The following is a 43,555-nucleotide window of genomic DNA, read 5'->3' as shown; positions in this document are numbered from 1 at the left end:
TCTACAGCCGCTCACTCACCAAGAAAGTCGCCATCATCGCCGTCGCCAGAAAGCTCCTCACCCACCTCAACGCCATGCTCAGAGACCGTAAAGCCTGGGCCTGACAACACAGTTGCCAGCTTCCGCTGGAATGACCAATAAAAACAATGTCATGCTGGACTTGATCCAGCATCCATAGGGCGTCGATAGGCGGTGGGGGTGGGCCCCGTCCTTCGCCGCCGGTGAAGCGGGGCTGGCCTATGGATTCCCGATCAAGCCGGGAATGACCAACTAAAGGAAGAGGATTCCCTCACCCCTGCCACTCCGGCAGGGTCTCCGGGCGGGCGGCGACGGTGGCGGGTTGGTAGATGAAGCCGTAGGCCGGGTAGATGCGGCCGAAACTTTCGTAGCCATCGGCGCGGAAGCGCGTCTCCGACCAGTCGCCGGCCTCCGAGGCGTCGACCACCAGCATGGAGCGGTGGACCCGGCCGCGATTGGCGCGCGTCCAGCCCCAGTTGGCGTGGGTGACCTCGATCGTGCGGTCGTCGACGATGCCGGTGACGACGGCGATATGGCCGCGCGACAGGCGGCTGGTCTTGGCAAGGACGAGGACGGCCCCGATCTCCGGCTCATGCCCCCGCTCATAGCGGCCGGCCGCCCGCTCCCACCAGCGCCAGGCGTCGCCGCGGATGTTGAACCCGCTCAGTTCGCGCGCGAAGGGAACGCAGCTCCAGCGACGCTGCCCGTCCAGCGCGTCGGCGCGGGCGAGGATGAGTTGGCTGAGACGGTCGTCGGAAGTCGTGCGCGGCGCGCGCGACGCCGCCAGGGCGCGGACCGCTTCGAATTTGGGACGTTCTATAAGGGAGGAATATTGAGGATCGGACTGGCCGGTGGTGGTGCAGGCGGCGGATAAAAGAAGGCCGCAAAGCACAAATAGCCGCCATCGGCGCTGGTCAAGCACCCTCATCTTCAACGCCCCCCAAATCAGTTCCGCTCCCCCCCGATTCCCTCTAGCAGGCCATGCGCGCAGTGCAAAGCCCGAAGTTCAGGGACGCAAAAAATACATGGCGAGGGCTTAACAATATCTTTTGATCATAAGGAAGTTGCGCTCCGCGCGGCCTGGTCATAGAGGCCGGAGAGGGCGCGGAGGCGGCGGGCGACATCGCCGATCTCCGCCCGGTCGATCTCACCGAAGGCGGCCAGCGTCTCGATCAGACACGCTTCCCTCACCTCCCGATAGCGGGCGCAGGCCGCGCGGCCGGCCTCCGAGGCGGCGAACAGGCTTTCCTTGCCCTTCTTCCGCCGGTCGACCAGCCCCAGCTTCTCCAGCTTCTTCAGGGCGTAGGAGACGAGGTGCTGGTCCTCGATATTGAGCGTAAAGCAGAGGTCAGCGAGACGCTTGGGCCGGTCGCGGTGATTGGCGCCGTGGAGCACCAGCACGTCGAGCGAGGAAAGGTCGGGCACGCCCGCTGCCGCCATACAGCGCGTGATCCAGCGGTTGAAGGCGTTGCCGGCGACGATCAGCCCGAACTCATACTCGCTCAACTCCGCCGCCCGTTCCGAAACCAGATGGGCGGAGGAGACGATGGGCGCGCGGCCGGTCATGCCCCGTCCTCCCGCCGCTCCACCGGATCGCCGAAGCCGCCGCCGCCCGGCGTCTCCACGATCAGCGCGTCGCCAACCGCCATCTCCGTCTTGTCGGTGCTGCCCAGCTCCTGCACCGTCCCGTCAATGCGGCGCACGGTGGTGCGGCCGACCGCGCCGGGCTGGCCGCCGGCGACGCCGTAGGGCGCAACCTTGCGGTTGTTCGCCAGGATCGCGGCCGTCATCGGCTCAAGGAACCGGAGCGCCCGGACCGTGCCGTCGCCGCCCCTGTGCCTGCCTGCGCCGCCCGAGCCGCGCCTGATCTCGAACCTCTCCAGCAGGACGGGGAAGCGAAGCTCCAGCACTTCAGGATCGGTCAGGCGGGAGTTGGTCATGTGGGTGTGGATGCCGGAGCAGCCGTCGAAATCCGGCCCCGCGCCCGCACCGCCGCAGATCGTCTCGTAATATTGGTGACGGGCGTTGCCGAAGGTGACGTTATTCATCGTCCCCTGCGCGGCCGCCAGAACGCCCAGCGCGCCATAGAGCGCATTGGTCACGGCCTGCGAGGTCTCGACATTGCCGGCCACGACGGCGCCGGGCGGCCGTGGCGCGAGCATGGAGGCTTCAGGCACCACGATCTCGATCGGGACGAGACAGCCATCGTTGAGCGGGATGTCGTCATCGACCAGCGTGCGGAAGACGTAGAGCACCGCCGCGCGGACGACGGCCGACGGAGCGTTGAAATTGCTGTCGAGCTGGGCGGAGGAGCCGGTGAAGTCGACCGTCGCCGACCGCCCCTCCCGGTCGATCGCGATGGCGACATGGATCTCCGCGCCATTATCCAGCTTCTGCACGAAGCGGCCGGGCGTCAGCACGTCCAGCACCCGGCGGACCTGTTCCTCCGCATTGTCGCGGACATGGCCCATATAGGCGTGGACGACGTCGAGACCGAACAGCCCGACCATGCGGCGCAGCTCCTGCACCCCCTTCTCGTTCGCCGCCACATGGGCCCGCAGGTCGCCCAGATTCTGGACGACGTTGCGGGCGGGATAGCGGGCCGAGGCGAAGAGGTCGCGCACCGCCTGTTCGCGCAAGCCCCCCTTCTCCACCAGAACGAAATCGTCGATCAGGACGCCCTCATCCTCGATCGTCCGGCTGTCGGGCGGCATGGAGCCGGGGGTCAGCCCGCCGACATCGGCATGGTGCCCCCGGCTGGCGACATGGAACAGCACCTCCCGCCCCTCATCGTCGAAGACCGGTGTGATGACCGTGATGTCCGGCAGATGGGTGCCACCATTGTAGGGATCGTTCAGCATGTAGACCTCGCCGGGGACCATCCGGCCGGCGCGCTTCGCGATGATATGGCGGACGCTGGCGCCCATGGACCCCAGATGCACCGGCATGTGCGGGGCGTTGGCCACCAGATTGCCTTCGGGATCGAAGACCGCGCAGGAGAAGTCCAGCCGCTCCTTGATGTTGACCGAATAGGCGGTGTTCTGGAGCGTCACGCCCATCTGTTCGGCGATGGACATGAAGAGGTTGTTGAAGACCTCCAGCATCACCGGGTCGACCGTCGTCCCGACCGCGACGCGGCTCGGCAGCGGCACGACACGGCGCAGCAGCAGATGGCCGAGGTCCGTGATCTCCGCCCGCCAGCCCGGCTCGACCACCGTGGTCGCCGTCGATTCCCGCACGATGGCCGGGCCGTCGATGGCCTGTCCGGGAGAGAGCGCGTCGCGGTCGTAGACCGGCGTCTCCCGCCGCTCCCCCGCCAGCCAGACGGCGACGGTGGCGAGCCTCCCCGGCTTTTCGGAGGAAGTCTCCAGGACCGGCTCTTCCGGAGGCGCGGAGGCGCCGCCCACCAGTTCCAGCGACACCGCCTCGACGGCCAGCTTCTTGCCTTCCATGACGAAGCCGAACTGGCGCTTGTGGGCTTCCTCGAACGCGCGCGCGATGGCGGCGCGGTCGCCGAGATCGACCGGCAGCGCCGTGTCCGTGCCGTCATATTTGACGTGGAGGCGACGGTGGGTCTCGTACTCCGCGATGCCCTGACGCTCCAGTTCAGTCGCCGCGTCGGCGGCCAGCGAGTCCAGGACCGATGCCGCCTCGGCCAGCGTCCCGTCATTCAGCGGGGCCTCGATAGACTTCTCCCGCAGCGCTCGGATGTCGGCCAGCCCCATGCCATAGGCGGAGAGGACGCCGGCATGGGGGTGGATCAGCACCGTCTTCATGCCCAGCGCGTCGGCGACCAAGCCGGCATGCTGACCGCCCGCTCCGCCGAAGCTGACCAGCGTGTAGGCGGTGACGTCATGGCCGCGCTGGACGGAGATTTGCTTGATGGCGTTGGCCATGTTGTCGACGGCGATCCGGAGAAAGCCGGAGGCGACCTCCTCCGGCCCCCGCCGGTCGCCGGTCGCCTTCTCGATCTCCGCCGACAGCGCCTCGAACTTCCGCCGGACGATGCCGGCATCCAGCTTCTCGTTCCCTTCCGGCCCGAAGACGGCGGGGAAGAAATCCGGCTGGAGGGTGCCCAGCATGACGTTGCAGTCGGTGACGGTCAGCGGACCGCCCCGGCGATAGCAGGCAGGCCCCGGATCGGCCCCCGCGCTTTCCGGGCCGACGCGGTATTTCGCACCGTCGAACGCGCAGATGGAGCCGCCGCCGGCGGCCACCGTGTGGATCTGCATCATCGGCGCGCGCATGCGGACGCCGGCGACCAGCGTCTCGAACGCGCGCTCATATTCCCCGGCATAGTGCGCCACGTCGGTCGAGGTGCCGCCCATGTCGAAGCTGATGATCCGGTCGAACCCCGCCATCCCGGACACGCGCGCGGCGCCGACGATGCCGCCGGCCGGGCCGGAGAGGATGGAATCCTTGCCCTGGAACAGGCGCGCGTCGGTCAGCCCGCCATTGGACTGCATGAACATCAGCCGCGTATCGCCAAGCTCCGCCGCCACCCGGTCGACATAGCGGCGCAGGATGGGGGAGAGGTAGGCGTCGACCACCGCCGTGTCGCCCCGGCCGACCAGCTTGATCAGCGGGCTGACCTCATGGGAGGCGGAGACCTGCGTGAACCCAACCTCCCGCGCCAGGGCGGCGACCGCCTTTTCGTGCGCGGGATAGCGGTAGGCGTGCATGAAGACGATCGCGCAGGCGCGGATGCCATCGGCATAGGCGCTCTCCAGCGCCTCGCGGGCCGCGGCGAGGTCTATGGGGGCGAGTTCCTCACCGTCCGTCGTCAGGCGGCCGCCGACCTCCTCCACCCTTTCATAGAGCAGTTCCGGCAGAACGATGTTCCGGTCGAAAAGGCGCGGGCGGGCCTGGTAGGCCAGGCGCAGCGCGTCGCGGAAGCCGACATTGATGAGAAGCAGCGTCCGGTCGCCCTTGCGCTCCAGCAGCGCGTTGGTGGCGACGGTGGTACCCATCTTCACCGCCTCGATCCGGTCGGCCGGGATCGGCTCCCCGGCCGCCACGCCCAGCAGGTCCCGAATGCCCTGGAGCGCGGCGTCGGGATAGCGTTCCGGATTCTCCGACAGCAGCTTGTGCGTCGCCACCGAGCCGTCCGGGCGCCGCGCCACGATATCGGTGAAGGTGCCACCCCGATCGATCCAGAACTGCCAGCGGTCAAGCGTCATCGAGTCGGCCTCCTTCATTCCCATGAAAGTCATTTTACCAGCGATTTGCCGGCAAATCATTTTTTATTTGAAAATCGACGGAGCTTTGATCAGTCGAGCCCCTAGGATATACTATTCCCATCAATGTATATACGAGAGGTGAGGCATGCCGCTCTATGTCAAGGATCCCGAGGTCGACCGGCTGGCCCGCGAGATCGCACGGCTGGAACATAAAAGCCTGACGGAGGTGCTGGGCGACGCCCTTCGGGAACGGTACAGCGCGCTTATGCGGCCCGAGGCGGACCGGCGCGCCCGCGCCGACGCAGCGTTGAGAAAGATCAGGCGAATGCCCGTCATCGACCGGCGCGACGCCGACAGCGTGTTCTATGACGATTCCGGCCTGCCCCGATGACGGAGATCGCCGTGGACCCCTCGGCGATCGTCGCCATCATGCTGGACGAACCCGAGGCGGCGGCCTTTCATGAGATCATGATTTCAGCCTCCTCCGTCATTTCGGCCGCCAGCTGGGTGGAACTGGCCTGCGTGGCGCGACATCATTTCGGCCCCCCTGGCGTCGACGCGGCGCGGGAGCTTCTGGACAGCTATGGCACGACGGTCGCGCCGGTCGATGCCGAACAGGCCGACATCGCCGTCGAGGGGCTGACCAGATTCGGCAAAGGGCGCGGCGAACCGCCGGCCGCGCTGAATTTCGGTGATCTGTTCAGCTATGCGTTGGCGAGAACAAGGGCGTTGCCTCTGCTCTACAAGGGCAACGATTTCTCCCGTACGGATATCGCAGCCGCTACGTCCGGCTGATGGAGAGGCCGCCATCGACCAGGATGGCCGCGCCGGTGATGAAGCTGGATGCATCGGAGGCGAGGTGGAGGACGGTCCGGGCGATTTCATCCGGCCGGGCCATGCGCTTCAGCGCATGGAGGTTTTCCACGAAGGCCTTCACCTCCGGACCTGCGTCGGGGGCATTGGTGATGCTGGCGGGCGTATCGACGCCGCCGGGCAGAATGGCGTTGACGCGAACGCCGTTCGCGCCGCCTTCGACCGCCAGCGCCTGGGTGAGGCCGATCAGCCCCGCCTTGGCGGCGGCGTAGGCGGCCATGCCCGGCATCCCGGCAGTGTGGCCGACGAAGGAAGAGGTGAAGATGATCGACCCGCCGCCTCGCCGGACCATCGCCGGCATCTGATGCCGGGCGCCGAGGAACGCGCCGGTCAGGTTGGTTTCGATCGTGTCGCGCCAGCCGGCCGCCGAAAGTTCGGCGACGGGCGCCATCTCACCCGTGGAGCCGGCGTTGTTGAACGCGATGTCGAGCCCGCCGAAACGGTCGACTGCCGTCGCGACCAGTTGGCTGGCATGGGATTCGTCCCGCACGTCGCCCGCCACCGCGACGGCTTCGCCGCTGGTCGAGGCGATCTCCGATACCAGCACCTCCAGTTCCGCCTGCCGCCGTGCGGCGATGACGACCTTTGCGCCCTGCCGCGCGAACAGGATGGCGGCGGCGCGGCCGATTCCGGAACTTGCCCCTGTGACGATGGCGACCTTGCCGGTGAGCGATGTCATCTTCAAACTCCATGGATGAATTGGATTGGCGGCGGAAAATGGCGGCCACGTGCGTCGCCGGTCTTCCCGCTTCTTGCCTTCCAATTTCCTTTCGCCACGGGACAGGAACCGACCCTTGCTGAAGCTCACCCTCGGCTCCGTCGCCGGGCTTTTCCTGATCCTGCTCGCCGGGCCTGCCGCGATGGCGCTGAGCGGGCGGATCGACCTTTCGGCCCGCTGGTCGCAGGCGTCGCGGGAGGTGGTGGGGATCGCGCCGCCGGCCGCCGCGACGCAGGAGGCCATCGTCCAGGTCTATGGCGCGCGCACCTTCAACTGGCGCGGCGCGTTCGCGATCCACACCTGGATCGCGGTCAAGCCGGAGGGGGCCGACAGCTATACCGTCCATGAGGTGATCGGCTGGCGGGCGATGCGCGGCGGATCGGCGCTGGCGACGGCGGAGCGCGCACCCGACCGGCAATGGTACGGGCAGGACCCAAGGATCCTGACCGACATCCGCGGAGCCGGGGCGGCCGCGCTGATCCCGGAGATCGAGGCGGCGGTCGAAAGCTATCCCTGGCCCGACCGGTACGAGGCGTGGCCCGGCCCGAACAGCAATACCTTCATCGCCCATATCGGCCGCGAGGTTCCCGGCCTGCGGCTGGACCTACCTTCCACGGCCGTCGGCAAGGATTATCTGGGGCCGTGGAAGATCTTCGCGCGAAGCCCGAGCGGCACCGGCTACCAGCTTTCGTTCCGAGGCTATCTGGGGCTGACTGTGGGGATCGAGGAGGGGCTGAAGCTGACCGTGCTGGGCCTCACGCTGGGGATCGACCCGCTGGACCTGACGGTCGACCTGCCGGGCGTCGGCCGGGTCGGACTTTCAAGCTGACAACCGCCCCGCTATGCTGTCCGGGCGGCCGCGCCGGCCGCCGGATCGCAATCGTCCGCGCGAATCCTGTCTTCCGCCCTTTCATCATCGTCATTCCATGAGCATCTGGGGAAAAATCGTCGGGGGAGCCACCGGCTTCGCGCTGGGCGGGCCGCTGGGGGCGCTGATCGGCGCCGTCATCGGCCATGGCGTCGACCATATCGCCGGGACGGCGATGGTGGAGACCGACGCTCGGGAAGATGCCGACAACACGCGCAAGATAGCCTTCACCATCGCAGTCATCGTGCTGGGGGCGAAGATGGCGAAGGCCGACGGCCGGGTGACGCGGGACGAGGTGGCGGCGTTCCGCCAGGTCTTCCACGTGCCGCAGGAGGAGCTTGAGAATGTCGGGCGGGTGTTCAACATCGCCCGGCGCGACAGCGCGGGATTCGAACCCTACGCCAGGCAGATCGCCGGCATGTTCCAGGACCGGCCGGCTGTCCTGGAGGATCTGCTGGCCTGCCTCTTCCACATCGCGCAGTCGGACGGCGCGCTGAACGAGAAGGAGACGGCCTACCTGCGGGCGGTGGCCCGGCTGTTCGGCTTCACCGACGCGGAGTTCGAGCGGCTGCGCGCCGCGGAGGCGGGGCCAGACGAAGCCGACCCCTACCACATCTTGGGTGTCGCCCATGACGCGGACGATGCGGCCGTGAAGGCGCAATGGCGACGGTTGACGCGCGAGCAGCATCCCGACCGGCTGATGGCGGAAGGGCTGCCGCAGGAATTCATCGATATCGCCACCCAAAAGATGGCCTCCATCAACGCCGCCTACGACCGTGTCGCCAAGGAGCGCGGAATGAGATGAGCGGCTACCTCAACTGCTCTGGCCTTCGCGGCGATTACAAAACTCAACGTCTCGACCATTTCTGAACCGGCCGGAACTCTGTTACATCAACTGAACGCCAGCCGCCTTTCCGACGCATCATTATCGGTTCTCCCTGATTCATGCCTCCCCCCGCCCCCCTTCTCGCGCTGCGCGGCGCCACGGTGACGTTCGGCGGCGGACCCCTGTTCGCCGGTATCGACCTGGCGCTGGCGGCGGGCGACCGCGCCTGCCTGGTCGGCCGTAACGGCGCCGGCAAGTCGACGCTGATGAAGCTGCTGGCCGGCCAGGTGGCGGCGGATGGCGGCGAGAGGTTCGTGCAGCCCGGCGCGACGATCGCCTATCTGGAGCAGTCGCCCGACCTGAAGCGCTGGCCCCATGTCGGCGACTATGTGCGGGACGGATTGCCACCGGCGGCGCGGGACGAGGCGTTCCGCATCGACGCGGTGCTGGAGCCGCTGAAGCTGCCCACCGGCAAGGAGACCGCGACGCTGTCCGGCGGCGAGGCGCGGCGGGCGGCGCTGGCCCGGGCCTTGGTCTCCGACCCCGACGCGCTGCTGCTGGACGAGCCGACCAACCATCTGGACCTGCCGACCATCGAATGGCTGGAAGGGACGCTGGCGGGCTATCGCGGCGCGCTGCTGATGATCAGCCATGACCGCGCCTTCCTGACCGCGCTGTCGCGCCGCCTGGTCTGGCTGGACCGGGGGCGGGTACGAGAGACAGCCGCCGGGTTCGACCGGTTCGAGGAATGGCGTGAGGAGGTCGAGGCGGCGGAGGAGAAGGAGCTTCACCGCATCGACCGGAGGATCGTCAGTGATACGAAATGGGCGCGGGAGGGAATCTCCGCCCGGCGCAAGCGCAATATGGGCCGGATGCGGGCGCTGCAGGAGCTTCGCCGGGATCGCGGACAACGCGTGGCCCGACAGGGCGTGGCGAAGCTGGACGTGGCGGAGGCGGAGCGCAGCGGCGCGCTGGTCATCGAGGCGGACGGCGTCTCCAAGTGCTTCGAGAGGCCGGACGGAACGCGGCTGACCGTTGCGCGGGGCTTCTCCACCCGCATCCAGCGCGGCGACCGCATCGGCGTGATCGGGCCGAACGGCGCGGGCAAGAGCACGCTGGTCCGGATGCTGACCGGCGCGCTGCCGCCCGACGAGGGATCGGTGAAGCTGGGCACGAACCTGGAGATCGCCTATTTCGACCAGAACCGCGAGACGCTGGACCCGGAGACGAGCGTGCGGCTGGCGCTGCTGCCGAGCGGCGGCGACCAGATCCAGGTCGGCGGAGCCTACAAGCACATCGCCAGCTACCTGAAGGATTTCCTGTTCGATCCGTCGCGCATGGACAGCCCCGTCCGCAGCCTGTCGGGCGGCGAACGCAACCGGCTGCTGCTGGCCCGGCTGTTCGCGAGGCCGAGCAACCTGCTGGTGATGGACGAGCCGACCAACGACCTGGACATGGAGACGCTGGACCTCCTGGAGGAGGTCCTGGGCGACTATGCCGGAACGCTGCTTCTGGTCAGCCATGACCGCGACTTCCTGGACCGGCTGGTCGGGTCCGTGATTGCCGTGGAGGGCGACGGCGCGGTCGCCGAATATGTCGGCGGCTATGCCGATTACGCCCGCCAGCGCCCGGCGATGGCGCCGGCGGCGGAGAAGTCTAGGCCGAGGGCGGAGACGCCGACTCGGCCGAAGGTGCAGACCAAGCTGAGCTACAAGGACCAGCGGGAGCTGGACCTGCTGCCCGGACGGATCGAGGGGCTGACGTCGGAGATCGCGGCGCTGGAGAATGCGCTGGCCGATCCCGCCCTCTATGGCCGCGACCCTAAGGCGTTCGACATGAAGACGAAACGGCTGGAGGCCGCGCAGGCCGAGATCGGCCGGGCCGAGGAGCGCTGGCTGGAACTGGCCGCGCTGAGCGAGGAGCTTTCCCAGCCATGACCCCCACCCACGCCCTTGGGGCCATCCTGGTGATGGTCCTGTGGGGGCTGAACTTCCCCGTCGCCAAGATCGGGCTGGAGCAGTTTCCGCCGCTGGCCATGATGGCGCTGCGCTTCACCGTCGTGGCGGCCCTTGTGGTGCCGTTCGTAAAGATGCCGAAGGGCAGGATCAGGGAAATCGCGCTTCTGTCCTTCACGCTGGGCTTCCTGCATTTCTCCCTTATGTTCAACGGCCTGCAATATGTCGACGCGGCCGTGGCGGCGGTGACCATCCAGATCCAGGTGCCGTTCGCGGCGGTGCTGGGCATGGTGCTGTTCGGCGACACGCTGGGCTGGCGGCGCTGGCTGGGCATGGGCGTGGCCATCGCAGGGGTTGCCATCCTGGCGGGGGAGCCGCGCGCCGGGTCGCCCTGGTGGGCGGTCGGGCTGATCGTGATGGCGGCCATGGTCTGGGCCTGCGCCAACATCCAGATGAAGAAGCTTTCCGACGTCAACGGGCTGGCGGTCAATGGCTGGATGGGCCTGTTCGCCGCCCCGCAGCTGGCGCTGGGGTCGCTGATCCTGGAAGACGGCCAGATCGAGGCTATCAGGACCGCCGATCTGGTGGCCTGGGGGTCGATCGCCTATCAGGCGGTGCTGGTGGTCATCTTCTGCTACGGCGTCTGGTACTGGCTGCTGAATCGCTATCCGCTGAGCCAGGCCATGCCCTACACGCTGCTGGTGCCGGTGTTCGGCGTCATGTCCGGCGTCGCCCTGCTGGGCGAGCCCGTATCCCTGCAGCTTGTCATCGGGGCGGCGGCGACCATCGTCGGCGTCGCCATCATCCTGATCCGCCGGCCGGCGACCATCGACACCAAGATACCGACGAGTTGAGCCCCGACCATTCGAGGACCGCCATGATCCGCCATATCGTCTTTTTCCGCGCCCGCCGCCGCGAGGATGTCGGGGAGATCCTGGTGGGGCTGTCCCTCCTGAAACAGAACCCTCACGCCCAGCGGCTTGAGGTGGCGCTGAACGGCCGGATGGACCAGTTAGGCAATGAGGTGGATGTGGTGGTCTATGGCGAATTCGCCGACCGGGACGCGCTTGCCGCCTACAAGACGCACCCGATCTATATGGAATCGATCGAGCGCGTCCGCCCGTTGCGCGATTTGCGCTATGCCGCCGATTTCGAAATGGTCGAAGGCTACAGCGTCCGACTCTAATCGAGACTGGAGAAAAATCAGGGGGTCAAGTCACAATAAGCCGGCTTCTTCGATCAGCTGTGCATGATCATTCAGCCAAGGGGAGTTATCTGGTTGCCACAAAGGGTTGGACTGAAGAAAAACAGGCGTCTGTAGTCCATTAGCGGCTCTGGCATCGCGGTAACGCTCCCACGGATTGAGCTCCAACCCGATAATATCATTGGGGTGTTCTGATTCCAGAATTACACAGCCGACCGCATAGCGGTCCATGATCGCTATGGCACACTCCAAACGACCGTGGGGACCGTCCTGCTGAAAATTGCGGAGACCCAGCCAACGCGAGCATACCAATTCGACAAACCGCTTGCGTGGAAAAACGTGCTCATGGACTAGCCGCTCTTCAGGTTCCCGCCGTTTTTGGGAAAGATTACCGGCAAATTGTTTCGCCGCGCGCAAAGCTTCATCTGATGGGAGTTCCGGATCAGCCGAAGCAAGAATCTCTACTTGTTCAGCAGCATTCTGGAAAAATCGATACGCATTCTGACTCCAGAACGGGCACCCAATGTATTTTCCGGTTAACTCATACCAACGGCATTATAGATTGACCGTGGCCCATTTTCGCGCGGTGATGGAAGCGACGGCGGTCTTGTCGTTTGCGAAGAAGTTCCAGGCCTGACAGCATTTATCGAGGATGTCGGGGTAGCCGTCGAAGACGGTGATGGCGAGCTTGTTCTTGCGCAGATACTCCCAGACGTTCTCGACCGGATTGAGTTCGGGCGCATAGGGCGGCAGGTGCAGCAGGGTGAGGTTGTCGGGTATGCGGAGGTCATCGGCGATGTGCCAGCCGGCGCCGTCGAGGACGAGGATGGCGTGGGCTCCCGGTTCGACCTGGCTGCCGATTTCGGCCAGATGCAGGGACAGCGCCTCGGCGTTGGCCTTGGGCAGGACGAGCGCGGCGATGGCGGCGCGCGCCGGGCAGACGGCGCCAAAGATGTAGGCCCATTTGTAACGCCGGTCGCGGGGGCCGCGCGGTCGGCTTCCGCGTTTGGCCCAGACCTTCGTCAGCGTCCCCTGCTGGCCGACGCGGGCTTCGTCCTGGAACCAGATTTCGATCGGTTTGCCGCGTGCCGCGGGCGGGATTGCCGCGGCTACCCGATCGACGAAGTTTTTTTGAAAGCCTCCTGGGCGGCTTCGTCGGCCTTCGGATGACGCGGCCGCACCGACAGGCGCACGAAGCCGAGTTCGGCCAGTTGCGCGCCCACCGTGCGCTCCTGCATGACGACCCCGAACATCTCCTCGATCCGTCGCTTCAGGTCCTTGCGCCGCCACCGCACCACGCCGTCCCGCTCGGGATCGGGACCTCGTTCCACCAGCGCCGCGAGCTCGGCCTTCTGCGCCGGCGTCAGCCAGGGCCGGCGACCGGGCGGCTTGCGGTTGGAAAGGCCGCTCAGCCCTTCGGCATTGTAGCGATGCACCCAGTCCCGCAGCGTCTGCCGGTCCATGCCGCAACTCTCCGCCGCCGCCTTGCGCTCAACACCCTCCACAACAAGTGCGATTGCCAGCATCCGCCGCGCCGCCCGCGCATCGCTCGTCCGGGCCGCCGCGGCGCGCAATTGGCCCACCGACAGATCTTTCCGGGTGACTGCTATTCCCGCCATCGAAACCTCCTTCGGTCGTCGATGACAGTGAGTCAGACTCCGCGGCTTTTGGGAATCCCCCGAGAGTCACAAATCAATGCCGTTGGTATCAGATCTCTTCCAGCTCAATTCATCAATATACTTCACACGCCCCTTATTTCCGTTGATGCTTCCATAATACAATTCGTGTTCATTATCGAACAGGCGATCATTGAATTCATCTCCGAATTGCATGGATTTGATCAAGCGCTCTGCGATTCCTCTGCGAAGAGAATTCTGCTGTTCTAGCCCACAAGTGTGGAAAAATGGGTCAAATGGCACGTTACGGTTCTCGTGCAGATGTGATTATAACTCAGGAAAGAAACGGACAGTTTCACGGCGCAGTACTAGTTAGTGCTGCTCATCATTCCAAACGTTCAATCAGAGACAAATCGACTTGGTAGCATAGAGGAGATCGCCCATAAGTTGCACGATATCACCTAAACAAGCGCCTATGCCACTTCTATTTTTGGGCGCGCGGTCGCCGAATATAAAAGCAAGGGGCGGAGTGCGGAGGTCCCGCGATGGGCGGAGGATCGTCCCGGAGAGAAGAGAGGGCCGAACGCCTCCTCGCCGAACCGAAAGGACGCTACCATGTCTTCGATGATGACGGTCGCCAACGATCCCTCTCCCCTTCGCCTCGCCGGCGACGAAGACAAGTGGCAGGCGCTGCTGCGCCGCGACCCGGCCGCCGACGGGCTGTTCTACTTCTCCGTCAGGACCACGGGTGTCTATTGCCGGCCGTCCTGCGCAGCCCGCCAGCCGAAGCGGGAGAACGTCGCCTTCCACGACACCCCCGCCGACGCCGAGAAAGCAGGTTTCCGGCCCTGCAAGAGGTGCCGACCCAACGAGGCGCCGCGCGCGGAGCGGCAAGCCGACGCCGTCGCCCGCGCCTGCCGGATGATCGAGGAGGCGGAGGACGCCCCCGCGCTCGACGCGCTGGCGTCGGCCGTGGGCATGAGCCGCTTCCACTTCCATCGCGTGTTCAAGGCAGTCACCGGCGTCACGCCCAAGGCCTATGCCGCGGCCCATCGCGCCCGGAAGGTGCGGGAGGAGCTGACGCGCAGCCCGACCGTGACCGACGCGATCTACGGCGCGGGCTTCAATTCCAGCGGCCGGTTCTACGCGACCGCCGGCAAGGTTCTGGGCATGGCCCCGACGGAGTTCCGCGCCGGCGGGACAGGGGCGGCGATCCGCTTCGCGGTCGGCGAATGCTCGCTGGGATCGATCCTGGTGGCGGCCAGCGGAAAGGGCGTCTGCGCCATCCTGCTGGGCGACGATCCCGACGCGCTGGTCCGCGATCTTCAGGACCGCTTCCCCAAGGCGGCCCTGACCGGCGGCGATGCCGGGTTCGAGGATTGGGTCGCCCGCGTGGTCGGCTTCGTTGAAGCCCCGCGTCTGGGGCTGGATCTGCCGCTGGATGTCAGGGGCACCGCCTTCCAGCAGCGCGTCTGGCAGGCGCTGTCGGAGATCCCGCCCGGATCGACCGCCAGCTACAGCGAGATCGCGGAAAGGATCGGTTCGCCCAAGGCAGTCCGCGCGGTCGCGCAGGCCTGCTCCGCCAACGCGCTGGCGGTCGCCATCCCGTGTCATCGGGTGGTGCGGACCGATGGCGGGCTTTCCGGCTATCGCTGGGGCGTCGAGCGGAAGCGCGCCCTGCTGAATCGCGAGGCCGGAGAAGCGGCATGAGCGTCGCGGAGAAGATCGCGGCGGTCGATTGGCAAGGAATCGGCGCGGCCCTGGACGAGCAGGGCTGCGCCATTCTGCCGAACGTCCTTTCCGCCGGGGAATGCGCGGCGCTGGCCGGACGCTATGAGGATGACGGCCTCTTCCGCAGCCGCATCGTCATGGCGCGGCACGGCTTCGGGAGGGGCGAATACAAATATTTCGCCTATCCGCTGCCGGAGCCGGTCGCGGCGTTGCGGGCGGCGCTCTACCCGCCGCTGGCGGCTGTCGCCAATCGCTGGAACGCGGCGATGGGGATCGATATCCGCTATCCGCCCGACCATGCGGCCTTCCTCGCCCGCTGCCACGAGGCGGGGCAGACCAGGCCGACGCCGCTTCTGCTGCGCTATGGCGAGGGCGACTATAATTGCCTTCACCAGGATCTTTACGGGGAGCATGTCTTCCCGCTGCAGGTCGCGTTCCTGCTGTCGGAGCCGGGACGGGACTTCACCGGCGGCGAATTCGTGCTGACCGAGCAGCGGCCGCGGATGCAGTCCCGCGCGGAGGTGGCACCGTTGACCCGAGGCGACGGGGTGATCTTTCCGGTCCATCATCGGCCGATCCACGGTTCGCGCGGCTTCTACCGCGTCAATCTGCGCCATGGGGTGAGCCGGGTACGCTCCGGCAACAGGTCGACGCTGGGCGTCATCTTCCACGACGCGAAGTAGGAACGGCGGCCAGCCCGGAACTTAATCGCGCTTCTCCAATTGGCCGGTGTGAGCGGAACTATCGCGAGGTCCGCAGCCTCGTCTCCGCGCATGCCGAAGACCAGCCTGGGAGAGGAACGATGGCGCCCGAACGAGAAACCACCACGACCGCGCGATATTTCGACCAGCAGGCGCCGCGGCGTGCCGGCGGGGAGACGCATCAGGCTGCTGAAGGCGAAACGCCGGTTCTCACCACCCAGCAGGGCGCGCCGGTTTCCGACGACCAGAACTCGCTGAAGGCCGGTCTGCGGGGGCCGACATTGCTGGAGGACCAGCATTTTCGGGAGAAGATATTCCATTTCGACCATGAACGGATTCCCGAGCGCGTCGTCCATGCTCGCGGCTTCGGCGCACACGGCTTCTTCGAAACCTACAAATCCCTGTCCGACATCACGAGCGCCGACATCTTTCAGCGTCCGGGGGAAAAGTCCGAGGCGTTCGTCCGCTTCTCCACCGTCGCCGGCAACAAGGGATCGTCCGACCTGGCGCGCGACGTGCGGGGCTTCGCCGTCAAGCTCTACACAAAGGAAGGGAACTGGGACATCGTCGGGAACAACATGCCCGTCTTCTTCATCCAGGACGCCATCAAGTTCCCTGATCTGATCCACGCCGCCAAGCAGGAGCCTGATCGAGGCTTCCCGCAAGCCCAGACGGCGCACGACAATTTCTGGGATTTCATGTCGCTGATGCCGGAAGCCATGCATATGGCGATGTGGATCATGTCCGACCGGGCGATCCCGCGATCCTTCCGTTTCATGGAAGGGTTCGGCGTCCATACCTTCAGGATGATCAATGCGGAGGGCAGGTCGACCTTCGTGAAGTTCCACTGGAAACCCAAGCAGGGCCTGCAATCGGTGGTCTGGAACGAAGCGCTGAAGCTGAACGGCGCGGACCCCGACTTCCATCGGCGGGATCTGTGGGACGCGATCCGGGCGGGCGATTATCCGGAATGGGAACTCGGCCTCCAGCTATTCGACGAGGCGTTCGCGGACAGCTTCGGCTTCGACATTCTGGACGCCACCAAGATCATTCCGGAGGAGGAGGTCCCGATCCGGATCGTCGGCCGGCTGGTGCTGGACCGCTGCGTCGACAATTTCTTCGCCGAGACGGAGCAGGTCGCCTTCCATACCGGGAATGTCGTGCCCGGCATCGACTTCACCAACGATCCGCTTCTCCAGGGGCGCAACTTCTCTTACCTCGACACGCAGTTGAAGCGGCTGGGCGGACCGAACTTTACCCACCTGCCGGTCAACGCGCCGCGCTGCCCCTTCCACCATTTCCAGCAGGACGGCCACATGGCCTTCCACAACCCGCCGGGCCGCGCCAACTACGAACCGAACTCCTGGAGCGAGGCGGGCGGTCCTCGGGAAACGCCAGAGCAGGGGTTCCAGTCCTATCCGGAGGAGATGGAGGGAACGAAGCGGCGCGCGCGGCCGGACAGCTTCGCCGACCATTACAGCCAGGGCCGCCAGTTCTATATCTCCCAGACCCCGATCGAGCGCCGCCACATCGCCGATGCCTTCACCTTCGAGCTGTCGAAGGTGGAGAGACCGGAGATCCGTGCGCGCATCGTGTCCCACCTGCTGAACATCCATGAGGAGCTGGCGGAGAGGGTCTCCCAGGGCCTGCGTCTGGAGGAGATGCCGAAGCCGGCCGAGGCGGCCAAGCCGACCAGGACCGACCTGAAGGAATCGCCGAAGCTGTCGATCGCCCTGAACGGGCCCGACAGCTTCAAGGGCCGGAAGATCGGGATCCTCGCCACGGACGGCGTCGATATCGGGCTGGTGGACGGGCTGCAGGAAGCGGCCAAGGCGGAGGGCGCGCTGGTCGAGATCGTCGCGCCCATGATCGGCGGCGTGAAGGCAAGCGACGGTGCCTGGATCGAGGCCGGACAGAAGATCGATGGCGGTCCTTCCGTCCTCTATGACGCGGTGGCGATCCTGCCTTCGGCCGAAGAGGCGGAGGCGCTGGCGAGGCAGCCGGCGGCGCGGGATTTCGTGGCCGACGCCTTCGCTCACTGCAAGTTCATCGCCTATTCGGCCCACGCCATGCCGCTGTTCGAGAAGGCGGGAATCGCGGCCGAGCTCGATTCCGGTTGTGTTGAGCTGGACAGGGGCGACGCCGCGCGCGGGTTCATCGAGATGTGCCGCGACCTGCGGCTGTGGGAACGGGAGGCGCGGATCAGGGGCGCGGCCTGATCCAGCCATTACCGGCTAAACCTCCAGATCGGTCTTCAGCCGGTCGAGGATGGTGACCGCGTGGGCGGCGTAGCCGCTGATCCAGCGATCGTGGATGCGCTTGATCGGCAGGGCGTTCAAATGATTCCACCGCTCCCGCCCCCGCCGCTCCGCGATCACCAGATCGGCCTCCTCCAGCACCTTCAGATGCAGCATGATCGTGCAGCGATCCATGTCCCCGAACAGGTCGCAGAGCGCACCTGTGGTCTGCGGGCCGTCCTTCAGCGCGTCCAGCAATTCCCGCCGGCGATGATGGGCCAGGGCCTTGAAGATGCGGTCGTTTTCAGTGTCGCTTGACATGTTATGTTTTTATAACTTATTGTCCGAGGACGCAAGCGAAAGGAGGACGCCATGTCCCTGGGTTTCAGGATTTCGGGCCGGATCGACAAGCCGGCGGCCGAGGTGTTCGACGCCGTGGTCAACCCGAAGAAATTGAGCGGGTACTTCACCACCATCGGCGGCGCTAGCGGGCCTCTGGTCGCCGGGGAGAAGGTGATCTGGTGGGGCGAGATTCCGGTGGAGATCGAGGAGGTGACGCCCGACCGGCGGATCGTCCTGCGCTGGGACGCGGAGGCTCCGGCGGACGGGAAGCCGTCCTACAAGACGCGGATCGAGATGACGTTCGATCCGCTGGAGGAAGGCGGCACACTGGTCGCGATCGTCGAGGAAGGCTGGCGCGAAGGCGAGTCGGGCCTGCGCAAATCCTACCTCAACTGCGAAGGCTGGACGCAGATGCTGTGCTGCATGAAGGCCTATCTGGAGCACGGCATCAATCTGCGCGACGGCTACTACCGCAGCGAGATGCGCGGCGAACCGGCGCGGGAAGCGCAGGTCTAGCGACGGCCGTGGCGCTCACCCCGTTCCCTCCTGGTGAGCCTGTCGAACCATGTGTGCCCACACCTTTCGACAGGCTCAAGGTGAGGAGGTGGGAGAGGTCTCGCCCGCCAGCCCGATCCCTATCGCTCCGCCAGCGCCAGCTTCGCGCCGAGCGCTACGAAGGCGGCGGCGAAGGTGCGGCGCATCCAGGACAGCACGCGGGGGCGGGAGATGATATGCGCCCGGACTGACGCGGCGCAGACCCCGTAGCCAACGAAGACGATGAAGGTGAGCGCCATGAACACACCGCTCAGCTCCGCCATTCGCATGAAGGCGTCGGGTTCTCCGGCGCTGACGAATTGCGGCAGGAACGCGAAGAAGAAGATCGAGAGCTTGGGGTTGAGGATGTTGACTAGGACGCCGGAGACGATCATCCGCCAGGCCGAGCGCGGGGCCGTGTCAGCCTCAACCTTCAGCGTCCCCTGCTCCCTCAGCGTGTTCCACGCCATGTAGAGCAGGTAGAGGACGCCGAGAATCTTCAGCGCCTGGAAGGCCAGCGCGCTGGTGTGGAGGATGGCGGCCAAGCCGGTGATTGCCGCCGCCATGTGCGGCACGATGCCGAGCGTGCAGCCGAAGGCGGCCACGACGCTGGCCCGCGCGCCGCGCGACAGGCCGGCCGCCAGCGTATAGAGGACGCCCGTGCCGGGCGCCGCCACGACAATGAGCGAGGTCAGCAGGAACTCGATACTCAAGGCGAACGCCCTCCCCTACGCTATTCGGTAAGCCGGAGCCGAAAGCTCAGGTCCCGGCGGTCTCAAGATTTTCCGGCGTCGCGGCCTCCATGTCCATCCACATCACTTCCCAGATATGGCCGTCGGGGTCCTCGAAGCTGCGACCGTACATGAAGCCGTAATCCTGCTTCGGGCACGGATCGACTGTCCCGCCGGCGGCCCCGGCCCGGCCGACCATGTCGTCCACGCCTTCCCGGCTGTCAGCGGAGAGGCAGATCAGCACCTCGCTGGTCTCCCGCGCATCGGCGATCTTCTTGGGCGTGAACTGGCGAAACTTCTCATGGGTCAGCAGCATCGCGTGGATGGTCTCCGAGAAGACCATGCAGGACGCCGTGCCGTCACAGAACTGTTCGTTCTTCTCAGCACCCACCGCCTGATAGAAAGCGGTCGATCGCTCCAAATTCGCGACGGGCAGGTTCACGAAAATCATCTTGGGCATGGGTGACTCCTTCGGTTGGTTCGGCCATAGGACGAACGGCGGAGCGGGGTGCCGACAATGGGGTGGGGAAATTTCTCGGTCTGCGAAATGCTGAGCTGTTCGACGCAACATCGTCAAATCGTCACGCCGCCTTGCCCGCCAGCACGTCCGCGACCATTCGCGGATGTTTCTCGATCACCAGCAAAAGACTTCGAGCGGGGCCTTCCGGGCAGCGTCGGCCCTGCTCCCAATCGCGAATGGCGGCAATCGTGAAACCGAAACGCTCAGCGAATTCCTTTTGGGTCATGTCCAGACGGAGCCGAATCGCCCTCACATCGATGATTTCCGGTGGATGCACGATTTGCCATCCATCCGGCGACCAGTCCGACATATCGGGTGCGGCATCCGGATTGTCAGCGATCTGCCTGGCGATATCCCGATCCGTCAATGCGTCCTGTGCCGTCCAGTCAACGAGTCTGTGACGTGGTTTGGAAGACATCGACTTCTCTCCTGTTAGCCTTCCGCAACGAGATAATCCATCGAACGCCGTCACGCCATGTATAGACGCAGACATGGATACGGCCGTTGATCGGACCCATCGCTATCCGGCGTTCCTCACCATAATCGAAACGATCATCTATCCGTTCGACATGGCGTTCCGAGAAAAGCTCCTCGGCATCCGCAAGGCCGATGCCGTGCTTCTCATGGTTCAGGGCGTCCTTCTTCGAACCGAATGCGATCACAGGCGACACTACGGCAATGCCGCACTTAAATCAATTCCGACAGGGTTAGTTCCTCAATCCATCGCCTTGACGATTTCCTCGCAGACCTTCTTGGCGTCGCCGAGCAGCATCATGGTGTTGTCGCGGAAAAACAGTTCGTTCTCCACGCCGGCATAGCCGGAGCCGAGCGAGCGTTTGACGAAGAGGACGGTCTTGGCCTTCTCCACATCCAGGATCGGCATGCCGTAGATCGGGGAGGAGGCGTCGGTCTTGGCGGCGGGGTTGGTCACGTCGTTGGCGCCGATGACGAAGGCGACGTCGGCCTGGGCGAAGTCGCGGTTGATGTCCTCCAGTTCGAACACCTCGTCATAGGGCACGTTGGCTTCGGCCAGCAGCACGTTCATGTGCCCGGGCATCCGGCCGGCGACGGGATGGATGGCGTATTTCACGTCCACCCCTTCCTTCTTCAGCATGTCCGCCATCTCACGCAGCGCATGCTGGGCCTGGGCAACGGCCATGCCGTAGCCGGGCACGATGATGACCGAGCGGGCATTCTTCATGATGAAGGACGCGTCGTCGGCCGAGCCGCGCTTGACCGCCCTGTCTTCGCCCCCGGCAACGGCGGCCGAGGCCGTCTCCCCGCCGAAACCGCCGAGGATGACGTTGAAGATCGACCGGTTCATCCCCTTGCACATGATGTAGCTGAGGATGGCGCCCGACGCGCCGACCAGCGCGCCGGTGATGATGAGCAGGTTGTTCTGGAGCGTGAAGCCGATGCCCGCCGCCGCCCAGCCGGAATAGGAATTCAGCATCGAGACGACGACCGGCATGTCCGCGCCGCCGATCGGCAGGATCAGGAGGAAGCCCAGCGCCAGCGCGACCAGCACGATCAACCAGAAGGCCACGGGGCTCTGGCCGGCGCACAACCAGACGACCAGCGCGACCGTCAGGATTCCGAGCGCCAGGTTGAGGATGTGCTGGCCGGGGAAGACCAGCGGCTTGCCGGAGACGAGGCCTTGGAGCTTCGCGAAGGCGACGACGGAGCCGGTGAAGGTGACCGCGCCGATGGCGGTGCCGATCGCCATTTCGATCAGGCTGCCGACCGCGATCGCGCCGGGGCTGCCGATGCCGTAGGCCTCGGGATTGGTGAAGCTGCCGGCGGCCACGAACACGGCGGCGAGGCCGACCAGGCTGTGGAAGGCGGCGACGAGCTGTGGCAGCGCCGTCATCTTGATGCGCAGCGCCGTCACCGTGCCGATGGCGCCGCCGATCAGGATGGCCGGCGCGATCAGCCAGAAATTGACCACCGTCGGCAGCATCAGCGTCGTCAGGATGGCGATGGCCATGCCGACGATGCCGAAGACGTTGCCCGACCGGCTGGTCTCCGGGCTGGAGAGGCCGCGCAGCGCCATGATGAAGCAGATGGCGGAGACGAGATAGGCGAGAGCGGAGTATGTGGCCATGTCGTTCATCCGCCCCTTACTTCTTTTTCTTCTTGTACATGCTGAGCATGCGATGGGTGACGATGAACCCGCCGAAGATGTTGACGCTGGCCAGGATCACCGCGAGGAAGCCCATCGCCTGACCGAAGCCGAACTGCGCCGGTCCGGCTGCGATCAGCGCGCCGACGATGATGACCGAGGAGACAGCGTTGGTGACGCTCATCAGCGGCGAATGGAGCGCCGGCGTCACCCGCCAGACCACATAGTAGCCAACGAAGCAGGCCAGCACGAAGACCGTCAGGCCGACGACCAGGAAATCATGGCCGGCGGAAGCGGCCTCACTCGTTACCCTGGTCGCCTGGACGGCAAGGTCGGCGACGCGGTCGGCAAGGACCTGCGCTTCGGTCGCGACCTCGGCGGCCGATTGGGCAAGCGTCTCCGGTTCCATGAAAGCCCTCTTTTCGTGGGGTTGGTCTTCAGCCGGCGGCCGCTTCGGCGGCAGCGGGCGCGAAGGAGGGGTGAACGATCCGGCCGTCGCGCGTCAGCGCCGTGCCCTTGATGATCTCATCCTCCCAGTCGATCTTGAGAGCCTTGGCTTCGGAATCGACCAGAGGGGTGAGGAAGTTCAGCAGGTTCTTGGCATAGAGCGCGGAGGCGTCGACCGCAACGCGGGACGGCACGTTCAGATGGCCGACGATCTTGACGCCGTTGGCCGTGGTCACGACCTCCCCCGGCTTCGAAAGCGGGCAGTTGCCGCCTCGTTCGACGGCAAGGTCGACGATCACCGATCCCGGCTTCATCGTCGCGACCATCTCCTCCGTCACCAGCACGGGCGCCGGGCGGCCGGGAATGAGGGCCGTGGTGATGACGATGTCCTGCTTCCTGATCGTCTCCGCGATCAGTTCCGCCTGCTTCTTCCGATAATCCTCGGACATCTCCTTGGCGTAGCCGCCCGCAGTCTCCGCCTGACGGAACTCCTCATCCTCGACCGCGACGAAGGTCCCGCCCAGGCTCTCCACCTGCTCCTTGGTGGCGGGCCGAACATCGGTGGCGCTGACCACTGCGCCCAGCCGGCGAGCCGTGGCGATCGCCTGGAGGCCCGCGACGCCGACGCCCATGATTAGCGCCCTGGCCGGCGGCACGGTGCCGGCGGCGGTCATCATCATTGGGAAGGCGCGGCCGAATTCCGCCGCGGCGTCCAGCACGGCGCGATAGCCGGCCAGGTTCGACTGGCTGGACAGCACGTCCATCGACTGGGCCCGCGTGATCCGGGGCATAAGTTCCATCGCGAAGGCGTCTATCCCGGCGGCGGCGTAGGCGTCGAGGCTGTCCCGGGAATCGTACGGGGCGAGCATGGCGATCAGCATCGCGCCCTTCTTCATGAGCGCGACTTCATCGATCTTGCCTTCGCCCGCCGCCAGCGGGCGCTGGACCTTCAGCACCACGTCGGCATCGGACAGCGCGGCCTTGGCGTCCTTGGCGATCGTCGCGCCGGCGGCCTTGAAGGCGTCGTCAGTAATCGCAGCCGATAGCCCGGCGCCCGATTCGACGGCGACGTCGAAGCCCAGCGCGACCAGCTTCTTCACGGTATCGGGCGACGCGGCGACCCTGGCTTCGTTGGGGCGGCGTTCCCTGGCGACGGCAAGTTTCATGCGGACGACCGTTCCTCGACGATTTTTTCGGCGCTTGCCCATTCGGCGCACGAAACATGCCGCAAAGGCCGGGCGCTGGGCAAGGGCGGAAGGTCGGACGCCGCCGGTTACTTAGATCAATCGATCACATCATCCGGTCGGGGCGGCGCTCCGTTCGGACGAGCCATGAACCGATCGAACGCCGCGAAATCGGCTCGTGCGATGCGCTCGGCCAGATAGTCCGACGTACGCATAGCCGAGAGTTTCTCAGCGACCGCCGTCACGATGAACTGATTGAGGCTGGTTCCATCAGCCTGAGCCGTCTTCTCCGCGGCCGTCTTAAGCGATTGTGGCAGTCGCAGTGGGTAGTTACTGCTGGCGCCCATCAAACCCTCCTTAGAATCATGGCAGGCGGCAAGGTCTCGATCCCAAATTCATCAGACGTTGCGCCATAATCGCGAGCATTGAAGGTAACAATCCCATCAGCCCGTCCGTTGACAGCCGCTTCCAGAATCATTTCGTCATCGGCGTCGCGGAGTTGTGGTCGCCACAGAAAATGCGTCTCCACCGGTTCGACGAGGGCCGCAACGATGTTCAGAAAATTCTCCACCTCATCCCGTGTTGCGCCGGACCCGGAGACATGCTCATGCCGCGTCGTCACGGCTTCGTACTCTACGAAAAGTGGCACCGACGCCAGCATGATGGCGCGTCCGGACCGGATTCGCCGAAGCAGTTCCGCCGACGCACCTGATGGGCTTCTCATGCCTGCCACAATGACATCTGTATCGAGGGCGAGTCGGCAAATCATTACCAACTTTATATCATATCGCCGGTGACGTTATCAATCGCGCGAACGAACAGGAATCCTCACGCCGCTTCGGCGGCGGGGACGTCGTGTTTGGCGAGCATTTTGGATTGCCGGGCGGTCAGCTTCTTCTCGCTGAAGCCTTCGATCAGTTCGTTGAACAGGCGGTACCAGTTGATCTCCGCCTTCAAATGGATGAAGACGGAGCCGAGGCCGAGCGCCGCGCGGTCCATGAAGACGAATTCGCGGGGCACCTCCACGCCGCCGACGCGGCGGAGTTCGGCATGGACCTTCTCCGCCGTCTCCCGGCCGTAGACGCCGTTATTCGTCTCCCCCATCGTGCGGACGCGGTCGTCCATCACGGGCGCGTAGAGGAAGCGCGCCCAGATGGTCAGGACGTCCACCACCTCCCGCGTGATGTTGGTGAAGCCCCAATTGCGGAAGGCCTGGACCGCGCGCTCCTCATCATCCTCCAGCAGCGCGTGGTAGAGGTCGATCACCCCGGCGACGAAGCGCGGCGGGAAGACGCGGACGCAGCCGAAATCCAGAAGGTTGATCGACTTGTCCGGGCGGACCGAATAGTTGCCCAGATGCGGGTCGCCATGGATCACGCCGTAATAATAAAGCGGCACGTACCAGGCGCGGAACATGTTCAGCGCCAGAGCGTCGCGGGCGTCGGGATGGTCGGCGACGAATTTCAGGATCGGCTGGCCTTCCAGCCAGGTCGAGGTCAGCAGGCGGCCGGTGGACAGTTCGGGCACCACCTCCGGCACATGGACCGTCGCCTCGTCCTTCAGGATATCGGCGTAAAGGGCGCAGTGCTTCGCCTCCAGCCGGTAGTCCAACTCCTCATGCAGGCGGGCCGCCAGTTCGACCTGGATCTGCTTGGTCGAGACGGCCTTATCGTAGCGTTCGTAGATGCCGATCAGCAGCTTCAACTGGCGCAGATCGGCCTCCACGGCCGACTGCATGTCGGGATACTGAAGCTTGCAGGCCAGCAGGCGGCCGTCATGATGGTAGGCCTTGTGAACCTGGCCCAGCGAGGCGGCGGCCGCGGCCTCCTTCTCGAAGCTCTTGAACTTCGAAGACCAGTTGGGACCCAATTCCGACGTCATGCGCCGCTTGACGAAGGGCCAGCCCATGGGCGGCGCGTTCGCCTGGAGCTGCTGAAGCTCGCTGACATATTCCTTCGGCAATGCCTCCGGAATGGTCGCCAGCATCTGGGCGACCTTGACCAATGGCCCGCGAAGGCCGCCCAGCGCCTCCTTGAGGTCGTTGGCGTGCTTCCCGCGCTCCAGCTTCATCCCCAGATAACGCTCGCCCGCCAGACGGGCGGCGAGCCCGCCCATCGAGGTCGAGACCCGGGCATAGCGGCTGAGCCGGCCCGAGAATGTATTTTCTTCCGATCCGTCGGCCATGGCTCTTAGGATGGTGAGGGCGATCCGAAACGACCAGTGGTCGGCGCATTTATCGTACAGTCGAAACCCGCGCGCCAACCGCGAAACGCGGCCTTGCCACAAAGTCGGCGGCGCGGCAAGCGACGAGGTTCGGCCGGGCGATCCAACTCGATCGGTCGAGATTGACTTGAGCCGGTCGAGCGCCTATAAGCCGCGCTCGATTTTTTCCTGCCAAGACCGGTTTTCAAGGGAGAAGCGTTCCGTGAAACGCACCTATCAACCCAGCAAGCTCGTCCGCGCCCGGCGGCACGGCTTCCGCTCTCGCATGGCGACCGTCGGCGGCCGCCGTATCATCGCCAACCGCCGCTCCAAGGGCCGCAAGCGCCTGTCGGCCTGACAGGCCGCGCCCGCGCGATGCCGCGGCGCGGCCCGAAGACGCTCGCCGGCGCGCCGTCGATCGGACGGCTGACCCGCAGGGCGGAGTTCCTGGCCGTCGCCGGCACGCGCCGCAAGGCCGTCATGCCGGGGCTGATCCTTCAGGTCCGCAGGCATGACGGGCAGCAGCAACCGCGAGAGGACGAACCCGCCGTGCGTGTCGGTTTCACCGCCAGCCGCAAGGTCGGAAACGCCGTGATCCGGAACCGGGCGCGGCGTCGCTTGCGTTCGGCCGCGGCAGAGATCCTTTCCGCCCACGCCGCGCCCGGCCATGATTTCGTGGTCATCGCGCGGGGCGCGACGCCGGCGCGGCCATACGCCGCGCTGAAGGACGATCTGACTGGCGCGCTGCGCCGGCTGAAAATCTGGCGCGACCCGACGGAAACAATGCCATGAGCCCGCTGGCCTATTTGTTCAAGGGGCTGGTGCTGGGCTACCGCTACACCCTGTCCTCCTTCATGGGGCATGGCTGCCGGTTCCGTCCCACCTGTTCGGAATACGCGATCGACGCTATAACGGCGCACGGCGCGGTCCGGGGAGGTTTGATGGCCGTCCGGCGCATCGCCCGTTGTCGCCCCGGCGGCGGCGAGGGATTCGACCCCGTATCAGACATCGCCGCTCCGGGAGCCGCCGCACGGTGCGCCCACGGGCCGGCGCAACCACATCGGACGCACGTCCCCTAGACCCATTTCAGACAGGGCCCGGCGCGGTTTGGCGTCAGGAGCCGGAGTTTTCCCAATGCCGGATCAGAAGAACCTTTTGTTGGCGATCGTCGCGTCCGTCGCCATCCTGCTTGGCTTCCAGCTTCTGTTCCCGACGCCCACCCCGGCCCCCTCTCCCGCCGCCCAGAACGAAACAGGCGCTTCGGAAAGCGCGCCGCAGGGCGTGGCCGACCCCACCGCCTCGCCCGGCCGCGCGCCCACGCTCGACGGTTCGGGATCGCTGGAGGAACTGCCGCGCGAGGAGGCGCTGGCCCAGACCGACCGCATCCGGATCGACACGCCGCGCCTGCACGGGTCGCTGTCGCTGGTCGGCGGCCGGCTGGACGATCTGACGCTGGCCGATTACCAGGAGACGATCGACCCGGACAGTCCGGAGATCATCCTGCTGTCGCCGCGCAACGCGCCCAGCCCCTACTACGCCGATTTCGGCTGGATCGCGAACAATGCCGACATCGCCGTCCCCGGCCCCGACACGCGCTGGACGGCAAACGGCGACATCCTGACGCCGGAAAACCCGGTCACGCTGACCTGGGACAACGGCCAGGGCCTCTTGTTCGAGCGCACAGTCTCGGTCGACGAGGATTACATGTTCACGGTCACCCAGCGGGTGACGAACGAGACGGGAGCGCCGGTCCAGCTTTCCCCCTATGGCCGTATTCTGCGCTTCGGCACGCCGGAGACTCTGGGCTTCTTCATCCTGCATGAAGGCCCCTACGGCGTCTTCGACGAGACGCTGAAGGAGTACAGCTACGAGGACATCCGGGAGGAGAGCACAGTCGCCATGGAGTCGACGGGCGGCTGGCTGGGCTTCACCGACAAATACTGGCTGGTGGCGCTGGCCCCCAACCAGGACCTGACCTTCGACGCGCAGTTCGCCCATCAGACGGAAGCCGGCGAGAACCGCTACTACGCGACCTATGGCGCCGACACCCGGCCGCTGGAGCCTGGCCAGACGATCGAGGAGACGACCCACCTGTTCGCCGGCGCCAAGGAAGTGCCGGTCATCGACCATTATGAGCAGGAACTCGGGATCACCAACTTCGATCTGGCGATCGATTTCGGCTGGTTCTACTTCCTGACCAAGCCCTTCTTCTACGCGATCAACTGGATCTATGGCGTCGTCGGCAATTTCGGCGTGGCGATCCTGATCTTCACCGTCGTCGTCAAGGCCCTGTTCTTCCCGCTGGCGAACAAGAGCTATAAGTCGATGTCGGCGATGAAGAAGCTGCAGCCGCAGATGACCGCGCTGCGCGAACGCTATGGCGAGGACCGCCAGAAGCTGAACATGGAGATGATGGCGCTCTACAAGCGCGAGAAGGTCAATCCTGCCTCGGGCTGCCTGCCGATCGTCATCCAGATCCCCGTCTTCTTCGCGCTCTACAAGGTGCTGTTCGTCACCATCGAGATGCGGCACGCGCCCTTTTTCGGCTGGATCCAGGATCTGTCGGCGCCGGACCCGACGAACCTCTTTACCCTGTTCGGCCTGATCCCGTGGGACCCGCCATCCTTCATGATGCTGGGCATATGGCCGCTGATCATGGGCGTGACCATGTGGGCGCAGCAGAAGCTGAACCCCGCCCCGGCCGACCCGGTGCAGCAGAAGATCTTCATGTTCCTGCCGGTCGTCTTCACCTTCATGCTGGCTTCCTTCCCGGCCGGGCTGGTGATCTACTGGGCGTGGAACAACACCCTGTCGATCATCCAGCAATGGGTGATCATGAAGCGGATGGGCGTGAAGATCGGCGGCGGACCGGAGACGCCGGACGCGCCCGCGACGCCGCCTTCCGGCGGCAAGAAGAAAGCCGCCAAAGAGCCGGCGGCCGAGGCCAAGGGAGAGGAGTCCGCTCCCGCCCCGGCTTCCGAAGGCGCGGTCGCCAAGGCCGCACCCGCCCCCCGCCGCAAGCGTCAGCAGTCCGGCGGCGGGCAGCGGGCCCGGCGCAAAGGGTGAGCGGCCCTAACGCGGCCGAGGGCCGAAGCCGATGACGAGCGCGCTGGTTGCGCCGCCAACGGCGCAGGAGATCGAGGACGGCCGCCTGCTCTTCGCCCAGGAATGCAATTTCATCTGGGCGACGGCGGCGATCGACCAATTGCCGCCGGCCGACCTGCCGGAAATCGCCTTCGCCGGGCGGTCGAATGTCGGCAAGTCCAGCCTGATCAACGCGCTGACCGGCCGCAACACGCTGGCCCGCACCTCCAACACCCCCGGCCGGACGCAGCAGCTCAACTTCTTCGACCTGGGCGGGCGGGTGCGGCTGGTCGACCTGCCCGGATACGGCTACGCCCAGGTGTCGAAATCGCTTGTCGCAGACTGGACGAAGCTGCTGCGCGCCTATCTGAAGGGCCGGGTCACGCTGCGCCGGGCCTGCGTGCTGATCGACGGGCGACACGGCATCAAGCCCAGCGACCTGGATATCATGAAGCTTCTGGACCAGGCCGCCGTGCCCTATCAGGTGGTGCTGACCAAGGCCGACAAGGTGAAGGCGGGCGAGCTTTTCCGCGTCGCCGGGACGGTCGAAGCGGCCTTGAAGAAGCATCCGGCGGCCTTCCCCGACATCCACGTCACCAGCGCGGAGGCCGGGACCGGCGTCGCGGAGCTTCGTGCCGCGCTGGCGATGCTGGCGACCCCTTCCCCATTGAAGTAGAGTCCGCCGCCATGACCGACGCCAAGGAACAATTCAGGATCGCCAGCCCCGTCCTGGACGAATGGCTGGAGAAGGCGAACACGCTGAGCGAGGCGCTGCCCTTCATGCGGCGTTACAGCGGCGCCACCTTCGTCATCAAGTATGGCGGCCACGCCATGGGCGACAATACGCTGGCGCAGGATTTCGCGCGCGATGTGGTGCTGCTGAAGCAGGTCGGCATCAACCCCGTGGTCGTTCATGGCGGCGGCCCGCAGATCGGCCGGATGCTGGACCGGCTGAAGATACAGTCGGAATTCATCGACGGGTTGCGCAAGACCGATCGGGAGACGGTCGACATCGTCGAGATGGTGCTGTCCGGATCGATCAACAAATCGATCGTGTCGGCGATCCAGGAGGTCGGCGGCAAGGCGATCGGCCTGTCGGGCAAGGACGGCAATCTGATGCAGGCCCGCCGCCTGCGCCGGACCCGGCGCGATCCCGACAGCAACATAGAGAAGATCCTGGATCTGGGCTTCGTCGGGGAACCTCACATCATCAACCCGGAGGTCCTGGAGGCTTTCGAGGACACCGACTTCATTCCCGTGATCGCTCCCATCGGAGTCGGACCGTCAGGCGAGACCTACAACATCAACGCCGACACGGTCGCCGGCGCGATCGCCGCCGCACTGAACGCGACAAGGCTGTTCCTCCTGACCGACGTGCCGGGCGTCCTGGACAAGGCCAAGCAACTTGTCGTCGAGATGACGGCGGAGGAGGCGCGCGCGCTGATCGAGGACGGCACGATCAGCGGCGGCATGATCCCGAAAGTCGAAACCTGTGTGGGCGCGGTCGATACCGGTGTCGACGCCGCCGTCATCCTGGACGGCCGCGTGCCCCACGCTCTGCTGCTGGAGATATTCACCGACGGCGGCGCGGGGACGCTGATCGGCGACAAATAGCGCCACCGGCGCTAACGGCCGGCGAAGAACTCCAACTGCCAGACCATCTCCGCCTCCGTCAGCGGATATGCTGTCCCATCCCGCGCCGGAAGCATGGCGCGGGCGGGCAGATTGCCGATATGGGCCTGGAGCTTGACCCCGAGGCCGACGGGCAGCCCCGCCTTCCAGGCCAGCGAAACGATGCCCTTGGCGCTGCCCGACCCCAGGATGCGCGCAACCAGCGGTCTGGCGAGTCCGCTGCGCCGGGACAGCGCCGCGACCACGAAGGTCCGGTCCCGGTCGAAGATCGCATCCTCCACCTTCTCGTCGGTCGGCGGCGCGTCCAGAATTTCACCGCCCAGCCCGGCCTTGGCGTTCTCCCGAGCGGTTTCCGCCCTTGCGGCGACGAACCGCCGAAGACCGGAATCAAGGTCCGGCCGACGCTTCAGCGCCTCCAGTAGCGGCAGTGCGATGAAGGAGGAGAGCCGCTCCACCGCGCGAGCCGGCAGCGACGGTCGGTCCACGAGCGGCCGATGCCAGCTTTCATGGCGCGGCGCGCGGTCGAGCAGGTGGTCCAGCGTGTCTTCCCTGATCTGCGCGCCGTGATTGGCGAGGAGGATGGCGATGGCGCCGATATCGTCCGTCCGCGCCAGCCGGTCGGCCAGCGCGGCGGACAGCGTCCCCCGGCGGGCGATCGCGGCGCGGGCGCCGGGGGACGGCGGCTCCGCCAGCATCGCGTCAAGATCGGCCTCGGCGAGTTGTCGCGACCGTTCCAGGACCGGCCCGGCGACCCGATCATTCGGATCGGCCGCCAGCCGCCTGACGATTCCGGCGGGCGCATGGTCGAGATCGGCCAGCCGTTCGGAAACCGCGCCCCGGACGGCGACCGAGCGGTCCGCGGCCGCCACCTCCAGCAAATCGACCAGCAGCCGGTCCGGCGGGCCGGGATCAGGTGCGCCGTTGCGCGGCAGGGCATCGGCCGACTTGACCGCGACGCGGCGACGGATGGCGGCTGAGGGATCATCAGCCAGCAGCCTGTCGGCCTGCCGGGGCGTCGCCAGGTTGGCGGCGACAGCCGCCCTCACCCCGCGCGCGGAGTCGGCGGCGAGGAAATAGAGGAATTCCGGCGCGATGTCGGTCCGGCGCGCGGTTTCGGCGCGGATTGCGACGTTCGGGTCGCGGGCCGACCGCTTCGCGTCGCGATAGCCGTCATCCCCGGAGCCGCCGACTTCTTCCGTGAAGGTCACGGGACGCGCCGATCCAGCATCCTCCACACGCCGCGCGCGCCGGACCAGCTTCCCGCGGCGTCCGCCAGCGGGCGCGCCGTGACGCGGCCGGCGAGACGCGAGCCGCGGCAGACCAGGTCCAGCGGCGCGTCTATCAGGCGGCGGCGCGTCTCAAAGGGCGATCGGGCGATGTCGCCCTCAGCCAGAAGGTCGGACGCCGGCCGTCCGACGAGATCGGCCGGATCGCAGCCCGGAAGGCCGTTCCCGGCGAGGAAGGCGAAGCGGCCGCCGGCGTCGGTCTCCCACGCCAGGTCGGCGGCGAGGTCGATCAGGTCGCGCAGCCGCTGGCGCGAATCGACCAGCGCATCGCGAAGCGTCCGCTCCACGGTCACGTCCCGGCCCAGCAGCAGCGCGCTGTCATCTTCACCCGGCACGACGGTCCATTCGATGAGCGCCATCCCGTCGGGCCGGTCGATCACGGAGGTCCGGAAGGGCCCGTGATCGCCGCCGCCGGCCATCAGCCAGTCGCAGAGATCGTCCCACCAGGCCGAATTTGAGGATCGTTCCGCCAGCAGGGCGCGCGCCTCTTCATTGGCGAGGCGGACCGCGCCGTCGAAGCCGATCCGGAAGCAGGGGCCGGGCCAGGCGCGGACCAACGCGGCCTCACCGTCGGCAGCTCCTTCCGGAGGCAACCGCTTGGGCTTGTCAAAGGCGAACAGGCGCATCGGCGATTTGCGGATCCCGCGCAGCGGATAGACAGGGGCTCAACCGTAGGAAGCAGGCCGTTAAGGGGGCCTTAACGGGGGCGCGACGCGCCCATGCCGCCGCACTCCCCAAACGGCTGCTTTTGGGATAGGGTCGCCGCCCATGACGACCATAGCCCCGCTCCACCATGTCGAATCCTGGGTATTCGACCTCGACAACACGCTCTACCCGGCGTCGTGCGACCTGTTTTCCCAGGTCGACCGGCGGATGGGGGAGTTCATCTGCCGCGAACTGGCGCTGGATTCCGTGGCGGCGCGCGCGTTGCAGAAGCAGTATTTCCGGGAGCATGGGACGACGCTGCGCGGGCTGATGACAGTCCATGGCATCGATCCGGCGGCCTTTCTGGACTATGTCCACGACATCGATCTAACGCCCGTCGCCGTCAGCGCCGCGCTGGACGACGCGCTGGGGCGGCTGGAGGGGCGGAAGCTGATCTTCACCAACGGGTCGGTCGCCCATGCCGAACGCATCCTGGAGAAGCTTGGCGTAGCCCGGCATTTCGACGACATGGTCGACATCGTGGCGTCGGACTATGTGCCGAAGCCCGATCCCGCAACCTATGACCGGATGATCGCGCGGTTCGGGATCGCGCCCGGCCGGTCGGCGATGGTCGAGGACATCGCCCGCAACCTCACCCCGGCGCGGGCGCTGGGCATGACGACAGTCTGGCTGCGCGGCGGCGGCGAGGATTGGGCCAGCCCCGACGATGGCGACGACCCGGCGGACCATGTGATCGACGATCTGGAGGGATGGCTGACCGGGGTCGCCGACGCGCGGGAACGGATGGCGATCACCTGAGACCGTCTCCCCGAAGGCGCGGCGAAACCGGCCCTTGCAAGCGGCGGGGCGGGCGGTTATAAACCGCGCCTCCATCGGGCGGCGAGGCCGGGTCGATCAATGACCCCGTGGGCATGCCCAACCGCCCGGACCGCGTTTCCAGACGCGGCAGTCCACTCTTCTTGAAAGGGACCGAAATGCCCAAGATGAAGACCAAGAGCAGCGCGAAGGGTCGTTTCACCCTGACCGCCACCGGAAAGGTGAAGTTCAACAGCGCCTACCGCCGCCACCGCCTTCTGACCAAGTCGAAGGCCGCGAAGGAGCGGAACCAGGGCACCAAGATCATGTGTGACGCCGACGCCCGCAAGGTGAAGCGTTACATGCTGCCGAACGGTTAAAGGGGCTATTGAACCATGGCACGCGTCAAAAGGGGCGTCACCACCCACGCCCGTCATAAGAAGGTCCTGAAGCTCGCCAAGGGCTATCGGGGCCGGTCGAATTCCAGCTTCCGCGTCGCGATCCAGAAGGTCGAGAAGGGCCTTCAGTACGCCTACCGCGATCGCCGGAACAAGAAGCGCAGCTTCCGCGCGCTCTGGATCCAGCGGATCAACGCCGGCGTCCGCGAACACGGGCTGACCTATTCCCAGTTCATGCACGGGATGGGGCTGGCCGGCATCGAGGTCGACCGCAAGGTCCTGTCGGACATCGCAATCCGCGAGCCGGAGACCTTTAAGGCCCTGGTCGAAAAGGCCCAGGCCGCGCTCAAGTAACGCGGGACAGGAGCGGCGCCCTTCCGGTTTCCGGCAGGACGCCCGCCAGTCTCGGGAAAAGTGAGGGGCCAGGCCTTGGCGGCATGGCCCCTTTTTTCATGTCCGAAGGATTTCGGGGAACCGACGATGGACAGTCTGGAAGCGTTGAAGGCCGAACTGAACGGCGCCGTGGCCGAAGCCGGCGATTTGGCCGCGCTGGACGAGGTGCGGGTCTCCGCGCTGGGCAAGAAGGGCCGGATCACCGGCCTGATGAAGACGCTGGGCGGCATGGATTCCGACCAGCGGCGGGAGATGGGACAGGCGCTGAACGTCCTGAAGGATGAGATCGCGGAGGCGATCGAGGCGCGGAAGACCGGCCTCCAGCGGGCCGCACTCTCCGCCCGGCTGGAGGCCGAGCGGGTCGATGTGACGATGCCCGCCCGCCCCTCCCCCTCCGGACGGCTGCACCCGATCAGCCAGACCATCGATGAGCTGACCGCCATCTTCGGCGACATGGGATTCAGGGTCGCCGAGGGGCCGGACATCGAGGACGACTTCCACAATTTCACGGCGCTGAACTTCCCGCCCGGCCATCCGGCGCGGGACATGCACGACAGCTTCTACCTGCCCGATCGCGCGGACGGGTCGAAGACGGTTCTGCGCACCCACACCAGCCCGGTGCAGGTCCGCACCATGCTGACGGAGAAGCCGCCGATCCGGATCATCGCGCCCGGCCGGACCTACCGGTCGGACTACGACATGACCCATACGCCGGTCTTCCATCAGGTGGAGGGGCTGGTGATCGACGAGGCGACCCATATGGGCCACCTGAAGGGCTGCCTGATCGAGTTCTGCCGCGCCTTCTTCGACATCGACGACCTGCCGCTGCGCTTCCGCCCCAGCTTCTTTCCCTTCACCGAACCGTCGGCGGAGGTCGATATCGGCTGCTCGCGCAAGGGCGGGGAGTTGAAGCTGGGCAATCATGGCGACTGGCTGGAGATCCTGGGCTGCGGGATGGTCCATCCCAACGTCATCCGCAATTGTGGGCTGGACCCGGAGCGCTATCAGGGCTTCGCCTTCGGCATGGGGATCGAGCGCATCGCGATGCTGAAATACGGCATTCCCGACCTGCGCACCTTCTTCGACGCCGACCTGCGCTGGCTGCGCCATTACGGCTTCGCCGCGCTGGACATGCCGTCCATGACCCACGGGCTGACGCGCTGAACTTTCAATGCTTGGGAACCAGGCGTTGAAACCATCGCACTAGAGAAACAGCGGACCAAAGCAGATGAAATTCACCCTGTCATGGCTGAAGGATCACCTTGAGACGGACGCGCCGCTGGAGGCGATCGTCGAGGCGCTGACATCGCTGGGCCTGGAGGTCGAGAGCGTGGAGGACCAGGGCGCGGCGCTGGCCCCCTTCACCATCGCCTATGTGAAGTCGGTGGAGAAGCATCCCGACGCCGACAAGCTGCGGGTCTGCGTGGTGGAGACGCCACGGGGCGACGTCCAGGTGGTCTGCGGCGCGCCGAACGCGCGGGCCGGCATGAAGGGCGTCTTCGCGCCCGCCGGGTCCTACATCCCCGGCACCGGTATCGAGCTTAAGAAGGGCGTCATCAGGGGCGTCGAATCCAACGGCATGCTGGTTTCCGAACGGGAAATGGGCCTGTCGGACGAACATGACGGGATCATCGACCTGCCGGACGACGCGCCGCTGGGCGCCGCCTTCGCCGGATACATGAACCTGGACGACCCGGTGATCGATATCGGGCTGACGCCGGATCGCGCCGACGCCGCCGGCGTGCGCGGCATCGCCCGCGACCTGGCGGCCAAGGGGCTGGGGACGCTGAAGCCTTTGTCGGGCGAACCGGTGGCGGGAAGCTTCAAGAGCGCGATTTCCGTCCATCTGGATTTCGCGGCCGAGGACAGGGCCGCCTGCCCGCTGTTCGTCGGGCGGCACATAAGGGGCGTCAGGAACGGCCCCAGCCCGAACTGGCTGCAGGCGAAGCTGCGGGCGGTGGGGTTGCGCCCGATCTCCACGCTTGTCGACATCACCAACTATTTCACGCTGGACCGCGCCCGGCCGCTGCACGTCTTCGACGCGGCGGCCGTCAAGGGCGACCTTCGCCTGTTCCTGTCGAAGGGTGGGGAGGAGATCGCGGCGCTGAACGACAAGAGCTATGTCCTCCCGGCCGGTGTGACCGTGATCGCCGACGATGAGGGCCCGGTAAGCCTTGGCGGCATCGTCGGCGGCGAACGGACGGGCGTGACCGGGGAGACGACGGAGCTGTTCCTGGAGGTCGCGCTGTTCGATCCGCTGCGCACGGCGGCGACGGGCCGGACGCTCCAGATCGATTCCGACGCCCGCTACCGGTTCGAGCGCGGGGTCGATCCCGACGCCGTGATCGTCGGCATGGAGCAGGCGACGCGGCTGATCCTGGAGCTTTGCGGCGGCGAGGCGTCGGAGCCGGTTATCGCCGGTGAGGCGCCGGAATGGCGGCGGGCGCTGCATCTGCGCCCCTCCCGCGTCGCCGCGCTGGGCGGCGTCGACGTGCCGCTGCACGAGCAGGTCCGGACGCTGCGCGCGCTGGGCTGCAAGGTCGAGACCGGCTCCTCCCGCGACGATGAGGAAGACCTCGCCGTCATCCCGCCGAGCTGGCGCGCCGACATCGAGGGCGAGGCCGACCTTGTGGAGGAGGTGCTGCGCGTCAAGGGCTTCGACGCCATCCCTTCGGTCCCCCTGCCCCGCATCGACCCGATCACCAAGCCGTCGCTGACGCCCCCGCAGCGGGCCGCCGGCATCGTCCGGCGAACGCTGGCGGCGCGAGGGCTGGACGAGGCGGTGACCTGGTCCTTCATGGCGTCCGCCCATGCCGCGCAGTTCGGCTTCCAGCATGACGGGCTGCGGCTGGTGAACCCGATCTCCAGCGATCTGGACGTGATGCGTCCGTCGATCCTGGGCAATCTGGTCCAGGCCGCCGGGCGAAACGCCGACCGTGGCTTCCCCGATGTCGGCCTTTTCGAGGTCGGCCCGATCTACCGGACGCCGGAGGAGGACGGCCAGGCGCTGGTCGCCGCAGGCGTTCGCCGGGGCCGCTCCGGCCCGCGCCATTGGGCGGAGAAGCCGAGGCCGGTCGACGCCTTCGACGCCAAGGCCGACGCGCTGGCGGCGCTGGAGGCGGCGGGCGCGCCGGCGGCCAATCTCCAGGTCACGACGGACGCGCCGGACTGGTACCATCCCGGCCGGTCGGGCGTGCTGCGGCTGGGGCCGAACGTGCTGGCTCATTTCGGCGAGTTGCATCCTTCCGTGCTGGAGTCGCTGGACGTCGCGGGGCCGGTGATCGGGTTCGAGGCGTTCCTGGATTCCGTCCCCCAGCCGAAGAAGAAGCCGGGCACGGCCAAGCCGCTGCTGAAGCTGTCGCCCTTCCAGCCGGTCGAGCGCGACTTCGCCTTCCTGGTCGATGCCGACCTGCCGGCCGACCGGCTGATCCGGGCGGCCAGGGGCGCGGACAAGAAGCTGGTCGCCGACGCCGCCCTGTTCGACGACTATCGCGGCGCGGGCGTGCCGGATGGGAAGAAGAGCCTGGCCGTCGCCGTGACGCTGCAACCATCCGACGCCACGCTGACCGACGCCGACATCGAAGCGGTGGCGAAGAAGATTGTCGCTTCCGTCGAGAAGCTGGGCGGGACGCTGCGGGCGTAGGAATCATAGATGCCGGGCGAAGGTTCGGATCGTCTGTGCCCCTGGATCCCGGATCAAGTCCGGGATGATTTTGTTTTTGTTGGTCATTCCGGGCTTGACCCGGAATCCATAGGCCGTTGCCGCCGACGCGTACGGTGCAGGATGAGCGCCGCCTGAAGCTTCCTGAAACCGTTGACACGCCAGCTCTTTTGCCCGATAGAGCGAATCCATGGATGCGACCTGCCATCTCAGCCTGCGACGACGTCGACGTACGGGATCCCCCGTGCGGCGCGATTGTCCCGGCTGGCGTGCGTCCGTCCTGTCCTCAGCGAACTGAGGATTCCGACGGTTCTTCGGCAAACAGCACGGGGGCTCCCGATAAGCGCCTCCCTCCCGATGAAGCTGTTTCCCCGAAGGACCCTCCCCCATGTTCCACATCGCCGCCGAGAGCGCCGAGGATTCCGACCAGATCGAACGGCTTCTGGACGAGGCGTTCGGCTCCGGACGCCAGGCCAAGATATCCTACCGCTATCGCGAGGACGTTCCGCCGGTCGAGAGCCTGAGCTACGTCGCCCGGCTGGATGACGGGGAGGGTGACAGGGAGATTGTGGGGTCCATCCGCTACTGGCCAATCACCGTCGGGCAGGATTCCAACCCGGCGCTGCTGCTGGGGCCCCTGGCGATCGCGCCCCGGCTGCAAGGGCGCGGCATCGGGGCCTCGCTGACCTTCCAGACGCTGGACCTGGCGGCCTGGGGCGGGCACCGGCTGGTGCTGCTGGTCGGCGATCTGGCCTACTACAAGCGGTTCGGCTTCCTCCCGGCCGCGCCGCACGGCATCGCCATGCCGGACGAGAAGCCCGAACGGCTGCTGGTCACGGAACTGGTGGAGGGCGTGCTGGCCTCCTATGCCGGCGACATCGTACGGGCCGAACGCCAGACCCGCGACCGGCGCGTGGCGGACCCGCGATCTTCGCTCATCCTCCGTTAACCGGAACCGGCGCATGATGCGCCTCGCCGGCGGCCACGTCCGGTACTCTTGTCATCCGGACCGTCATGACCGTCCTTGCCGCCGCAGCACTCCCTCGCGCGCCCTCCGTCAGCGTGGGCATCGCCACCGCCGCGATCGCCTTCGCCCTCTTCACCACCATGGACACGGTGGTGAAATGGTTGAGTGCCGGCTATCCGCTGCACCAGATCATCCTCTTCAACTCCAGCTTCGCGCTGCTGCCCGTTCTGCTGGTCGCCCACCACAGAGGCGGGCTGAGCACGTTGCGGACCAGGAGACCGCTCCTCCATCTCGCACGCGGGCTGATCTCCATCGCCGGCGCGTTCGGGGCGTTCTACGCCTATAGCCGGATGCCGCTCGCCGACGCCTATGCGATCCTTTTCGCCTCTCCACTATTCATCACCGCGCTGTCGGTCCCGTTCCTGAAGGAGCAGGTCGGCTGGCGGCGCTGGCTGGCCGTGCTGGTCGGCTTCGCCGGCATCCTGATCATGCTGCGGCCGGGATCGGGGGTCCTGTCGCTGGGCGCGCTGGGCGCGATCGTCGGGTCGATGAGCTATTCCTGCGGCGTACTGCTGGTCCGCTGGGCCGGACGGACGGAAACCGCCGTCTCCTTCGCCTTCCACACCCATGGGACGATCGTGCTGGCGGGACTGGCGCTGACGCCGCTGGGCTTCGTCGCTCCGACGCCTGGCGACCTGATGCTGTTCGCGCTGGCGGGGCTGATCAACGGCTTCGCGACGGTGATGGTCACCAGCGCGTTCCGCCTGGCCCCGGCGGCCGTCATCGCGCCCTTCCAGTACAGCCAGATGCTGTGGGGGGTACTGTTCGGCTATGTCATCTGGCGGGATATTCCGGATGTGACGATCCTGATCGGCGGCGCGGTGGTGATCGCCAGCGGCCTCTATATCCTCCACCGCGAAACGGTCCGCGCGGTGCCGGCTATCGCGCCGGCGGCAGGCACGCTGGCGCCGAAGCAACCCGCCTGACAGCCGCCCGTCAGCCTTCCGTTGCGCTTCGGGCGGCGTAGCCCTATTTTCCAGCGCGTTTTCCCCGCCCGAGATATCCCAGGTTCCATGGCCATCCACCGCGACCACATCCGCAATTTCTCGATCATCGCCCATATCGACCATGGCAAGTCGACGCTGGCCGACCGCCTCATCCACAAATGCGGCGGGCTTGAGGATCGCGAGATGAAGGCTCAGGTGCTCGATTCCATGGAGATTGAGCGCGAGCGCGGCATCACCATCAAGGCGCAGACGGTACGGCTGGCCTACAAGGCCAAGGACGGCGTCGAATACCAGTTGAACCTGATGGACACGCCGGGCCATGTCGACTTCTCCTACGAGGTCAGCCGGTCGCTGGCGGCGTGCGAGGGATCGCTGCTGGTGGTCGACGCCAGCCAGGGCGTGGAGGCGCAGACCCTGGCGAACGTCTATCAGGCGATCGAGCAGGATCATGAGATCATACCGATCCTGAACAAGATCGACCTGCCGGCGGCCGAGCCCGACCGGGTGAAGGAGCAGATCGAGGACGTGATCGGCCTGGACGCGTCGGACGCCGTCATGATCTCCGCCAAGACCGGCATCGGCATCGACGACGTGCTGGAGGCGATCGTCACCCGCCTGCCGCCGCCCAAGGAGGGCGACGAGACGGCGCCGCTGAAGGCGATGCTGGTCGATAGCTGGTACGATCCCTATCTGGGCGTCGTGGTGCTGGTGCGCGTCATCGACGGCGTGCTGACGACCGGACAGAAGATCCGCTTCATGAAATCCGGCGCGGTCCGGGAGATCGACCGGGTCGGTTTCATGAGCCCCAAGGGCGTGCTGGTCGACCGGCTGGGGCCGGGGGAGATCGGCTTCATCACCGCCGGCATCAAGGAGATCACGGAGACCAAGGTCGGCGACACGATCACCGAGGACCGCCGCCGGACGGAGAAGCCCCTGCCCGGCTTCAAGCCCTCCATCCCGGTCGTGTTCTGCGGCATGTTCCCGGTCGACGCCGGCGATTTCGAACGGCTGCGCGACAGCCTGGGAAAGCTGGCGCTGAACGACGCCAGCTTCCATTTCGAGCCGGAGACCTCGGCAGCGCTGGGTTTCGGCTTCCGCTGCGGGTTCCTTGGCCTCCTGCATCTGGAGATCATCCAGGAGCGGCTGGAGCGGGAATTCGATCTGGACCTCATCACCACCGCGCCTTCGGTGGTCTACAAGCTCTACATGACCTCCGGCGAGGTGATCGACCTTCACAACCCGGCCGACATGCCCGACACGATGAAGATCGCCCGGATCGAGGAGCCGTGGATCAAGGCCACGATCCTGCTGCCCGACGAGTATCTGGGCGGCATCCTCCAGCTCTGCACCGAACGGCGGGGCGAGCAGATCGAGCTGACCTACGCCGGCAACCGCGCCATGCTGGTCTACCGCCTGCCGCTGAACGAGGTGGTGTTCGATTTCTACGACCGGCTGAAATCGATCAGCCGGGGCTACGCCAGCTTCGACTACCAGTGGGACGGCTATCGCGAGGGCGACCTGGTCAAGATGGCGATCCTGGTGAACCAGGAGCCGGTCGACGCCCTGTCGATCATCGTCCACCGGTCGGAGGCGGAGCGGCGCGGCCGCGTGCTGTGCGAGCGGCTAAAGGACCTGATCCCGCGCCAGATGTTCAAGATCGCCGTCCAGGCCGCGATCGGCGGCCGGATCATCGCGCGCGAAAGCATCTCCGCCTTGCGCAAGGATGTGCTGGCCAAATGCTATGGCGGCGACGTCAGCCGCAAGCGGAAGCTTCTGGAGAAGCAGAAGGAAGGCAAGAAGCGGATGCGCCAGTTCGGCCAGGTGGAAATCCCGCAATCCGCCTTCATCGCGGCGCTGAAGATGGGGGATGGGTGAATCATCGACGGCCTATGGATTCCCGATCAAGTCGGGAATGACATTGTTTTTGTTGGTCATTCCGGCCCCCGAGCCGGAATCCATGGTCCGTTGACGAGAAACGGGCGGTGACGAGAAGTCACCGCCCGCGCAGCTTGCGGCTTGAGGTTCGTATCAGAACCGGTAGCGCACGCCGATCGAGACGATGTCGACGCTGTTCTCGCTGGTGCCGGCAACGTTGGCGACGATCGGCGACCCGGTCGATGTTCTGCTCACATCCACCTCCGCGTCATCGATGAAGATGTGCGTGAACGCCGCGTCGATCACGAAGCTTTCGTTGATCTCATAGCTGGCGCCGGCGGAAAGCCAGTAGCGGTCGCCGTCGGGAGTCCTGGTCGTGCGGTGTTCGTCCGTCGTCGGGGTTTCGTCATACTGGAAGCCGCCGCGGAACGTCCACTGATCGTTCAGCTCATAGGAGGCGCCGACGGAGAAGGCGAAGGTGTTCTGGTATCCCTGCTCGATAGGAACGACCGGCACGCCATCCCCGCGAACCACGGCGATCTCCTCGAAATTGCTCCAGCCGAACCAGGTCACGCCGCCGAGCAGGGTGAGGGCGGGCGTGGCGTCGTAGGCGACGCCGAAGGATGCGATGTCGGGGAGGTTGAGTTCCGCCGCCCCGCTGGTGTCGACAACCGCGGCGCCCGCGGCCGTGGTGACCAGCAGCTCGCCTTCGAGATCATGGCTCATGGCGGAGCGGTAGTGAACGCCGAAGCGGAGTTCCTCGGTCGGCTCGAAGGTCGCGCCGAGGTTGAAGCCGTAGGACCAGTCGTCACCCTGCAGGTCGGCGTTGAGATCGGTCGCCGGACTTGCCGGCAGGCCGGCCGGGATCTTGTTCGTCAGCGTCGCATCGGCGTACTGGATGTCGATGCCACCGCCGATCGAGAATTTGTCGTTGACCTTGTAGGCGATCGCCGGGCCGATATTGATCGTCGTCAGCTCCGTCTCCACGGAATCATAGCGACCGAACCAATCCTCCTCATACTCGTTGGCGAGACCGAAGGGCGCGGTGACCCCGACGCCGACCCAAAGCCGGTCGTCCATGAACGGATAGGCGACGTAAAGGTTTGGCACGGGCGTCGGGCTGTAGGGATTGTCGCTGTCGCCCGTCACGGGGAAGAAGCCCAGCCCGGGAATCCCCGCCGTCGAACCGTCGTTTTCAAAGTCCGCGCGCGGGATCAGCAGATGGACGCCGGCGTTGATCTCCGCGCTCTCCAGCTCCGTCATCGCGGCGGGGTTGAAGAAGATGGTGCTGGCGTCCGTGCCCGCCGCGGCTTCGCCGGCGAAGGCGCGGCCGAGGCCGGTGACGCTCTGTTCCTGGATGTAGAAGCCGGCGGCCTGCGCCTGCCCGACAGTCAGTCCGGCCCCCAGTCCGATCACAAGCCCGCCGAGCGCCGTCGTCGTGGCGAGCCTACCCCGAAAAATCGTCATCTGTTCCGTTTCCTTCCCCCAAGGCGAGGCCCGTTCACCGGCCCCGCCGATTGTGTCAACAAGGCGTCATTATTCGCGCCTGATCTTGACGTTTACGTTAACGTCAATTGAGCGTCACCTCACGCAAAAAATGACTATGCCGTGACGGTTTCCTCCACGGGCTCAGCCAGGGCCTCGGTATCGAACATCGGGCAGCTTTTGTCGCGCACGGGATGGTTCATTCGCGCCGCATCGTCTTCTATGGTGGCGCGAAAGCCGGATTTACGAGGGAACGGACCATGACAGAGACGCAGAACCGCCGGGTGATCCGGGCGC

General features: G+C 66.1%; 47 protein-coding genes (1 of these 47 only partly in view). 26 read left to right on the top strand and 21 right to left on the bottom strand.

What is annotated here, in order from left to right; translation table 11 throughout:
- Positions 1 to 289: 289 nt before the first annotated feature.
- The 3 genes from AAFN89_RS12765 to AAFN89_RS12755 form a co-directional block, all read right to left on the bottom strand.
- Positions 290 to 946, bottom strand: coding sequence for a CHAP domain-containing protein (locus tag AAFN89_RS12765; RefSeq protein WP_347539443.1), 657 nt, complete (start codon positions 944 to 946; stop codon positions 290 to 292).
- Between the two features lie 125 nt (positions 947 to 1,071).
- Positions 1,072 to 1,584 carry a winged helix DNA-binding protein gene (locus AAFN89_RS12760; RefSeq protein WP_347539442.1) on the bottom strand — a complete coding sequence of 171 codons (513 nt, stop codon included), beginning with the start codon at positions 1,582 to 1,584 and terminating at the stop codon, positions 1,072 to 1,074.
- Positions 1,581 to 5,198, bottom strand: a complete 3,618-nt coding sequence (locus AAFN89_RS12755) for a hydantoinase B/oxoprolinase family protein (protein WP_347539441.1) — start codon at positions 5,196 to 5,198, stop codon at positions 1,581 to 1,583. The genes AAFN89_RS12760 and AAFN89_RS12755 overlap by 4 nt, the downstream gene beginning before the upstream one ends.
- 145 nt (positions 5,199 to 5,343) lie before the next feature.
- Between AAFN89_RS12755 and AAFN89_RS12750 the strand changes: the two genes are divergently transcribed.
- Together AAFN89_RS12750 and AAFN89_RS12745 are read left to right on the top strand one after the other, a co-directional pair.
- Positions 5,344 to 5,589, top strand: coding sequence for a type II toxin-antitoxin system VapB family antitoxin (locus AAFN89_RS12750; protein WP_347539440.1), 246 nt, complete (start codon positions 5,344 to 5,346; stop codon positions 5,587 to 5,589).
- A complete protein-coding gene (locus tag AAFN89_RS12745) occupies positions 5,586 to 5,993 on the top strand; it encodes a type II toxin-antitoxin system VapC family toxin (protein WP_347539439.1) in 408 nt (135 codons plus the stop codon). The genes AAFN89_RS12750 and AAFN89_RS12745 overlap by 4 nt, the downstream gene beginning before the upstream one ends.
- Here the strand turns inward: AAFN89_RS12745 and AAFN89_RS12740 are convergent.
- Positions 5,980 to 6,750 carry an SDR family oxidoreductase gene (locus tag AAFN89_RS12740; protein ID WP_347539438.1) on the bottom strand — a complete coding sequence of 257 codons (771 nt, stop codon included), beginning with the start codon at positions 6,748 to 6,750 and terminating at the stop codon, positions 5,980 to 5,982. The two genes, AAFN89_RS12745 and AAFN89_RS12740, sit on opposite strands and share 14 nt — an antisense overlap.
- Before the next feature lie 115 nt (positions 6,751 to 6,865).
- On the opposite strand from AAFN89_RS12740, the gene AAFN89_RS12735 reads away from it, so the two are divergent.
- The 5 genes from AAFN89_RS12735 (at position 6,866) to AAFN89_RS12715 (ending at position 11,624) form a co-directional block, all read left to right on the top strand.
- Entirely contained in the window at positions 6,866 to 7,618 is a 753-nt protein-coding gene (locus AAFN89_RS12735) for a DUF3750 domain-containing protein (protein WP_347539437.1), read from the top strand.
- A 97-nt stretch (positions 7,619 to 7,715) separates the two neighbouring features.
- A complete protein-coding gene (locus AAFN89_RS12730) occupies positions 7,716 to 8,462 on the top strand; it encodes a TerB family tellurite resistance protein (RefSeq protein ID WP_347539436.1) in 747 nt (248 codons plus the stop codon).
- Between the two features lie 140 nt (positions 8,463 to 8,602).
- Entirely contained in the window at positions 8,603 to 10,420 is a 1,818-nt protein-coding gene (locus AAFN89_RS12725) for an ATP-binding cassette domain-containing protein (RefSeq protein ID WP_347539435.1), read from the top strand.
- Entirely contained in the window at positions 10,417 to 11,292 is an 876-nt protein-coding gene (locus AAFN89_RS12720) for an EamA family transporter (RefSeq protein WP_347539434.1), read from the top strand. Before AAFN89_RS12725 ends, AAFN89_RS12720 begins: the two co-directional genes overlap by 4 nt.
- 23 nt (positions 11,293 to 11,315) lie before the next feature.
- Complete coding sequence (locus AAFN89_RS12715) at positions 11,316 to 11,624, top strand: Dabb family protein (protein ID WP_347539433.1); 309 nt, start codon at positions 11,316 to 11,318, stop codon at positions 11,622 to 11,624.
- 30 nt (positions 11,625 to 11,654) lie between these two features.
- On the opposite strand, the gene AAFN89_RS12710 is transcribed toward AAFN89_RS12715, so the two are convergent.
- The 3 genes from AAFN89_RS12710 to AAFN89_RS12700 form a co-directional block, all read right to left on the bottom strand.
- On the bottom strand, positions 11,655 to 11,873 hold the full coding sequence (locus tag AAFN89_RS12710) for a hypothetical protein (protein WP_347539432.1): 219 nt from the start codon (positions 11,871 to 11,873) through the stop codon (positions 11,655 to 11,657).
- A gap of 324 nt (positions 11,874 to 12,197) precedes the next feature.
- Positions 12,198 to 13,261, bottom strand: a protein-coding gene (locus tag AAFN89_RS12705; RefSeq protein WP_347539431.1) for an IS630 family transposase whose coding sequence is annotated in 2 segments (ribosomal slippage) — positions 12,198 to 12,778 and positions 12,778 to 13,261 — 1,065 coding nt in all. Because the reading frame shifts where the segments join, the coding sequence is not laid out codon by codon here.
- Positions 13,262 to 13,327: 66 nt separating this feature from the next.
- On the bottom strand, positions 13,328 to 13,561 hold the full coding sequence (locus AAFN89_RS12700; RefSeq protein WP_347539430.1) for a hypothetical protein: 234 nt from the start codon (positions 13,559 to 13,561) through the stop codon (positions 13,328 to 13,330).
- A 321-nt stretch (positions 13,562 to 13,882) separates the two neighbouring features.
- Between AAFN89_RS12700 and ada the strand changes: the two genes are divergently transcribed.
- The 3 genes from ada to AAFN89_RS12685 all read left to right on the top strand — a co-directional run bounded on the left by ada (position 13,883) and on the right by AAFN89_RS12685 (position 17,909).
- Complete coding sequence (gene ada, locus AAFN89_RS12695; protein ID WP_347539446.1) at positions 13,883 to 14,968, top strand: bifunctional DNA-binding transcriptional regulator/O6-methylguanine-DNA methyltransferase Ada; 1,086 nt, start codon at positions 13,883 to 13,885, stop codon at positions 14,966 to 14,968.
- On the top strand, positions 14,965 to 15,672 hold the full coding sequence (locus tag AAFN89_RS12690; RefSeq protein ID WP_347539429.1) for a 2OG-Fe(II) oxygenase: 708 nt from the start codon (positions 14,965 to 14,967) through the stop codon (positions 15,670 to 15,672). The genes ada and AAFN89_RS12690 overlap by 4 nt, the downstream gene beginning before the upstream one ends.
- 119 nt (positions 15,673 to 15,791) lie before the next feature.
- The gene (locus tag AAFN89_RS12685) at positions 15,792 to 17,909 is read left to right on the top strand and encodes a catalase (protein ID WP_347539428.1); all 2,118 of its coding nucleotides are present in this window, start codon (positions 15,792 to 15,794) and stop codon (positions 17,907 to 17,909) included.
- Between the two features lie 15 nt (positions 17,910 to 17,924).
- Here AAFN89_RS12685 and AAFN89_RS12680 read toward each other — a convergent pair whose 3' ends face one another.
- On the bottom strand, positions 17,925 to 18,248 hold the full coding sequence (locus tag AAFN89_RS12680; RefSeq protein ID WP_347539427.1) for a helix-turn-helix domain-containing protein: 324 nt from the start codon (positions 18,246 to 18,248) through the stop codon (positions 17,925 to 17,927).
- Between the two features lie 51 nt (positions 18,249 to 18,299).
- Here AAFN89_RS12680 and AAFN89_RS12675 point away from each other — a divergent pair, with 51 nt between their 5' ends.
- Positions 18,300 to 18,785, top strand: coding sequence for an SRPBCC domain-containing protein (locus AAFN89_RS12675; RefSeq protein WP_347539426.1), 486 nt, complete (start codon positions 18,300 to 18,302; stop codon positions 18,783 to 18,785).
- Between the two features lie 119 nt (positions 18,786 to 18,904).
- Here the strand turns inward: AAFN89_RS12675 and AAFN89_RS12670 are convergent, their stop codons facing one another.
- The 9 genes from AAFN89_RS12670 to AAFN89_RS12630 form a co-directional block, all read right to left on the bottom strand.
- Positions 18,905 to 19,516 (bottom strand): LysE family translocator, encoded by a 612-nt coding sequence (locus tag AAFN89_RS12670; RefSeq protein WP_347539425.1) that lies wholly within the window; start codon positions 19,514 to 19,516, stop codon positions 18,905 to 18,907.
- Positions 19,517 to 19,562: 46 nt separating this feature from the next.
- Complete coding sequence (locus AAFN89_RS12665; protein ID WP_347539424.1) at positions 19,563 to 19,994, bottom strand: VOC family protein; 432 nt, start codon at positions 19,992 to 19,994, stop codon at positions 19,563 to 19,565.
- Positions 19,995 to 20,115: 121 nt separating this feature from the next.
- Complete coding sequence (locus AAFN89_RS12660) at positions 20,116 to 20,472, bottom strand: helix-turn-helix domain-containing protein (protein ID WP_347539423.1); 357 nt, start codon at positions 20,470 to 20,472, stop codon at positions 20,116 to 20,118.
- A 297-nt stretch (positions 20,473 to 20,769) separates the two neighbouring features.
- On the bottom strand, positions 20,770 to 22,158 hold the full coding sequence (locus AAFN89_RS12655; RefSeq protein ID WP_347539422.1) for an NAD(P)(+) transhydrogenase (Re/Si-specific) subunit beta: 1,389 nt from the start codon (positions 22,156 to 22,158) through the stop codon (positions 20,770 to 20,772).
- 16 nt (positions 22,159 to 22,174) lie between these two features.
- The gene (locus AAFN89_RS12650) at positions 22,175 to 22,585 is read right to left on the bottom strand and encodes an NAD(P) transhydrogenase subunit alpha (RefSeq protein ID WP_347539421.1); all 411 of its coding nucleotides are present in this window, start codon (positions 22,583 to 22,585) and stop codon (positions 22,175 to 22,177) included.
- Between the two features lie 28 nt (positions 22,586 to 22,613).
- Entirely contained in the window at positions 22,614 to 23,789 is a 1,176-nt protein-coding gene (locus tag AAFN89_RS12645; protein ID WP_347539420.1) for a Re/Si-specific NAD(P)(+) transhydrogenase subunit alpha, read from the bottom strand.
- Between the two features lie 116 nt (positions 23,790 to 23,905).
- On the bottom strand, positions 23,906 to 24,154 hold the full coding sequence (locus AAFN89_RS12640; RefSeq protein WP_347539419.1) for a YlcI/YnfO family protein: 249 nt from the start codon (positions 24,152 to 24,154) through the stop codon (positions 23,906 to 23,908).
- Complete coding sequence (locus AAFN89_RS12635) at positions 24,154 to 24,576, bottom strand: putative toxin-antitoxin system toxin component, PIN family (RefSeq protein ID WP_347539418.1); 423 nt, start codon at positions 24,574 to 24,576, stop codon at positions 24,154 to 24,156. The genes AAFN89_RS12640 and AAFN89_RS12635 overlap by 1 nt, the downstream gene beginning before the upstream one ends.
- Before the next feature lie 59 nt (positions 24,577 to 24,635).
- On the bottom strand, positions 24,636 to 25,991 hold the full coding sequence (locus tag AAFN89_RS12630; protein WP_347539417.1) for an AarF/ABC1/UbiB kinase family protein: 1,356 nt from the start codon (positions 25,989 to 25,991) through the stop codon (positions 24,636 to 24,638).
- 241 nt (positions 25,992 to 26,232) lie between these two features.
- Between AAFN89_RS12630 and rpmH the strand changes: the two genes are divergently transcribed.
- Genes rpmH through argB form a run of 6 tightly spaced genes read left to right on the top strand, consistent with a single transcriptional unit; the run spans position 26,233 to position 30,707 of the window.
- On the top strand, positions 26,233 to 26,367 hold the full coding sequence (gene rpmH, locus AAFN89_RS12625) for a 50S ribosomal protein L34 (RefSeq protein WP_347539416.1): 135 nt from the start codon (positions 26,233 to 26,235) through the stop codon (positions 26,365 to 26,367).
- 17 nt (positions 26,368 to 26,384) lie between these two features.
- Entirely contained in the window at positions 26,385 to 26,801 is a 417-nt protein-coding gene (rnpA, locus tag AAFN89_RS12620; RefSeq protein ID WP_347539415.1) for a ribonuclease P protein component, read from the top strand.
- Positions 26,798 to 27,088, top strand: a complete 291-nt coding sequence (yidD, locus tag AAFN89_RS12615; RefSeq protein ID WP_347539414.1) for a membrane protein insertion efficiency factor YidD — start codon at positions 26,798 to 26,800, stop codon at positions 27,086 to 27,088. The genes rnpA and yidD overlap by 4 nt, the downstream gene beginning before the upstream one ends.
- Before the next feature lie 55 nt (positions 27,089 to 27,143).
- Positions 27,144 to 29,075, top strand: a complete 1,932-nt coding sequence (gene yidC / locus AAFN89_RS12610) for a membrane protein insertase YidC (protein WP_347539413.1) — start codon at positions 27,144 to 27,146, stop codon at positions 29,073 to 29,075.
- A gap of 31 nt (positions 29,076 to 29,106) precedes the next feature.
- Positions 29,107 to 29,769: a ribosome biogenesis GTP-binding protein YihA/YsxC gene (gene yihA / locus AAFN89_RS12605; RefSeq protein ID WP_347539412.1), complete on the top strand. Its 663-nt coding sequence runs from the start codon at positions 29,107 to 29,109 to the stop codon at positions 29,767 to 29,769.
- A gap of 11 nt (positions 29,770 to 29,780) precedes the next feature.
- Positions 29,781 to 30,707 (top strand): acetylglutamate kinase, encoded by a 927-nt coding sequence (gene argB, locus AAFN89_RS12600; protein ID WP_347539411.1) that lies wholly within the window; start codon positions 29,781 to 29,783, stop codon positions 30,705 to 30,707.
- 11 nt (positions 30,708 to 30,718) lie between these two features.
- On the opposite strand, the gene AAFN89_RS12595 is transcribed toward argB, so the two are convergent.
- Together AAFN89_RS12595 and AAFN89_RS12590 are read right to left on the bottom strand one after the other, a co-directional pair.
- Entirely contained in the window at positions 30,719 to 31,933 is a 1,215-nt protein-coding gene (locus tag AAFN89_RS12595; protein WP_347539410.1) for a DUF2336 domain-containing protein, read from the bottom strand.
- Complete coding sequence (locus tag AAFN89_RS12590) at positions 31,930 to 32,568, bottom strand: PAS domain-containing protein (protein ID WP_347539409.1); 639 nt, start codon at positions 32,566 to 32,568, stop codon at positions 31,930 to 31,932. Before AAFN89_RS12590 ends, AAFN89_RS12595 begins: the two co-directional genes overlap by 4 nt.
- A 211-nt stretch (positions 32,569 to 32,779) precedes the next feature.
- Between AAFN89_RS12590 and AAFN89_RS12585 the strand changes: the two genes are divergently transcribed.
- The 5 genes from AAFN89_RS12585 (at position 32,780) to pheT (ending at position 37,906) form a co-directional block, all read left to right on the top strand.
- Complete coding sequence (locus AAFN89_RS12585; RefSeq protein ID WP_347539408.1) at positions 32,780 to 33,475, top strand: pyrimidine 5'-nucleotidase; 696 nt, start codon at positions 32,780 to 32,782, stop codon at positions 33,473 to 33,475.
- Positions 33,476 to 33,651: 176 nt separating this feature from the next.
- Positions 33,652 to 33,852, top strand: a complete 201-nt coding sequence (gene rpmI / locus AAFN89_RS12580) for a 50S ribosomal protein L35 (protein ID WP_347539407.1) — start codon at positions 33,652 to 33,654, stop codon at positions 33,850 to 33,852.
- Positions 33,853 to 33,867: 15 nt separating this feature from the next.
- Positions 33,868 to 34,224, top strand: coding sequence for a 50S ribosomal protein L20 (gene rplT, locus AAFN89_RS12575; protein ID WP_347539406.1), 357 nt, complete (start codon positions 33,868 to 33,870; stop codon positions 34,222 to 34,224).
- A 126-nt stretch (positions 34,225 to 34,350) separates the two neighbouring features.
- Complete coding sequence (gene pheS / locus AAFN89_RS12570) at positions 34,351 to 35,427, top strand: phenylalanine--tRNA ligase subunit alpha (RefSeq protein ID WP_347539405.1); 1,077 nt, start codon at positions 34,351 to 34,353, stop codon at positions 35,425 to 35,427.
- 64 nt (positions 35,428 to 35,491) lie between these two features.
- Positions 35,492 to 37,906 (top strand): phenylalanine--tRNA ligase subunit beta, encoded by a 2,415-nt coding sequence (pheT, locus tag AAFN89_RS12565; protein ID WP_347539404.1) that lies wholly within the window; start codon positions 35,492 to 35,494, stop codon positions 37,904 to 37,906.
- A gap of 3 nt (positions 37,907 to 37,909) precedes the next feature.
- Here the strand turns inward: pheT and AAFN89_RS12560 are convergent, their stop codons facing one another.
- Positions 37,910 to 38,116, bottom strand: a complete 207-nt coding sequence (locus AAFN89_RS12560; RefSeq protein WP_347539403.1) for a hypothetical protein — start codon at positions 38,114 to 38,116, stop codon at positions 37,910 to 37,912.
- Positions 38,117 to 38,312: 196 nt separating this feature from the next.
- Between AAFN89_RS12560 and AAFN89_RS12555 the strand changes: the two genes are divergently transcribed.
- From AAFN89_RS12555 to lepA, 3 genes are all read left to right on the top strand, one after another.
- Positions 38,313 to 38,873, top strand: coding sequence for an N-acetyltransferase (locus tag AAFN89_RS12555; protein ID WP_347539402.1), 561 nt, complete (start codon positions 38,313 to 38,315; stop codon positions 38,871 to 38,873).
- Between the two features lie 65 nt (positions 38,874 to 38,938).
- On the top strand, positions 38,939 to 39,877 hold the full coding sequence (locus AAFN89_RS12550; protein WP_347539401.1) for a DMT family transporter: 939 nt from the start codon (positions 38,939 to 38,941) through the stop codon (positions 39,875 to 39,877).
- A gap of 87 nt (positions 39,878 to 39,964) precedes the next feature.
- Positions 39,965 to 41,773 (top strand): translation elongation factor 4, encoded by a 1,809-nt coding sequence (lepA, locus tag AAFN89_RS12545; protein WP_347539400.1) that lies wholly within the window; start codon positions 39,965 to 39,967, stop codon positions 41,771 to 41,773.
- Between the two features lie 153 nt (positions 41,774 to 41,926).
- Here lepA and AAFN89_RS12540 read toward each other — a convergent pair whose 3' ends face one another.
- Entirely contained in the window at positions 41,927 to 43,240 is a 1,314-nt protein-coding gene (locus tag AAFN89_RS12540) for an outer membrane protein transport protein (RefSeq protein ID WP_347539399.1), read from the bottom strand.
- Positions 43,241 to 43,518: 278 nt separating this feature from the next.
- Here AAFN89_RS12540 and hutU point away from each other — a divergent pair, with 278 nt between their 5' ends.
- Positions 43,519 to 43,555: the 5' portion of a urocanate hydratase gene (gene hutU / locus AAFN89_RS12535; protein WP_347539398.1), read on the top strand. The gene runs 1,640 nt beyond the window's last position; only the first 37 of its 1,677 coding nucleotides appear in the window; its start codon is at positions 43,519 to 43,521; its stop codon lies off the right edge, out of view.

Source organism: Inquilinus sp. CAU 1745, assembly GCF_039839375.1.
Taxonomy (GTDB): Bacteria; Pseudomonadota; Alphaproteobacteria; order DSM-16000; family Inquilinaceae; genus JBDOQU01.
The sequence above is the reverse complement of the archived record's forward strand: the minus strand, read 5'-3'. Positions and strand labels throughout refer to the sequence as shown.

Bases quoted from the DNA above. Each gene is read 5' to 3' on its own strand.
- lepA (WP_347539400.1), top strand. From the start codon at position 39,965: ATGGCCATCCACCGCGACCACATCCGCAATTTCTCGATCATCGCCCAT.
- AAFN89_RS12710 (WP_347539432.1), bottom strand. From the start codon at position 11,873: ATGGACCGCTATGCGGTCGGCTGTGTAATTCTGGAATCAGAACACCCC.
- AAFN89_RS12630 (WP_347539417.1), bottom strand. From the start codon at position 25,991: ATGGCCGACGGATCGGAAGAAAATACATTCTCGGGCCGGCTCAGCCGC.
- pheS (WP_347539405.1), top strand. From the start codon at position 34,351: ATGGACAGTCTGGAAGCGTTGAAGGCCGAACTGAACGGCGCCGTGGCC.
- AAFN89_RS12685 (WP_347539428.1), top strand. From the start codon at position 15,792: ATGGCGCCCGAACGAGAAACCACCACGACCGCGCGATATTTCGACCAG.
- AAFN89_RS12560 (WP_347539403.1), bottom strand. From the start codon at position 38,116: ATGGATTCGCTCTATCGGGCAAAAGAGCTGGCGTGTCAACGGTTTCAG.
- AAFN89_RS12540 (WP_347539399.1), bottom strand. From the start codon at position 43,240: ATGACGATTTTTCGGGGTAGGCTCGCCACGACGACGGCGCTCGGCGGG.
- AAFN89_RS12725 (WP_347539435.1), top strand. From the start codon at position 8,603: ATGCCTCCCCCCGCCCCCCTTCTCGCGCTGCGCGGCGCCACGGTGACG.
- AAFN89_RS12750 (WP_347539440.1), top strand. From the start codon at position 5,344: ATGCCGCTCTATGTCAAGGATCCCGAGGTCGACCGGCTGGCCCGCGAG.
- AAFN89_RS12690 (WP_347539429.1), top strand. From the start codon at position 14,965: ATGAGCGTCGCGGAGAAGATCGCGGCGGTCGATTGGCAAGGAATCGGC.
- yihA (WP_347539412.1), top strand. From the start codon at position 29,107: ATGACGAGCGCGCTGGTTGCGCCGCCAACGGCGCAGGAGATCGAGGAC.
- AAFN89_RS12740 (WP_347539438.1), bottom strand. From the start codon at position 6,750: ATGACATCGCTCACCGGCAAGGTCGCCATCGTCACAGGGGCAAGTTCC.
- argB (WP_347539411.1), top strand. From the start codon at position 29,781: ATGACCGACGCCAAGGAACAATTCAGGATCGCCAGCCCCGTCCTGGAC.
- AAFN89_RS12745 (WP_347539439.1), top strand. From the start codon at position 5,586: ATGACGGAGATCGCCGTGGACCCCTCGGCGATCGTCGCCATCATGCTG.
- AAFN89_RS12650 (WP_347539421.1), bottom strand. From the start codon at position 22,585: ATGGAACCGGAGACGCTTGCCCAATCGGCCGCCGAGGTCGCGACCGAA.
- AAFN89_RS12655 (WP_347539422.1), bottom strand. From the start codon at position 22,158: ATGGCCACATACTCCGCTCTCGCCTATCTCGTCTCCGCCATCTGCTTC.
- pheT (WP_347539404.1), top strand. From the start codon at position 35,492: ATGAAATTCACCCTGTCATGGCTGAAGGATCACCTTGAGACGGACGCG.
- yidD (WP_347539414.1), top strand. From the start codon at position 26,798: ATGAGCCCGCTGGCCTATTTGTTCAAGGGGCTGGTGCTGGGCTACCGC.
- AAFN89_RS12645 (WP_347539420.1), bottom strand. From the start codon at position 23,789: ATGAAACTTGCCGTCGCCAGGGAACGCCGCCCCAACGAAGCCAGGGTC.
- AAFN89_RS12755 (WP_347539441.1), bottom strand. From the start codon at position 5,198: ATGACGCTTGACCGCTGGCAGTTCTGGATCGATCGGGGTGGCACCTTC.
- AAFN89_RS12715 (WP_347539433.1), top strand. From the start codon at position 11,316: ATGATCCGCCATATCGTCTTTTTCCGCGCCCGCCGCCGCGAGGATGTC.
- AAFN89_RS12640 (WP_347539419.1), bottom strand. From the start codon at position 24,154: ATGGGCGCCAGCAGTAACTACCCACTGCGACTGCCACAATCGCTTAAG.
- ada (WP_347539446.1), top strand. From the start codon at position 13,883: ATGATGACGGTCGCCAACGATCCCTCTCCCCTTCGCCTCGCCGGCGAC.
- AAFN89_RS12760 (WP_347539442.1), bottom strand. From the start codon at position 1,584: ATGACCGGCCGCGCGCCCATCGTCTCCTCCGCCCATCTGGTTTCGGAA.
- AAFN89_RS12635 (WP_347539418.1), bottom strand. From the start codon at position 24,576: ATGATTTGCCGACTCGCCCTCGATACAGATGTCATTGTGGCAGGCATG.
- yidC (WP_347539413.1), top strand. From the start codon at position 27,144: ATGCCGGATCAGAAGAACCTTTTGTTGGCGATCGTCGCGTCCGTCGCC.
- AAFN89_RS12550 (WP_347539401.1), top strand. From the start codon at position 38,939: ATGACCGTCCTTGCCGCCGCAGCACTCCCTCGCGCGCCCTCCGTCAGC.
- rnpA (WP_347539415.1), top strand. From the start codon at position 26,385: ATGCCGCGGCGCGGCCCGAAGACGCTCGCCGGCGCGCCGTCGATCGGA.
- AAFN89_RS12675 (WP_347539426.1), top strand. From the start codon at position 18,300: ATGTCCCTGGGTTTCAGGATTTCGGGCCGGATCGACAAGCCGGCGGCC.
- AAFN89_RS12680 (WP_347539427.1), bottom strand. From the start codon at position 18,248: ATGTCAAGCGACACTGAAAACGACCGCATCTTCAAGGCCCTGGCCCAT.
- rpmI (WP_347539407.1), top strand. From the start codon at position 33,652: ATGCCCAAGATGAAGACCAAGAGCAGCGCGAAGGGTCGTTTCACCCTG.
- rplT (WP_347539406.1), top strand. From the start codon at position 33,868: ATGGCACGCGTCAAAAGGGGCGTCACCACCCACGCCCGTCATAAGAAG.
- AAFN89_RS12665 (WP_347539424.1), bottom strand. From the start codon at position 19,994: ATGCCCAAGATGATTTTCGTGAACCTGCCCGTCGCGAATTTGGAGCGA.
- AAFN89_RS12765 (WP_347539443.1), bottom strand. From the start codon at position 946: ATGAGGGTGCTTGACCAGCGCCGATGGCGGCTATTTGTGCTTTGCGGC.
- AAFN89_RS12730 (WP_347539436.1), top strand. From the start codon at position 7,716: ATGAGCATCTGGGGAAAAATCGTCGGGGGAGCCACCGGCTTCGCGCTG.
- AAFN89_RS12585 (WP_347539408.1), top strand. From the start codon at position 32,780: ATGACGACCATAGCCCCGCTCCACCATGTCGAATCCTGGGTATTCGAC.
- AAFN89_RS12720 (WP_347539434.1), top strand. From the start codon at position 10,417: ATGACCCCCACCCACGCCCTTGGGGCCATCCTGGTGATGGTCCTGTGG.
- AAFN89_RS12660 (WP_347539423.1), bottom strand. From the start codon at position 20,472: ATGTCTTCCAAACCACGTCACAGACTCGTTGACTGGACGGCACAGGAC.
- AAFN89_RS12555 (WP_347539402.1), top strand. From the start codon at position 38,313: ATGTTCCACATCGCCGCCGAGAGCGCCGAGGATTCCGACCAGATCGAA.